The following is a 57,671-nucleotide window of genomic DNA, read 5'->3' on the forward strand; positions in this document are numbered from 1 at the left end:
CTCCAGGCTGGCGTACGTGCGGGACATCACATGTCCCAGGCTGAGTTGCTGCTGAGACTGACCTTCACTCAGATCCGTCAGCGTGGACTTGAGCTTGCCTTGCAGGGCGATCACACGAGTGCTTTGCACCCGTTGGTCCGGGCCGGTGTGCAGGTGCGAGTCGATGGCCAGATGCGGCCCTGCACTGAGCTGGCGCGTTGACCCCAACGGGTAGTCAATGCCGAGATGACGATGGTTGCTGCGCCCCCCACCCTCGCGAACGTAGGCCAGTGAAGTCAGTAACCGTTGCGTCAGGCGTTGATGCCGGCCGTCGCTGATCACTGCGCGAAACTGCCATTTCAGGGCGCGGCACAGTGTGTAGTCCGCCTCGACATCCGGGTGTCGGCGGGTGCGATGTTGCTTGAGCAGGTGTTCGGCCTTTTTGAAGAAGGCGTAGAAGTCCGGTAGCTCATCGGCCGACAGTTCCAACCGCTGTTGGCTGTCGCACAGGCGGTGGTGCAGCGCCTCGATGGCGAGCCGTTGGCGTTGATCGCCGCCAAGCGGCTCCAGCTTTTCCAGTATGTAGTCGGCGATCCAGCGCACATCTCTTTGCAGAGGGAGCGTGCCGGGGCTCAAAGGCCAAGGCTTCATGTGCAGCTGCCGTTGCAGCACTGCGGTGGTGTCATACAGGGGCGGATGAGTCGACTCTGGGCTGGAGACGCGAAGCATCGGGTGTTCCTGAGACGGGGAGGGCTCACGATTGTGAAGGCTGGTGAGGCAGGGCGATGTAGGAAGAGTTCCGGGGACTCTGGAAAACTGTCTGAAGCGTGCGCGCCCCGCCTGGATTATCGTCGGAACGGTAATAAAGATTCACAGGAATGCCCGCTTATCGTTCCCGGTCGTGCCCCCTAGAATTGCGCCACTTTCCCCGCGTCAACCACCTCAGGAATTCGCAAGCCGTGCCGCGTCGCATCAGCAGAGAGCTGAAGACTCTCAGTGTTTGGGCCCTTACGCTCGCCATCAGCGGCTGCATCGGCACCGGTAGAATCGGCCCCCAGGGCCAGTCGTTGAACGTCAACCAACTGGCCACCGACGAAGCGATCCAGAGCGCCGCCAGCGATGCCCATTGGCCCAGCGTCCAATGGTGGCAGGCCTACGGCGATCATCAACTGGACCGTTGGGTCGACCTCGCCACCCAAGGCAGCCCCAGTCTGGCCATGGCCGCCGCACGGGTGCGTGAAGCGCGGGCGATGGCCGGGGAGGTCGAGTCGGCAGAGTCCCTGCAGATCAACAGCAACACCACCCTCAAGCGCCACAACTGGCCGAAGGATCAGTTCTATGGCCCCGGCGAGTTGAGCGGTGCGAACACGTGGGACAACAATGCGTCCCTGGGTTTGAGTTACGCCCTCGACCTGTGGGGGCGCGAGCGCAATGCCACCGAGCGTGCCGTCGACCTGGCCCACATGAGCGTCGCCCAGGCGCGCCAGGCCCAGCTCGAGCTGCAGAACAACGTGGTGCGCGCTTATATCCAGCTGTCCTTGCATTACGCCGAGCGCGATATCGCCGCGGCCACCCTGGCCCAGCAAGAGCAGATCCTGGACCTGGCCAACAAGCGCCTGAGCGCCGGGATCGGCACACAGCTGGACGTCAGCCAGGCCCAAACCCCGTTGCCGGAAACCCACCGGCAACTGGACGCGCTGGATGAGCAAATCGCCCTGAGCCGCAACCAACTGGCGGCGTTGGCCGGCAAAGGTCCGGGGGCAGGCGCGCAATTGCAGCGCCCGAGCCTGTCGCTTGGCGCTGCGTTGAGGTTGCCCTCGACCTTGCCCGCGCAGTTGCTCGGCCAGCGCCCGGATGTCGTCGCCAGCCGCTGGCAGGTGGCGGCCCAGGCGCGGGGTATCGATGTCGCCCACGCGGGCTTCTATCCCAACGTCGACCTGGTCGGCAGCCTCGGTTACATGGCCACCGGTGGCGGCATGCTGGCGTTTCTCGCGGGCCAGAAATTCAACTACAACGTCGGCCCGGCAATCACCCTGCCGATCTTCGACGGCGGGCGTCTGCGTGCCGCGCTGGGTGAAGCCAGCGCCGGTTATGACGTTGCCGTGGCGCACTACAACCAGACCCTGGTGAATGCGCTCAAGGGCATCAGTGACCAGTTGATCCGCCGCGAGTCCATGGACAAGCAGGCGGCATTTGCCGCGCAATCGGTGGCGTCGGCGCAGAAAACCTACGACATCGCCACCATCGCCTACCAACGCGGCCTGACCGACTACCTCAATGTGCTGAACGCCCAGACCCTGCTGTTTCGCCAGCAGCAGACAGCGCAACAGGTACAGGCCGCGCGCCTGAGCGCCCACGCCGAACTGGTGACCGCCCTGGGTGGCGGCCTTGGTGCCGGCGACGATGTACCGCGCGACAACCAATCCCTCCCCAGCAAGACTCCGGCGGCGCTGGCCGTGTTCGATCACTGAGTAAATGGCGATGACTCCCTTGCCTGCACCCCTGCGCTGGCTGCACTCACTTGAGTGGCGCCGTGGTTTTTTCGACTGGGCACGCAGCGATGGCGTGACCTGGGTGTATATCTTCAAGGTGCTGCTTGCCGCATTCCTCACCTTGTGGCTGGCGATGCGCCTGGAACTGCCGCAGCCGCGCACCGCCATGATCACGGTGTTTATCGTGATGCAACCGCAGAGCGGCCAAGTGTTTGCCAAGAGCTTTTACCGCTTTCTCGGCACGCTGGCCGGATCGGCGGTGATGGTGTTGCTGATCGCATTGTTTGCGCAGAACACCGAACTGTTCCTCGGCGCCCTGGCTATCTGGGTGGGCATCTGCACCGCTGGCGCCACGCGTAATCGCAACTTTCGCGCCTACGGGTTTGTGCTCGCCGGCTACACGGCGGCGATGGTCGGTTTGCCGGCGTTGGCGCACCCGGACGGCGCCTTTATGGCGGCGGTGTGGCGGGTCTTGGAAATCTCCCTGGGGATTCTCTGCTCGACGCTGGTCAGCGCCGCGATCCTGCCGCAGACCTCCAGCGCCGCGATGCGCAATGCGCTCTATCAACGTTTCGGGGTGTTCGCGCTGTTCGTCACCGACGGCCTGCGAGGTCGCAGTCAGCGTGAAGGCTTTGAAAGCGCTAACGTGCGCTTTATCGCCGAGGCTGTCGGCCTGGAGGGCCTGCGCAGCGTCACCGTGTTCGAAGACCCGCATATGCGCCGGCGCAACGGTCGGCTCAGTCGCCTCAACAGCGAGTTCATGGGCATCACCACACGCTTCAACGCCTTGCATCAGTTGCTGGCACGACTGCGCGCCGACGCAGCCGATCATGTGGCGGCGGCGATCAAGCCCGGCCTGCAGGACCTGGCCGAAGTGCTCGACGGTTTCTCCGGACGTGCCCTGACCAGCCCCGACGCGGCGCGGCTGGTCAACGTGCTCAGCGCCTACCGGGACAGCTTGCCCGCCAAGGTGCGCCACCTGCGCGCGACCTTCCAGGAAGGCGACCCCACCGAAGCCGAGCAATTGGACTTTCATACCGCCTACGAGCTGTTGTACCGCTTCGTCGACGACCTGCACAACTACGCGCAAACCCACGCGTCCCTGGCCGATCACCGCCACGCCCGGGAAGACTGGAACGAGGTCTATACGCCGAAAACCAACTGGCTGGCCTGCGCTGCCGCCGGCCTGCGCGCCTCGTTCATCCTGATCGTGCTCGGCAGTTACTGGGTAGCCACTGCCTGGCCCAGTGGTGCAACCATGACCTTGATCGCAGCCGCCACCGTCGGCCTGTCCGCCGCCACGCCCAACCCCAAGCGCATGGCCTTCCAGATGGCCTGCGGCACTTTGATCGGTGCGCTGGTGGGCTTTGTCGAAATGTTCTTCGTGTTTCCCTGGATCGACGGCTTCCCATTGCTCTGCACGATGCTCGCGCCGGTGATCATTTTCGGCGCTTTCCTCGCCTCACGTCCGCAATACGCCGGGGTCGGCGTGGGCTTGTTGATCTTCTTCAGCACGGGCTCGGTGCCGGATAACCTGACGGTCTATAACCCCTACACCTTTATCAACGACTACATCGCCATGGTCATCGGCATGCTGGTGTGCGCGGCGGCCGGAGCGATCATCCTGCCGCCCAACAGCCGTTGGCTGTGGCGGCGTCTGGAGCAGGACCTGCGCGAGCAAGTGGTGTACGCGATCAGCGGCAAGCTCAAGGGCCTGGCGTCGAGCTTTGAAAGCCGCACCCGTGACCTGCTGCACCAGGCCTATGGCCTCGCCGCCGGGCAGCCGCAGGTGCAGCGCGACCTGCTGCGCTGGATGTTCGTGGTGCTGGAGGTCGGTCACGCGATCATCGAATTGCGCAAGGAACAGGCGATCCTGCCGGTGCATCCGGCGTATGCCGAATCCCAGCCGTGGCGCCAGGCCATCCGCGTCATGGGGCGCTCGCTGGTGCGGTTGTTCCTGCAACCCAGCGCCAGCAACCTGGAGCGCGGGCTGATCGCCGTCGACCATGCGCTCAGCCGCGTGCAGGCCACCGACGAACCCTTCGCCCCGCACTTCGACACCTCGGCCCTGCGCCGGGTGAAAAGCTACCTGCACTTTATCCGCACCTCGTTGCTTGACCCGCAATCGCCGCTGGCGGCGCTCAAAGGATCTGCAAATGCCTCGTGAAATCGCCTTCCACGGCCTTTACATGCCGACCATGACCCTGATGTTCCTGATCGCGGCCGTCCTGGCCTGGGCCCTGGATCGCTTCCTGGCCGGGTTCGACCTGTACCGGTTTTTCTGGCACCCGGCGCTGCTGCGCCTGAGCCTGTTCGTTTGCCTGTTCGGCGCCCTGGCGCTGAGCGTCTACCGTTGAGAATGCCCTGATGAAAAAGTTTTTCAGCCTGCTCGCGACCCTGCTGGTGCTGGCGTTGGCGATCTGGATTGGCCGCACCTTGTGGGTGCACTACATGCAGACGCCCTGGACCCGCGACGGCCGCGTGCGTGCCGATATCATCAACGTGGCGGCCGATGTTACGGGCGAAGTGGTGGACGTGCCGGTGCGCGACAACCAGTTGGTGAAAAAAGGCGACCTGCTGATGCAGATCGACCCCGAGCATTACCGCATCGCGGTCAAGCAGGCGCAGTCGCTGGTGGCTTCACGCAAAGCCACCTGGGAAATGCGCAAGCTCAATGCCCATCGCCGCGCCGACCTGGATGCCCTGGTGATCTCCAGGGAAAACCGCGACGACGCCAGCAACATAGCCGATTCGGCCCTGGCCGATTACCAGCATGCGCTGGCGCAACTGGAAGCGGCTGAACTGAACTTGAAACGCACCCACGTCGTGGCAGCTGTCGACGGTTATGTCACCAACCTCAATGTGCATCGCGGCGACTATGCGCGCATCGGCGAGGCGAAAATGGCCGTGGTGGACATGAACTCGTTCTGGGTCTATGGCTTCTTTGAAGAGACCAAGCTGCCCCACGTGAAGGTCGGCGACAAAGCCGATATGCAATTGATGAGCGGCGAGACGCTCAAGGGCCACGTGGAAAGCATCTCCCGTGGCATCTACGACCGCGACAACCCCGAGAGCCGCGAACTGATTGCCGATGTGAACCCGACCTTCAACTGGGTGCGCCTGGCCCAGCGCGTGCCGGTGCGGATTCACATTGATGAAGTGCCGGAGGGGGTGTTGTTGGCGGCGGGTATTACCTGCACGGTGATCGTCAACCCAACGCAAAACTAAAAATGTGCGAGGCTTGCCCTAATGCCGGTCAGTTAGCGCAGATCCCCCGATAGCGGTGGTTCAGTTAATCAATCTGGTGAATGACACACCGCTATCGGGAGCAAGCGCCCTCCCACATTTTTTGACCGCGTCAGGCCTTGATAAAGGTCTCATGTAGGTGCCGCCAAAGCAGCGCGCCACTGGCCTGCTTCTCGAACACTACCGTGGCGCGGCGATCTGTCCGGGTGCCGCTGTCGTCCACCTGATGCTCGCGATAAGTCACCGTGGCGCCCCGCGCATGGCGATCAATCCCGGCCATTTCACTCAAGGTGATTTTCAAGCCCGGCCGCATTCCGCCCAGGCGCGTGAACAGTGCATTGACCCCTGCCGCATTGACCCGCGTGCCGGTGGCGGGTGCAACCATGCTGAACTCAGGCGAGAAACGCGCCAGTAAATTCTGCAAGGTGCCCTCAGGGGCGACGCCGGAAAACCATTGCTCGATCTCGACGTGGGTCTGGATTACTTCTTCAAAAAAATCGCTGTAGTCAATCATCGGTCAGGCTCGCTGGAGGGGTGAAGCAGTGCGTGAACCCGGGACGCATCGAGGCGCAGCACTGCGAAAACGGGCAACAGGGTCAGGGCTGCGGCCATCGTGAAGGTTATGGCGAAAGAATCCAAGGCCGACAGCACTGCGCCGAGCACGGCGGCGCCTATGCAGAAGCTCAATTGCCGATTTATATTCCACAACGCACTGGCGTGCCCCATGTGCTCGGCGGGGATGTCGAGAAAGGCCAGGGTCTGCGCGGTGCTGCTGCACAGGCTGCCGCCCAGGCCCATCAACGCATAGGCGGGGATGATCAGCATCGGCTGGTTGAGTAGCAAGATGCCGACGCATTGCAAGGCCATGCCCATGAGCAGCAGAGGCTTGGGCCCACAGCGGTTGAAGAGCTTTTTGCTCAGGTAAATGGCCACTGCCGAGGCCAGTGCCCACGGCAACATGAATGCGCCGGTCCGGGTTGCGTCATAACCGAGTCCGCGCAGGTAAAGGATGGCGATCAGGCTGGTGCCGATAAAGACGCCGGGGATGCACAGGTAGACCAGCATCGCTACGCGCAGCAACGGGCTGGCGAGTTGTTTGACGATGCTGCCCAGGTCCAGGGTCGGACGCGCCGTCACGGGCACGTCAGGTTTTATCCACAGCAATGCCAGCGCCAGGGTGATCAAGGCCAGGGGCAGGTTGGCGTAGAAAATCCAACGCCAGGACAGGCTGTCGACAATCAGCCCGCCCAACGCTGGGGATAACGCCGGCACCAGCAAGGCCACCGACATCACCCGCGCCGTCAACTGGCTACGCTCGGCGGCAGGAAAGTGCCGGTAAGCCATGGCTTGCCCAACGGGAATCAGCAAGCCGCCACCCAGCCCTTGCAAGGCACGCCAGCCGATCAACGCATCGATCGAATCGGCCTGGCCGACCATCATCGATGCCCCGGCGAACACCAGCAGGCTGATAACAATCAACGCTCGCTCCCCCATGATCGCCGCCAGCCACACACTCAAGGGGATGATCAGGGTCAGCCCGAGCATGTAGGCGTTGCTGATCCACGCCAACTGCGTGACCGAGGCGTGCAGTTCGCGGGCGATATCCGGGTAGGCGACGGTGGCGACAAACATGTTCACCAGGTCCAGGGCAAAGCCCAGCAAAAAGATCCAGGCGACTTTCGAGCGGTAGGTCATGAAGGCGATCCTGCGAATGAAGCGGGAAGGGTAGGCGGGATAAGTGGCTTGGGCTACGTCGGTTTGCCTGCTAGTTTGTCAAAAATATTTTGACAAAGGAGGGCGCGGCCCATGGTCAGCCTGGACCGTTTTGACACCTTCAAGGCCGTGGTCGAGGCAGGTTCGCTCACCGCCGCCGCCGACCGGCTGGGCCAGACCCGCGCCGTGGTCAGCTTTAACCTCAAACGTCTGGAGGCAGAGCTGGGCGTCACCCTGCTGACCCGCAGCACCCGGCAACTAGCGCTGACCGATGCCGGCGAGCGCTTCTACCTGCGTTGTACACGCATGCTTGAAGAAGCGCGGTTGGCGGTGGAAGAAGCCCGCTGCGAACACGCCCAGCTCAAAGGCACATTGCGTATTACCACCACCTTGGAATACGCCCTGGCCGTGGTCGCCCCGGCGGTTGAAGCGTTCCGTCGCCTGCACCCGGACCTCAATGTGCACTTGTCCACATCCTCCACCCATGCCGACCTGATTTCCGAGCGTTTTGACGTGGCGATCCGCTTGGGGCGCCTGCTGGACTCCAATCATCGGGCGTTACAGTTATCCACATTCGAGGTGTTCGCGGTGGCGGCGCCACAGTTTGTCGGGGTGCGTCATCTGGAAGATCTGGAACAGGTGCCCAGGTTGGGGCATGGCCGCCTTACGGAACTGACCGTAACCGATCCGTCGGGCGGCGAGCATTCCTACCGCGCCGGCCCCGCTGCGCTCATGGCAGACAGCGCGGCAGTCCTTCAGGCATTTGCCCTGCGCGGCCACGGCGTGGCGGTGTTGCCGCAATGGCTGGTGCAGGACGATCTGGAGGCCGGACGTTTGGTGCGCTTGCTGGCGGACCATCGCTTCGCCCCGCAAGGGGTCTACGCGGTGTATCCGGATACCCGGCATTTGCCGCTGAAGGTGCGGGCGTTTATGGATTTTATGAAGGGGTAATGTCAGGTGGTTAGTTGGCGGATCACATTTACGAGGACAGGCGCGAAAGGTTTCAGTCGGTTGTTGACGTCTGGAATGCTCAACTCTTCCATCAAGAGATTAAGCAACTCGACATTTTCTACTTCAAGTTCTACGCCGCCCTCATACAGGAGGGCTTCCACCAGCGTTTTCCTGGCATTAACCAGTGCTCGGTTGTTTTCATGGCTGTCGCCCAGGTTGAGCACTCTAATAGCGGCTGTTGCCCTGGCTGTCAGTCCCTCCACCCGTCCGGACATATAAAACTTAAGTTCAGTTTCGCATTCATCCATCAGCGGTGTAAGTGGCAATACCTGATGCCCGTGGGCTTTGTCGCATTGTTTGGACCTGTCGCAGCTGGCAACGATGTTGGAAAAGTCCACTGTACGGTTCGGCGCGAGCTTTTGAGCTTGGACGTGCTCGTTGCGAGCGCTATCTGCGGTGATTTGATGGCAACAGTAAGCGCACAGGCCATGTTGTTCTTCGATACATGCCTGACGAATGGATTGACTGGGTTCTTGTGTCAAGTCCGGGTAGCGACCCTTTGGGTTGGCGCGTTTCCATTGCGTCAGTGCTGCCGGCTCATCTCCTTTCGTGATCTTACGCACTGCGCAACTCCAGCTTGCGAATCAGAAGGGCGGCTTTGATGAGCTCGATATGGCCGGGAGGCAGATCGATTGAGAGCTCTTCGAACAGGGCCTTGGCTTCTTTCAGCTTTTTGTCTTGCAGTAATTCCAGCATGCGATCAAGACGGGCTTGAACCTTGCTATTGCGAACGTCGGTGTCCATAACACTGAGCAGTACTTGATTGGCATCCAGGCCATAGAGGCCGTTTCGCTCTTCCAGTTCACCGTCGTCGAGGACGTAGCACAGAATGTCCTTTGTATCGCTGATCACCAACGGAGAATGCGTTGTGAGTATGAATTGGCAGTTGGGGAAGGTATCGGTGAGTTGGTGTATGAGACGGCGCTGCCATTTTGGATGAAGGTGCAGGTCCACTTCATCAATCAGCACGACACCCGTGCCTTCGAGCGGATTTGCAAGTGCCGGGTTCATCATTGACAGCCGGCGAGCGATATCGCCAACCAGCGCCATCATTGATTTTTCGCCCTGGGAAAGCTGCGAGACGTTTAGCGTGCGTTCACCTTTATCAATGGCCATGTGCAGTCGAGGCTGGCGTTGTACACGAAGATTACTGAAGCCTGGCATAAATGCAGTGATCGCCGATCTTACAGCGGTCAGTTGCGTGTCACGGGACGCGACGTGCATATTTTTCAGTTCGGAAAGCAAAGAGTCGTTGGGCGCGGAAACTATTTTTTGCAGGTGTTCTAAAACAGCTGATGGAATTGTGGTTTCGTTTTCGGTGTCTTCTTTTTCACGAAACCATTCAAAAAAACGACCGAAATCCACACTGCCACTGAGCGCGTTGTCGTACCCATCAATCTGATCAAGAGGCAATTTTGACCTTCTTGTAGCCAGCGGTACATCAATCACCGACCGTTCCACAGCATAAGAGACGATCAGAGGTAGAGATGCGGTTTCATCCACGATATTGAAGTGGATGCGATAGTGATCAGCGAGTTTCGTGGAGCCGCCAAGCTCGCTACTCGCTCTGGAGATACGACCTTTACGCGTACGCGCCAGAGTCCAGGAGTAAGAAGCAGGCTTCGAGCTTCCAGGGTGAGTTGTGTCGACGACGTCTACTTCAATAGACGCTGTTGGGGTCGAATTGGTTATCAGGTCCTCTGGAATTGAGGTGCCACTTCCTCCTTCAGTTCTAATTCTCGCGACGAGCCAACTTAACGACGTTGTGATGGATTTCAAAATCGTTGTCTTCCCCGCCCCGTTATTCCCCACAAACACCGTCACCTTCGACGCATGTTTTTCGGTCGGCGCAAAGGCGACTTCCAAGTCGGTAAAACGACCGACGTTATTCAGTCGAATTTTTCTGATTTCCATCGCATTACCCTTGTGGGGTCAGTCAGTTTCAAGAGGCAGGCGGCGATTATGGCACTCATCCGGGGTTTTGGCAGGTAGGCTTCACGCCTGCTTACAACACACCACCCAACCCAAAGCGCTTCTTCAACACCTTCTCCAGCAATCCCTTGGGCAACAGCGCCGCCATCAACGGCAACGCCCGGCTGCCATTGCCCGAGCGCAGCAGGCGCGGTGGTTGCGCTTGTTGCACGGCCTTCAGCACATCCGCCGCAAACTCACTGGCCGGGGTTGGTTTGTCTTGAGAGGCCTGGCTGCGGGCGCGAATGCCTTCGCGCAACGGCCACCACGGCGAGTGTTCGTTGATCAGCAATTCGGCCTGGGCGCCGGCGTTTTTTGCAAAGCTTGTATTGATTGCGCCGGGCTGTACTTCCATGACCCGCACACCAAACGGCGCCAGTTCCATGCGCAACGCATCGCTCAAGGCATGCACGGCGGCTTTGGAGGCGCAGTAGGCGCCCGCAAACGGCGTGACCAGTACACCGGAAACGCTGCCGATATTCACCACCAGGCCCTTGCGCTTACGCAGTGCGGGGAACAACGCCTGGGTCACGCCGACGATGGAAAACACATTGGTTTGGAACTGACGTTGCATGGCGTCGGTGCCGCCATCGAGCAGCGGGCCCATGGCGCCGTAGCCGGCGTTGTTGACCAGCACATCCAGCTCGCCCAACTGCGCGGCCAGTTGCTGCAAGGCTGCGCTGTCGTTGACGTCCAGTTGCACGGCATTGAAACCGGCGGCGGTAAGGGCGGCGACGTCATCGGGTTGGCGGGCGCTGGCCCACACCTGGAAACCTGCAGCGTTAAAGGCATCGGCCAGGGCGCGGCCAATGCCGCTGGAGCAACCGGTGATCAGTACGTTGGGCATGGATCAATCCTTTGTCAGTCCGAGAAACTGCCTTGCAGGTGCTCGGCACGAAATTCCAGGGTTTGCGGGCGGTAGCCGGGGCGCAGCGGTGGCGTGGGCAGGCAGTCGTCCCAGGTGGCGCCGGCTTGTAGTTCACCAGGGCCACGATAGCGTGGGGCGGCGTAGACGTTGTCGGCCAGGTTGACCGTGTCGCCCGGTGCATAAGCAGCGACGCGCCAGCGCAGTTCGGCAAGGGGGACGTTGTTGCCGTTATTGAGGGTCAGCTTCAGCGGCCGGTCGGCCGGGCATTCCTGCGGGGCGTAGGTGATGCGCAGTTCCAGGCGGGCCAGTTGCGCGGCTTCACGGTTGTCCAGCCAGACTACCCACACGGCGACCAGACCCAGGCCGACGGCGGCGGCCAGCGATACCGGCAGGGCTTTGGCCGGGTAGCGCAGCAGCAGGATCAGCCAGGTGATGATCAGGAGAACGCCGAAGAACATGGAGGCCACCTCGAATAGGGAATGAGCATCCTAACTTAAGCGCAGGTGGGATTGCTTACCTTCAGAGGTGTGTTGGTTGGGCGGACGCCATCGGGGGCAAGCCCCCTCCCACCTTTGAATGTATTCACAACGCTAGTGTGGGAGGGGGCTTGCCCCCGATGAGGCCCTTACAGTCAGCGCAAGGCCCAAACAAAAAGCCCCCACCCAGCCCACTGCGGATAGGGGACGCAATGGGCTGGGTGAGGGCTTCTTGTACGACTGTTTTACTGCGCGATAGTTTTCACCGACACGCCACGTTCAATCGGCGTGGAGCGCCCGTAGATATCTTCGAAGCGCTCGATATCGTCTTCGCCCAGGTAGCTGCCCGATTGCACTTCGATGATCTCCAACGGGATCTTGCCCGGGTTGCGCAGGCGGTGCACCGAGGCGATCGGGATGTAGGTGGACTGGTTCTCGCAGAGCAGGAACACGTTGTCGTCACAGGTGACTTCAGCGGTGCCGCTGACCACGATCCAGTGCTCGGCGCGGTGATGGTGCATCTGCAGCGACAGGCACGCGCCCGGCTTGACCGAGATGTGCTTGACCTGGAACCGCCCGCCCATGTCCACCGAGTCGTAGGAGCCCCACGGACGATAGACTTCGCAGTGGTTCTGGGTCTCGCTGCGCCCCTGTTCATTGAGGGTGTTGACCATCTGCTTGACGCCCTGGACCTTGTCCTTGTGGGCAATCATCATCGCGTCTTTGGTTTCTACCACCACGATGTTGTCCAGACCGATCACCGACACCAGCTTGCCGTTGCCGTGCACCATGCAATTGCGGCTGTCCTGGATCACCACGTCGCCTTTGCTCACGTTGCCGTTGGCGTCTTTGTCATTGACCGCCCACAACGAGGCCCAGCAACCCACGTCGCTCCAGCCTGCGCTCAACGGCACCACACAGGCGCGCTGGGTTTTTTCCATCACGGCGTAGTCGATGGAGTTGTCCGGGCAGCAGGCGAAGGTGGCTTCGTCGAAGGTCACGGTGTCGGCGGTCTGCTCGCTGCGTTCCAGGGTCAGCACGCAGGTGTCGTAGATGTCCGGATCGTGCTTTTTCAGCTCTTCCAGGAAACGGCTGGCGCGGAACAGGAACATGCCGCTGTTCCAGAAGTAGCCGCCGCTTTTGACGAACTCGATGGCGCGTTTTTCATCGGGTTTTTCCACGAACTGCTGTACGCGGCTCACGCCTTCGGGCAGCAGCGAATCGTTGGTGGACTTGATGTAGCCGTAACCGGTTTCCGGACGGGTTGCCGGCACGCCGAACAGCACCATTTCGCCACGCTCGGCCGCCACTGTGGCCAGGGCCAGGGCGCGTTGCAGGGCTTTCTGGTCGTCGATGACGTGGTCGGCGGGCAGCACCAGCATCAGTTCGTCACGGCCTTCATTGACCAGCATCATCGCGGTCAGGGCGACGGCCGGCGCGGTGTTGCGGCCAAACGGTTCCATCAGGATGCGCTGGCACTCAAGCTTGCGCGCGCTCAGTTGCTCGTTGACGATAAAACGGTGGTCCTTGTTGCAGACCACGATAGGGGAGTCCATGCCTTCGAACACCAGGCGCTCCAGGGTTTGCTGGAACAGCGTGTGCTCGCCGGTCAGGGCCAGGAATTGCTTGGGGAACTGTTTACGCGAAAGCGGCCAAAGACGTGAGCCGCTACCACCGGAAAGGATTACTGGGATCATGGGTGTTTCTCCTAAAGATAGTTGGGAGCTGCAAGCCACAAGCTGCAAGTAACAGCTTTTCACTTGCAGCTTGAAGCTTGTCGCTCATTACTCACGCGATCAGCGGGTCGACACTGGGCGTTTCACCCAGACCGGCGACAGGCTTGAACCGGAACCGGTGACATACAGCACCGCCGCTTCACCACGTTCCAACGCAACCGGCTTCACATCGCCGACCTTCTTGTCGCCGTCATACAGCGCCAGGCTCACCTTCACCGGGTTGATCTCACGCTCGCCGCGGCCCTTGGCGGCGACCGACTTGACCACGTCGGTCTTGCCGTCGGCGGTCTTCAGGGTCAGGGCCTTGTCGCTGAGGTTCTGCACGCGTACCAGGGATTTCTGCTTGTTCTTGAACGGCGGTTCTTCGATCAACTGAGGCTGGCCGCTGCCGCTGTTGACCAGGGTGTAGTAGTGATCGGCGGCGAGCTTGACCGGTACGGTCTGGCTGCCGACCTTGGCGCTGTAGTCGCCGCCCGGCATGAAGCTGAAGTCGCTGCTGGCCAGTGGCGCAACGTCGCTGAGGTTGGTGGCGCCGACTGTGGCGCTGACTTCCTGGTTGCTGGCGTTGTAGATGCGCACGAAGCTCGAACCTTTCGGCGCCGTTGGGCCGTAGAGCGCGGCGTCACCACCGGCGAAGGCGGACATGGATGCGACGCTCAGGCCGGCGGCGATAGCCAGGGTCTTGGCGAGACGACGAGGAGTTGTAGTGAAAGTCATGTGAGTTACCTCTCTTTCAGTTTTGCGCCCGGTCGGGCGTCTCGGATTTGGATGTATTGATTGCCATGTTCTGTTGGCGCGAACCGGCTTGTTTAAGCTGCGCAACCCACGCGGGGTCGGCATCACCGATTTCGTTGTTGACGGGCAGATAGCGTTCGGGAAACTCCCAGATCAGCACCTGGGGCGGGCTGTTCTTGAAGTCATCACTTTTCAGGTAGCTGAGCATCGGCAGGATCGGGCCATGGCCATCTTCGGCGTAGCTGACCACGTCGCTGCCCAGGGCTTGCTTGAGGGCGCCGACGAAGTTCCAGTTGGGGTTGGCGCTGTAGCTGGTGCCCACCAGGGCCACCGGGGTTTCGCTGTCGCTGAACAGCGCGTCGTCACCTTTCTCTTCGGCCAGGTGGGTGACGCGTTTTTGCAGCGGCTCTTTGGGTGGCATCAGGTTTTCGAACAGCGGGTCCAGGGGCAGGAACAGGCGCAGGTCGCCTTTATGCGGTTCGGTCTTTTCTGCTTCGGTGACGAATCGCTGCGGCTCGCCGCTCAGCGGGGTCTTGTCGGCAATCGCCTTGGCCAACTGCTTGGCGGCGATTTCCGCACCGTCCGGGGTCCAGTGAGTATCGGTGCGCAGGAACACTTGCTTGCCGGCGAGCTTGGCCTGTTGCAGCGGGCCAAGCAGGTCCGGGGCAGGGATGTTGTCTGCCGCGACACGGGCGTGGAAGTCCTGGTACAGGTTGGCGTGGATGCTTGCCGGTTTCACTTCACCCAGGTGTTCCGGGTACAGGCGCACCTTGGCCGGCACGATTGCCATCACCAGCTGGATGCCCTGGGCCTTGAGCTTCTGGCGCACGCCTTCGACCAGCGCGTAGTTGCCTTGCAGGTTCTGGTCTTCGTTGACGGCGGGGTTGAATTCCTCGTCGCTGTACAGCCAGTGATCGCGGCCCAGCACCACGCCAGGGCGGCCTTCGTTGAACAGCTTGTAGTCCAGCGCCGCCCACAGGTTGGTGCCCAGGCGTTTGATCGGGAACTCGTCGTCGTAGTGAGTCTCGACGGCTTTGGTCCAGCGCCCGTTGAGCACGGTTGCATCGGCATTGGTGCTAAAGCCCAGGAAGCTGCGCAGTGACCAGGCGCCCAGTGCCAGCAACAGCACCAGGAACAGGCTTATGTAGAGGACGCGTAATGAACGGGTCATGGTCGGCTCCCTCAGAATTGGAAGTAAAGGAACGGCGAGAAACTCTGCGCCGACAGTTTCAGGATCGACGCCACGAACAGCAGCAGCACGGCCGCGCGCATGGCGTAGCGTGGCCAGTCAGCGGTCCAGTAGGCCGGTTGCACGGCGGCGTCACGGCCCACGCTGAAACCGGGCTCGTGGATGCTGCCGGGGTTGTCGCCTGGTACGGCCTTGATCAGGCTCGGATCACTCGGCTTGGATTTCTCGGCAGGGCGGTTGCGATAGAAATCGCGCAGGCCGAAGAACGCCAGCGTTGCGTAGGCCACCACCAGGGTCGCCACTTGCAGGCCGGTGAGGCTGGCGCGGTTGAGTTCCGACAGCGACCACTCGCCAAAGCTGAACATCGCACCGTACATACGCCCGGCGACGTGCAGGTTCTCGGCGCGGAAGATCACCCAACCCATCACCACCAGCAGGAAGGTGAAGGCCCAGCGCAGCACGTTGAAGCTGCGCGGCGCGGTGTTCAGGCCGATGGCTTTTTCAATCGCCAGCCACATGCCGTGCCAGGCGCCCCACACGATGTAGGTGATGTTCGCACCGTGCCACAGGCCACCGAGCAGCATGGTCAGGAACAGGTTGCGGTAGGTGGTCAGCGTGCCTTTGCGGTTGCCGCCCAGGGTGATGTACAGGTAGTCACGCAGCCAGGTCGACAGGCTGATGTGCCAGCGCCGCCAGAACTCGGTGATCGACTGGCTGATGTACGGCTGCTTGAAGTTTTCCATGAAGCGGAAACCCATCATCAAGCCCAGGCCGATGGCCATGTCGCTGTAGCCGGAGAAGTCGAAGTACAGTTGCGCGGTGTAGGCCAGCGCGCCGAGCCAGGCGTCACCCGTGGTGGGGTTTTGCAGGGCGAAGCAGTGGTCCGCCACTACGGCCAGGGTATCGGCGATGAAGACTTTCTTGATGAAACCCTGCATGAACCGCGTGCAGCCCTCGGAGAATTTGTCCAGGGTGTGGGTGCGGTTGTTGAACTGGTCGGCCAGGTCGCGAAAGCGCAATACGGGGCCGGCGATCAGGTGCGGGAAGATCGCCACGAACGCCGCAAAGTCGATGAGGTTGCGGGTCGCCGGGGTATCACCCCGATACACGTCGATGATGTAGCTGATGGACTCGAAGATGTAGAACGAGATCCCGATCGGCAACAGTACGTGGGTGAGGATAAACGGCTCCAGGCCCGCCGACTTCATCATCAGGTTGATGCTGTCGACGCCGAAGTTGGCGTACTTGAAGTAGCCCAGGATGCACAGGTCGACGGCCACGCCGAGCAGCAGCCAGCGCTGCGCCGGCTGGGTGCGCACGCCGGCGGCACCGACCTTGAGGCCGATCCAGTAGTTCCACAGCGTCACGGCCGCGAACAGCGCCAGGAAGTCCACTCGCCACCAGGCGTAGAACACGTAGCTGGCAATCAGCAGCAGCAGATTGCGATAGCGTTGCCCGCTCAAATAGTACAAGCCGAGAAAGATCGGCAAGAACAGAAACAGGAACACGTTGGACGAGAAAACCATCCCGATCTCTCCATGTTTAAACCAACAGTCAAGGGCCGGAGCCCCCCCAAACCCCCCACGAGATTCGGGGAGGGCGGTACAACAATTCCATCTGGCAAAACGCGGTTTAAATGTGGGAGGGGGCTTGCCCCCGATAGCGGTGTGTCATTCAACACAGATGGCGACTGTTACTCCGCCATCGGGGGCAAGCCCCCTCCCACATTTTTTTTACCGCGTTTGGTCAGGAACCTTTTTTGCCTTTTTCATGCGTCGGGTCGTAGACCTTGGTCAGGTCGCCGCCCAGGCGGAAGGTCTTGAACGGTTGCATGCCATGCTTGCGCTCGATCACATCCGGGGCACAGGTGTAGAGGGTGCAGAAAGGTTCGAGCCAGGCGAATTTCATGTCCTGCTTCAAGTCCTTCATGTCCTGCTCCTTGCCATTCTTCTGTTCGAAGAGGTCCGGGTCCTTGACCCCGGCCAGCACCTTGTCGCCCAGGCGCTTGAGCGCGCTGTTGTTTTCCTGGCGCAGGTCCACGCCGTTGACCAGCGCGAAACTGGCGATCATCGACAGCGGCGGCAGGGCGTAGTTGTGGTACGACAGGGCGCGTTGCTGGCGCTTCAATTCGTTCGGCAGGAAGCCCTGGTCGTCGACCTGGTTCACGCCGACCTTGTATTCCTTGACGGCCCAATCAAACAGGTCGCGGCGGTTGGTGGCGATGGAGGTCGCCATCACCGACCAGGCGGCCCAGTAGGAGTGGTTGTTGGTTTTTTCCAGCGGCAGGTTGTCCCAGTCGCTCACGACCTGATCGGCCAGTTTGTTGAACCAGGCTTCGATCAGTTGCGATTCCTGCTGGTGATTGGCCAGCGGGTGCGACTCGGAGAACTTCAGGCGCACATAAGCCGAGGCCATGCTGCCCAGTGCCCATTTGCGCATGGACTTGCCGGTGTGGTTGAAGTCCTTGGACATCAAGGCATCGGCCTTGGCCCACGACACCAGCCAGTTCAGCGTGCATTCGAGCTGCTGTGGGCGGCCGTCGCGCATGAACTGCATCACGCGTTTGCTGGTGTCTTTTTCCAGCTTGGTGATGTCGGCGGTGCTGTCGCGAAAGGCTTGTTCCGACTGCACATTCAGTGTCGAGCGAGCCTTGTCCGAGCCTTCGTACTTGCTGCGAAATTGCAGAGGCCCGGTGTAGGGCGTCGGCATGGTGTCGCAGTTTTCCTTGAAGTCGCCGGTCTTGAACGCTTCGATCGGTGCGAAATAGCCTTGAGGCGGACGCAGTGGTGCGGCCGCATTCACGGAGCCGGCAAACATGGCCAGGCCCAGCAGGGTAGGGAGCAATAGCTTTTGCATAAGTAACCTCACTTCCCGAGTTGGGCGGTCTGCTGACCACCGCTTGGGAATACGTTGCGTGTGCAAATTTTCGCTTCGACTTTCTGCGCGGCAGCACCCTTTTCCGGGCCCTGCACTTCCACGGCCAGCAAGTTCTGCGAGGCCCAGTCTTCATCGGTGCGCAGTTCAAAGGCGAAACGCCCGTCTGTATCGGATGTCTCGGGTTTCTCGATCTTGATGTCCTCGTGGCGCCCGTTCATGTACCAGAGGGTGGCTTGCAAGGTTTTCACCGACGGATCGGCGAAGCGGATATCGACCTGATGGTTGGCGTTGCGCAGGTCTTTGTTCGCACTGTTGACCATCAGCTCGTTTTTGCCCGGTTTGAGCGTGGTGCTGGCCGACATCTGCGCGGTCTTGCCTTCGCAGCCGTTGTCGAGCAGCGCCATCATCTGGCGGTAGATGGTTTCCTGGTCGAGACGGTACAGCGGCGAGAATTCCCAGATCAGGATCTTTGGCGGGGTCTTCTGGAATTCGTCACTGCCCAGGTACTGGATCATCGAGCCTTCCAGGCCGCCGCCGGGGAAGGCGACGTTGAGAATGTCGGCACCGATCTCTTCTTCAAGGAAACCGGCGAAGTTGTAGTTCTTGCCGCTGTGGCTGGTGCCCACCAGGGTGATCTGCGGGTTGCCCGAATCGCTGAACAGGTCACCGTCACCGGCTTCGCCCTTGGGCTCGGTGGTGAACTGGTCCATGTACTGGATCGCGTAGCTGGTGCCGCACAGTTGCCCGGCCATGTTGTGCAGGGTGCCGGTCTTGCCCATGCGACCCGAGCGCTTGGTCTCGAATTCGCGCTTGGGAATTTCGGCGTATTCCGGCATCTGCTTGACCTTGGCGGCGACGATTTTTGCGGTGCGCTGGGCGCCGTACGGGGTCCAGTGCTGGTCGCCACGGAAGTAGAAATCGTGGGCCGGCAATTCATCGGGCAGTTGCTCGTTGGTCAGCGGCGACAGGTCCGGCACCACATAGCCCATCTTGGCGAAGCGGCCAAGCATGGTCTTGTAGTTGCCCAGGGCTTTGTCGAAATCGAACGAAGCCTTCTCTGCGGGATTGAGCTTGTTGCGGTTCACCAGGCCACGGGTTGGCTGGTAGACCACCACCAGTTCCACGCCCTTGGCCTTGAACGCATCGTGCAACTGCTGCATGCGCTTGTAGCCTGCCGGCGTGGTGTCGAATTCGGTGCGCAGGTCTTCCTGGGTACGGAACAGCCAGTCGCCCTGGGCTTGCACCAGGGTGGTGAAGTTCTGCTGGTAGCGCGTGGTGTAGTTTTTCGCGTCATGGGCGGCGGGGCACAGGCTGCAGCACGGTTCGGCAGTGAAGGTCGGCGCCTTCACCTCGTCGGCGCGCACGCCCTGGCTGGCCGCGAGCAGGCCGAGGGTCAGACCCGAGAGGCTCAGCAGTTTGATCATGTGTGGGTGCATAAGGGTCATCCTCAGTCCTGCAGTTCGGTCTGGCGTTCGACGGGGTCGATCAGCACGGCTTTCTGCTGGCGCACCAGCAGGTCGAGAATCTCTTCCTGGCGCTCGCCCAGAATGCCGGAGAAGCTGATGCCGCTGGATTTGGTCGGCGCCAGCATCGACACGCGGTACAGCTCGATACTCAACGGCGAATCGATGGACAGCGGCCCGCTGCCGTTACCCGCCAGTTCGCCGCCGACCACAATCAGCGAGACCTTGGCGTCGAACGGGTCGAGGGCGATGTCACGGTCGGTGTCGGTCAAGTCCTTGATGTGGCCGTACACGCCGGTCAGGCCGTTGGCCATGGCGGTGTTTTCGTAGAGCTTGATGTTCACGCTGTTACGCACGCGGATACCGTGGCGACGGTTGCTGATCACCTTGTTGCCCCACAGCAGGTTGTCACCGCTCTCATAGAGGGTGATGCCGTCGGTGTGGTTGCGGTAGATCTCGTTGTCGACGATCAGGTTGTTCACGCTGTTACGGTCGATCACCAGGCCCGACAGCTTGTTGTCGTAGCTGCGGTTGTTGAAGATGAAGCTGTCGTTCACTTCCCGGGAAATGATGATGCCGTGCTTCTTCTTGGTGCCGTACACGGTGTTGTCGGCGATGATCAGGCCATGGGAACGGTCGTGGGGGTCAATGCCGTAGACGATGTTGTCTTTGTAGGTATTGCCCTTGATCACAAAGCCCGTGGTCTCGTAGCAGTAGAAGCCGTACCACATGTCCGAGAACTCGGAATCGATGATCCAGCCGGTCGGCTCGGGCCGCTTGAGCACCTTGGCCATGTTCGGCGTGTACTGGGAAATACTCACCCCGTAGGACTTACTGTTGGCATAGCCGAAGCTGGCCATTTTGGTCTTGGAGATATAGGTCTCGGTGCCGCCCCAGGCCAGCAGGAACGGGCGGAATTCCTTGGGCGACTTGAACAGCGCCGGGCCGTTGGTTTTTTCATCCCAGCCGGTGACCTTGGTGTCACGCACGAACAGTTGGCCGTCGTTGATCAAAAACGAACCGGCTTGCTGGGACAGGCGCAATTCCTGGGTCTGCTTGTCGATATCGAGGATGCCTTTACGGCCGACCACGATCGGCAGTTTGGCCAGGAACACACCGGGTGATGTCTCGCTGAAGTACTGCTTGGGCACCTTGCCCAGCAGGTCCTTGAGGTTCATGTAGCCGTCGTCGACAAAGATCGCCTGGGGAATGCCGTGCTGGCGCACCACCCATTCGGCCATCTTGTTATCGCCGCCGATAAAGTCCTTGAGCGCGTCTTCCTGCATCATGCGGCGGATGCTGATTTTGCCCGGCTTGCTTGTGACGATTTTCTTTTCCATGGCCGCGGCGGTGTAGCCCGACAGGTCGGGCAGCGCCGGCTTGGCCATTTCCAGCGGCGCGGTGGGCGGGCTGGAAATGGTGTAGGTCTTGGCCTGTTGCAGTTCCTTGGCGATGGTCGGCGCCTTGGCCGCCGTGTCGGCAAACGCTGGGGCACTGGCCACCAGCATTGCCGCGACGAGTAGGCTTTGAGCATTCATTGCGCAGGCTCCCATCAGAATTTCCAGACCACGTCGACAAAGGCGCGGTGCATGTAGGAGTCGACCTGGCTGCCATAGGCGTCACCCGGCTTGAACACGCCGGCGCGCAAACGCACCAGGGCCGATGGCTCGTCGATCGACTGGCTCAGCGCGGCGGGCAGCAGGCCTTTCTTGAAGTACTTGGTGACGACCAGGTCCATCTCCTGGCCGAGGTCCTTCTTGCCGTCTTCAAGGGGCAGCGAGGTGCTGGAGAGGATCGCGCCGGTGACGTCGTCGGTGTTGTTCTGCACCGCGTCGATGCCGTTGCTGCCCACCGGCTTGTTGCCGTCGACGCGCCAGAACTTGTGGTACACCAGGCTGGCGTCGTAGTCCTCGCGCAACTGCCAGGAACCGAACAGGCTCATGGACTGCATGTTGTTCATCTCACCGCGAAACGCTTCACCGAAGCGGTGCACGCGGGACTGGGTGCCGGTCCAGTTCGAGCGGTTGCTTTGCAGGCCGTTCTGCTCGTACTCGGCGCTCGCGCGGGAGTAGGCCGCGCCCACTTGCCACTGCGGGTCCAGGCGCAGGCGCACGCCGATATCGGTGGCCCAGCCGCTGACGTCATCATTGCGCTTGGCGTTGGTCGGGCGGGTTCCATCGGCGTTCAAGGCGTTGACCATGTCGCGGTCGCCCTTCATGCCGGTGATGCTGGCCCAGTAGTTGACCGTGTTGGTGTTGCGCCAGTTGTAGGCGTCGCTGTTGGCTTCGATGCCGAGCCAGGTCAGGTCGCCGTTTTCGCGCTTGTCCAACGGGTCGCTGGCCACGCCCGGTTCGGCGTAGTCGAGCTTGCCGTCGTCATGGGTATGGTGACCGCGCAGGCCGATCCACTGGCCCGGCGTCCACTGGTAGGCGGCGTCGGCGTAGAAGTGCTGGCGGTCCTTGTCGACCGGCGACAGTTCCTTGAGGTCGGTGCGGTATTCGCTGAAGCGTTCGGCGGCGCCGACGTTGGCCTTGAGCAGGGTGGTGTCGAAGGTCCAGTTCAGTGCTTCGATGTTGGTGTCGCGCCATTGGCCGTCGTCATTGCGCAGACGCTGGCGACCGAACTTGAGGATCTCGCCGGGGTAGGGCGTGAAGCCGCTGTAGCCGACCCAGAACTCGCGCAGGGCCAGGTAGTTTTTCTTGGCCTTGCGGTCGTCGTTGCTCGATTGTTCGGTCGTGTCATCGGCCGACGGTTGCAGGGTGTCGGTCTCGATGATGTCGCTGGATACCACCGCCTGGCCCATGGCGTAGGCGCTCCACGCGCCGCTTTCGCCGTAGATCCACGGGCGCAGATCGAGGCCGATACCGTTGACGTCGCCGCCTTTCTGGGTGCCCAGGTCGCGGTCATCTTCGGACTGCGCGGTGGCTTTGACTTCCAGGCCGAAGTTCTTGGCTTCGGTCAGCGCGGCCAGGGTCGGGCACGACCACAGCAGGGCGAAGGACAGGCCGATGCCGGCCTTGACGAATGGGTTGAGCTTCATAGGGATTCCTCGCCGTCTTCTTCTTGCAGGGCGTGCAGTTGCAGCGTGCTCTGGGCCAGGGTGCCGCGGGCGGCCAGCTCCTGTTGCACCAGGCGTTGGCCGTCGGCGCGTTGCTCAGGCGTCAGCGGGGCTTCGAGCTGGGTGGCCAGCTCAACGGCTTCCGGTGTGTCCTGGGCCTTGGCCAGTTGGCTGAAGACATAGGCGTTGAGCGGGTCTGGCTTGGTGCCCTTGCCTTGGGAAAACAGTTGGGCGATGGCAAAGTCGGCGCTGTTCTGGCCGTTGCGCGCTGCGGTCAGCAGGTGGTCCAGGGCTTTTTGCGGATAGACCTTGCCCAGGTAGCCACGGCGGTAGATCTGGCCGAGGTAGTAATCGGCGGCCACTTCACGCCCCACCGCTTTCTCGAAATGCGCCTCGGCAGCCTTGGCGTCGGCCGGCACCCACTTGCCTTCGTAGTAGAGCTTGCCCAGCAATAGCTCGGCGCGCGGCTGGTCGGCGGCGCGGCCGTTTTCGAGGTACTTCATCATCTGCTCGACATCGCCCAGCTCGGGAAAGTCGTAGAGCAGTTGCGCCAGGCTGACCCAGGACGCCGGGTAACCCGGGGCGATTTTTTCAAGCAAAGCCTGGGCGGTTTTCTCGTCCGGCGTGCCCAGGGTGGCATCGCCGAGTACGCGGGCGACGCTGTCGACGCGCTGGGCGGTAACGGTGCCACGGCTGTAGCCTGCTTCCATCTGCTTGAGCAGCTCGGCCTGTTGTTCCGGCTGGGCTTTTTTCTGATAGACCGTAGCCAGTTCGACGTAGCAGATATCCGTGGTGTTCAGCGCCGCTTTGCAGATGCGCTCCACATCATCCAGATGCTGGTCGTAGGTGTTCTGGGTGCGATACAGCAGCACCTGGGCCAGGCCGGCTTCCGGGTAACCGGCGGCCTGCCATTGGCTGATCTGCTGCTGGGCGTTCACCTCTGGGAAGCTGTGCGGGTATTGCAGGTACAGCATTGCCAACGGGATCAGGGTATTGCCTTCGCCATTGGCAAAGGCTTTTTTCAGCAGGCTTTGGGCTTCATGGTGTTCGGCTTCGGTGGCGCCGGGCTTGGCCACCAGCAGGCGACCCAGGCGCGCCTGAGCGCGGGGCGAAGTGTCTGCCGCTGCGCGGTAGGTGGCTTCGGCCTGTTTGATTTGCGCCGGATCGCGGGTGCCGACCTGGATATCGGCCAGGCCCACCTGGGCCTCGCTGTAGCCCAGGTCTGCCAGTTGCTGGTAATTCTGCTGGGCGGTGACGGTGTCGCCGCGCTTGAGCGCTTCGTTGGCCAGACGCTGGTCGGGCAAGCCGGCACAACCGGCCAGGCTCACCGCAACCGCCAGCAACGCCACCGAACCCCTGTGGGAGAGGTTTTTGTGGCAAGCCCGCTCCCACAGGGATTGTGTTGTTCTTGAAATAGGGTTCACAGGCATGTCCTCGCTTACAGACCGTGAGCCATGGCTTTATCGATCAGCCAGTTCAGCGAAGGGCCGCGGTCGCTGATGACTTCCACCGGGCGTCCGGCGTAGGTGCTGTCCAGCGGGGCGTCCGGCTTGATCTGCACGCGGATGTCCGAAGACAGGTCGGCGCTGTTGAGGCTGGTGCTGCTGACGATGGTGCCGGTGCGCACCTGTTCTTCGTCGGCGACCTGGAAGCTCACCGGCGTACCTGGGCGCACGTCGCCGAACTGGCGATAGGTGAAGCGGGCTTCCACATTGGCCTGGCTGCCGCGTGGCACCAGTTGGAAGATCACATCGCCCTTGCTGGCGTATTGGCCGTCAGCGACCAGTTGCTGGGCGACCACGCAATCGCACGGCGAGGTCAGGGTGCCGGTCATTTGCTTGCCGAACAGCTCTTCGACCTTGGCCGGTTGCAACTGGTCTTCGTCCAGGTGGCCCTTGAGCACATCGAGCATGCTGGTGCTGAAGGTCGCCAGTGGCGCGCCTTTGGCCGCTACCGCGTCACCCTTGAGCAGGCTTTGCACGGTGCCGTCGCGCGGCATGGTCACGTTCATCCCCGGCACGCTCACCAGGCCCGCCTGGGCGTGGCTGACGAAGTACATGCCGTACACCGACTTGAAGACAAAACCGAACGCGGCGAGGCCGACGATGAAAATGCCTGCGCTGAACACCACGGCGCGCAGGCGGCCGAATGCGGTCATGCCGCTGCCGCCGTCCTTGACCTTGCGCGCCTTGGTGAAGTTGTCGCGTTGCAGGGTGGCCAACACGTCGCCCATGGTCACGATGTCGCCGGACAAGTGCGAAGTGATCAAGTGGCGCAGGGTGGAAATATCCTGGGCATCGAGGTTCTGGAACTGGCAACCGGTGCGGCCGGTCTGGCGGTCGTAGGAGCGGATCTGCAGCTCTACGTCCATCGCCAGGCCAAGGTTGTCGATCACAAATTGCAGGCGACCCTTGTGCACTTCGCCGACGGTGAGCGGCTGGGTCGCGGTGAACGCCAGGCCGCCGGCGGACAGGTCGATCACCCGTGCTTCGGTCTGCGTGCGGTCGGTGTTGAAAAAGCGCAGCTTGGCCGGGATTTTGACCCGGGCGTGCTGGCGCTGGGCTTCGGATTCGTGGACTACGTTGGCGTTTACTTGGCTGTTCATCAGGGCATTCCTTGAGTTAATTCAGGCTTGGCAGGGTCAGACCATCATCAGCAACACGGCAACGAAGATGCTGCCGGCGGAGAAGGTCATGGTCCGAGACGACCAGGTGTTGAACCAACGTTGAAAGCTGGCCAAATCGCGGGTCAGTTTGGTGTCCTGGCGGGTCCAGGACTGTTGATCAAGGCGGAAGAACACGTAGATCTTCACCAGCGCGCCCATGATCTGGTTGTAATAGAGAATCAGCGGATAGGCCGGGCCGATCTTGTGGCCGGAGCACGACAGCAGCAGCGTGAGGATCAGACGGGTAATGCCGATCCACAGCAGGTACGCGAGGATGAACGCGCCGCCGTATTTGAAGGTGGCGATGATTGCCACGGTCAGGCCGAGCAGGGAGGTCCACATCGATACGCGCTGGTCGAACAGCACCACGCTGGTGAACAGACCGAGGCGGCGCATACCCAGGCCCAGGGCGCGGGAGTTCTGGCGCAGGTTGTTGCCGTACCAGCGGAACATCAGTTTGCGGCTGGCCTTGATAAAGCTCTTTTCCGGCGGGTGTTCCACGGTGTTGATCGCGGCATCCGGCACGTAGAAGGTGTCGTAGCCCAGGCGCATCAGGCTGAACCAGCTGGACTTGTCGTCGCCGGTCAGAAACTTGAAGCGGCCCAGGCGCCAGTGTTGCAGCGAGTCGCTTTCCACGTCGGCGATAAAGCCCGGGTCGGTCACCACGCTGGCGCGGAACACCGACATGCGCCCGGTCATGGTCAGCACGCGCTTGGACAGGGCCATGGAGCACATGTTGATGTGGCGCTGGGCGAAACGCAGCTTGTGCCATTCGCTCATGATGTAGCCGCCGCGCACTTCGCAGAATTCGTTGGTGGTCAGGCCACCGACATTGCCGAACAGCTGGAACCACGGCACGGTCTTGCGCACCACGCCTTCGGCCAGCACGGTGTCGCCATCGATCACGGCCACCACGGCGCGGTCATCCGGCAGGTGGCGCGAGATGGCACGGAAACCGAAGGCCAGGCCGTCGCGCTTGCCGGTACCGGCGATGCGCACGAAGTCGAGCTTGACGTGAGCCGGCGGGTTCATTTTTTCCCAGAGGCTCTTGACCAGCAGCTCATCGGACATTTCCACCAGCGAGCAGACCACGGTGGTGGGGAAGCCGCATTCAATGGCTTCACGAATCACCGAGCTGTAGACCTGCGCGGTGGTCAGCGCATCGATCCTGAAGCTTGTGACCATCAGGAACACATGGGATGGGTCGGCGGCCTTGCCCAGCTTGCGCACTTTGCGGCGCAGGTGCGGGTAGACCACGTAGAGGAACAGCATGCCGCGAAAGAAATGCGTTGCACCCATCGAGTAGCGCCAGATACCGACGGCGCCAATCAGGAAAATAAAATTCTTCGATTGCGAATCGAAGGTGCTGGCTGGCAGAGCCAGCGCTAGAAGCGCTAAAAGCCCCAGAAATAGTAGCCAGCCAGTCGCTTGGTTTAACCGTTGCATATTCGCGTCCGTCACAGAGAAGTCGGGCGGCAAGCTACAAGCTACAAGCCGAAAACCAGCGCTTCTAACGTGCAGCTTGCCGCTTGAAACTAGCCGCTGCTCCTTACCAGCAAATACCTTCAGTACGGCCGCTGACGCTGGTTGCCTTGGACATGAAGCCCACCAGGTCGACCACTTGCTTGCCGTGCGGCGCGTTGTGCGCCAGGGCACGGAATTTCTCGTCGCGGTTACCCAGGATGATGACGTCGGAGTTGTTGATCACTTCGTCGAAGTCCGAGTTGAGCAGGGACGACACGTGCGGGATCTTGCCTTCGATGTAGTCCTTGTTCGCACCGTGCACGCGGGCGTACTCGACGTTGCTGTCGTAGATGCTCAGGTCGTAACCCTTGCCGATCAGCATTTCCGCCAGTTCCACCAACGGGCTTTCGCGCAGGTCATCGGTACCGGCCTTGAAGCTCAGGCCCAGCAGGGCGACTTTGCGTTTGTCGTGGCTGGAGACGATGTCGAAGGCGTTCTGCACCTGGGACTCGTTGCTGCGCATCAGCGAGTTGAGCAGCGGCGCTTCCACGTCCAGGGAGCCTGCGCGGTAGGTCAGGGCGCGCACGTCTTTGGGCAGGCACGAGCCGCCGAAGGCGAAACCCGGGCGCATGTAGTACTGGGACAGGTTGAGCGTCTTGTCCTGGCAGACCACTTCCATCACTTCACGACCATCGACGCCGACGGCCTTGGCGATGTTGCCGATCTCGTTGGCGAAGGTGACTTTGGTGGCGTGCCATACGTTGCAGGTGTACTTGATCATCTCGGCAACGGCGATGTCCTTGCGGATAATCGGCGCGTCGAGTTCTTCGTACAGCGACTGCAGGACATCGCCGGAGGCGGTGTCTAACTCGCCGATAACGGTCATCGGTGGCAGGTCGTAGTCGGCGATGGCGGTGGATTCGCGCAGGAATTCCGGGTTGACCGCAACGCCGAAGTCGACGCCGGCTTTCTTGCCGGAGCAGTCTTCGAGGATCGGGATCACCACGTTGGCGACGGTGCCCGGCAGTACGGTGCTGCGCACCACGATGGTGTGGCGGGTGGTCTTGTCACGCAGGACAAAACCGATCTCGCGGCATACCGATTCGATGTAGTTGAGTTCCAGGTCGCCGTTCTTCTTGCTCGGCGTGCCCACGCAAATCATCGACAGGTCGGTATCGCGGATGGCTTCGGCGAAGTTGGTGGTGCCACGCAGTCGGCCGGTCTGGATACCCTGGCTCAACAGCTCGCCCAGACCCGGTTCAACGATCGGCGATTTACCCGCATTGATCAGGTCGATCTTTTCCTTGGAGATGTCTACGCCGACCACTTCATGGCCACGGGCAGACAGGCAACCGGCACATACTGCGCCAACGTAACCCAAACCGAATATGCTGATGCGCATCGCAATTACCTCTGTATTTAAATCATGCCATTAGATGGCCGGAGTTCATGTTTGCAAGCGTCACTGATGCCGCGAAAGTTAGGCGAATAGACGCCGACTTACCGCGTACAGGCATGTTGAATAACGAGTGACTAACTATTGCACTCAAGTTGTGCGCAATCAGGCCTTATTATTGGGGCTTGCCCTGAAATGCAGCCGGGCTTCCTTGGAGGAAGGCTCCGACGCCGGTGCTGCAAGGTCTTGATGCAGGCAAAATGCCTTTTTTATCAATGCCTTGGGTCATTGCACGGGCTCATTTAGGTCAGCGCTGCCTTGGCCTGTAGGGGATAGCAATGCGTACTTATCGCCACCCTTAACTCGATCAGTTGATGTTGTGACCATAGAGTCAAAGTGTTTTATGACAACTCGACTACTTCCATTGGTCGTTAGGTAAGTCATCTCTTACAGGAGCAGAGAATTTCGTTACCGGTGGTATGAGCGGTGCTTCAGGACGAAGTTCCTGGCCGCTCATCCTGTTTCCGGAAATTTCTTGAAATATTAGCGAAGATGGCACTGGTATTATATTGATAGCACTTGCTATTTAGACCCGTAGTTATGGGGAGTTGGTACGCGGGGATAGTTTTGTGCCACTACTGAATAAAAAAACTGGTGCCACTACGAAAAAAAACGATGAATGTCGAGTGAATAAATCGTTAGGGTTGTGTCTGGATTTTTTATGGCGCCAAATAAATGACGATTCTATGATTTGAAATACAAAACAAATGTGGGAGGGGGCTTGCCCCCGATAGCGGTGGATCAGTCAATACTTCACTGACTGACACTCCGTCATCGGGGGCAAGCCCCCTCCCACATTTGGAACTCATTGCCTGAATGAGTCGGGCAAGGCCTTATTCCGGTGCGTGATCGCGCAAAAACACCAGGTTGTCCGGCGTGGACTGCTCCGCATTGAAGCGATAGCCCTGCACATCGAACTGCTTGAGCTTCGCCGGATCGTCGATGCGTTCTTCAATCACAAAGCGGCTCATCATGCCCCGGGCTTTTTTCGCATAGAAGCTGATGATCTTGTACTGGCCGTTCTTCAGGTCCTTGAACTCGGTGTTGATGATCCGCGCCTTCAGGGCGGTGCGCTTGACTGCCGAGAAGTACTCGTTGGAAGCCAGATTGAGCAGCACATCGTCGCCTTGTGCAGCCAATGCTTCGTTCAACCACTCGCTGATGCGCGTGCCCCAGAACGCGTAAAGGTCCTTGCCACGGGTGTTGGCCAGCTTGGTGCCCATCTCCAGGCGGTACGGCATCATCAAATCCAGCGGGCGCAACAGGCCGTAGAGTCCCGAGAGCATGCGCAAGTGGTCCTGGGCGTAGCTGAAATCGGCATCGTTGAAAGTCTCGGCATTCAAGCCGGTATACACGTCGCCCTTGAACGCCAGCAACGCCTGCTTGGCGTTGGCCGGGGTGAAGGCCGGCGTCCAACTGCCGAAGCGGGCGGCATTGAGGCCGCCGATTTTGTCGGATACGTGCATCAGCTCGCTGATCTGCGCCGGGCTCAGTTCGCGCAGTTGCTCGATCAGTTCCTGGGAATGGTCCAGGTATTGCGGCTGGGTGAAGCGCGCAGTCACCGGCTTTGACTCGAAGTCGAGGGTTTTGGCGGGGGAAATCACCATCAGCATTTGAGTTGGCTCCTGTAATCGTGGGCGAGATTCTAGGGGTTGGGGCGTTTTGACTCCACCTATGATGGCGATAGATGCGATCCGCTATGATGGGCGGTAACTCTGGAGAGGGAGACCCCGTGTGCGATTAGCGCTTTTATTGTCGGCTTGCCTGCTGTGCCTGAATGTCCAGGCCGCGCCGGTTGACGTCGCCAGCCTCGACCGCGCCACCTGGCCGGAAAAACTCGCCAGCCCGGCGCTGTTCGACGTGGCCTCGCGGGCGGAAATCCTGATGTTTGCCCATGGTTTGATCACCAGCGAAGCCCTGGACGAAACCGCGCTCAAGCAGCGCCTGGGATTGAAGATCATCAACCTGGCCGCCATCGACGACCTGCGCCGTCAACTCTGGCAACGGCTGTTGGAGAACTACACGTTCGCCCAGCAAAGCTGCGCAGAAGACGCTTCGTTCTGTTATCTGGTGGAAAACATGGACGACCTGCGCGAGCAGGCCGGCAAGTTCGACGTCAGTGACGACTCGTTCTATATAGGCTGGGCCGCCCCCAGCCGGCACTTCCATGCACGCTATCTCGATGAACTGCTGCGCAAGGCCGCGCTGCTGCCGCAGATCAGCAGCGAAGTGGCGCGCTTTGGCGACCACGAACGCAATGGCGACGAACTCAACGATCGCATGTTCCTGCTGACGTTCGACGGCGGCCCGGCAACGGTCGGCGGTAATACCGACTGGCTCGCCGATTACCTGCGCAAGCAAAAGATCGACGCTACGTTCTTTGCCCTCGGCAGCAGCTTGCAAACCCGCGTGGAGCGCAGTTCCGCAGCGGATGTGCAGGCGCTGTACCAGGGGCAGTGCGTGGGTATCCAGGGGTGGCAGTATCGCTCTCACAGCCATTGGGTCGACTGGCAGGATTCCATCACCCGCAGTGCATCACTGGTGCAAAACCTGCTGCCGGAAAACTATGTGCCGCTGTTCCGGCCGCCTTACGGGCAACGGCGCGCGGACAGCCAGGGATTCTTCCAGGCCCAGGGCCTGCAAGTGGCGTTATGGGACATCGATTCCCAGGACGAGCCGGGCAAGCTCAAGGCCGAAGAGTCGGCGCAACGGGTGCTGACGCTGATGCTGCTGTGGCGCAAAGGGGTGATTGTGTTTCACGACACCCAGGACAAGGCGCGGGTGGCACTGCCAATGGTGTTGCAGTCGACGGCGCAGAGTGGCTTGGGTTGGCAGGACTGTCGTGAAGCATTTCGATGAAATGCCCGGCCCTGTTGGTTGAGGGGGCTTTTTGGGGTGAATTGCCGCGACATTTCGATGCAGGCGGACTTCCGACTTTAACGGGGTGCATGGCACTCGGCTAGTGCTATTCGTCATCCTGAAAAATAAACTTCAAAAAAGCGTCAAAGTGCTTTTTCCTGTCATGGGTTTTGCGGTATTACGAAGTCAGACCGCCGAAACCTGCAGCACAGGTGGCGTCTTCCAAGACTCCTCATGTGGGCACTGCACTTGACGTCACACAAGGTGCAGTCGGTGGTCGAATCGAGGCGCAGCACCGCCCAGGTATTGCGTCGACTGGCTCCCACAAAGGTGACCGAGTATGGATGATCATGGACGCACCCCTTCTTCCGACCAGCCAATCCTTTATGTGCTTGATACCAACGTATTGATTCACGATCCAAACGCACTGCTTAACTTTGAAGAGCACCACGTCGCCATCCCCATGATCGTGCTGGAGGAGCTGGACAAACTCAAAAGCGGCCACCACAGCGTCGCTGCCGAATGCCGCCAGGCCATCCGCCTGATCGACAAGACCCTGGGCGAAGCTTCGCCCGAGGACGTTGAAGTCGGCGTGCCGATCCAGCGTGGCAAGAGCGGGCCCAAGGGCTTGCTGTCGATCCTGATGAACAAACGCAGCGAGCCCAGCAGCCTGCTGCCGGAAAACCTCAACGACAACAAAATCATCAACCAATTGATCGACCTGCACGCGCGCGACAAGGACCTGCGCCTGGTGCTGGTGACCAAAGACATCAATATGCGCCTCAAGGCACGAGCGTGTGGGATCGCTGCCGAGGACTACAGTACCGACCAATTGGTCGACGACGTGTCGATGTTGTCGCGTGGTTATCACATGATGACCGGCTCGTTCTGGGACCGTGTCAGCAAGGTCGAAACCCGCCAGGACCACGGTCGCACCTGGCATCAGGTGCAACTGACCGACAACCTGCCGGCGGTACATATCAATGAATTCATTGTCGACGAGCAGGGCTTTGTAGGCTGGATCAAAGAGATTCAGGTCGACAAGCTGCTGATCCTCGACCTGCATCAGGAGCCTCTGTTGCACCAGGAAGCCTGGGGCCTGAAACCGCGTGACATCTACCAGAGCCTGGCGTTGTATGCGCTGCTTGATCCGGACATTCACCTGGTCAACCTGACCGGCGCCGCAGGCTCGGGGAAAACCATCCTCGCCCTGGCCGCCGCCATCGAACAGACCATGGTGACCAAGCGCTATCGCCGCATCATCGCCACCCGCAGTGTGCAGGGCCTGGACCAGGAAATCGGTTTTCTGCCGGGTACCGAGGCGGAAAAAATGGAGCCGTGGCTGGGGGCAATCACCGACAACCTCGAAGCCTTGCACATGGATGACGAAAACACCCATGGCAGCGTCGACTACATCCTCAGCAAAGTGCCGTTGCAGTTCAAATCCCTCAACTACATCCGAGGCCGCAGCTTCCAGCAGAGCCTGATCCTGATCGACGAATGCCAGAACCTCACCCCGCACCAGATGAAAACCATCATCACCCGTGCCGGCGCCGGTTCCAAAGTGGTGTGCCTGGGCAACCTGGCACAGATCGACACCCCTTACCTGTCCGCGACCAGCTCCGGGCTGACCTACCTGACGGAGCGCTTCAAGGACTTCCCCAACGGTGTGCATATTGCGCTGCAAGGGGTGCCTCGTTCGATCCTGGCTGAATACGCCGAGTCGCACCTCTAACTACTGGTAATCCAACAAGTGGCTAAATGCCACGAAACCCCCCGGATTTTTCACGAAATCCGGGGTTTTTGTTGTGTGCGACATTTGCCTGCGATAACGCGCCTTGGGTGCTTGTGGTATTTGTAATTATTTTGTTACATTTTTCCGCGGTCAACATCATAAGAACACTGCGTGACCCCGTCGGAACACCACCTCCTTGATTCGACGAATATTCAGAACACCTGCCTTAAGGTTTTCTCCGTGACCCTGCCTATTACAAAAGCCCGAAACATCGCTCATTGACGACGCACATATCCAAAGGGAAAGGAAAATGGACGTAGCAGGTAATGGCTTCACTTTGTCACAACGCACGCGCGCCACTCGTTTCAAGCAGATCCCCCTGACACCCATCGCACTCGGCCTGGCCCTATGGCTGGGGCAGGGCTCCATGGCCTGGGCCGATGACAACCCTTACACGTCACACGTATTGGAATCGGCGTTCAGGAAAGCCGTGGCGTCATTCGGGCCCAACACCGACGTTTACAAGAACCTGCGGTTTGCCTACGCGGATATCGTCGACCTGGCGGCCAAGGATTTCGCCGCCCAGTCCGGCAAGTTCGATTCGGCCCTCAAGCAAAACTACGAGCTGCAACCGGAGAACCTCACCATCGGCGCCATGCTCGGCGATACCACACGGCCGTTGGACTACGCCTCGCGCCTGGATTACTACCGCAGCCGGCTGTTCAGCAACAACGGTCGCTACACCACCAATATTCTTGATTTCTCCAAGGCCATCATCGCCAACCTGCCGGCTGCCAAGCCTTACACCTACGTAGAACCGGGCGTGAGCAGCAATCTCAATGGACAACTGAACGCCGGCCAGTCGTGGGCGGGCGCGACCCGTGACTGGAGCGCCAACGCAGAAACCTGGAAGACCCCGGAAGCCCAGGTCAACTCCGGCCTGGACCGCACCAACGCGTACTACGCCTATGCTCTGGGCATCACCGGCAAAGGCGTGAATGTCGGTGTACTGGACTCGGGCATTCTCACCAGACACTTCGAGTTCCAGGGCAAGAATGCCCAGGGCCAGGACCGTGTGCAGGCGGTGACCTCCACCGGCGAGTATTACGCCACCCATCCACGCTACCGTCTTGAAGTGCCCAGCGGCGAGTTCAAGCAGGGTGAACATTTCAGTATCTCCGGGGAATATGACCCGGCGTTCAACGATGGCCACGGTACGGAAATGTCCGGTGTGCTCGGGGCCAGCCGCAACGGCACCGGTATGCACGGAATCGCCTTCGATACGAATATTTTTGTCGCCAACACAGGCGGCAGCGACAACGATCGGTACCAGGGCTCCAACGACCTCGACTACAACGCGTTCATGGCCAGCTATAACGCCCTGGCGGCGAAGAACGTGTCGATCGTCAACCAGAGCTGGGGGCAAAGTTCGCGCGATGATGTGGAGAACCACTTCGGCAATGTCGGCGACAGCGCAGCGCAAAACCTGCGCGATATGACCGCGGCCTATCGCCCGTTCTGGGACAAGGCCCACGCCGGGCACAAAACCTGGATGGACGCCATGGCCGACGCCGCACGGCAAAACACCTTTATCCAGATCATCTCGGCGGGTAACGACAGCCACGGTGCCAACCCGGACACCAACGCCAACCTGCCGTTTTTCAAGCCGGACATCGAAGGCAAATTCCTCGCGATCACCGGCTACGACGAGACCAGCGCCCAGGTCTACAACCGCTGTGGTACTTCGAAGTGGTGGTGCGTGATGGGCGTGTCGGGTATCCCGTCCACCGGGCCTGAGGGTGAAATCATCCCGAACGCCAACGGCACCTCAGCCGCTGCGCCGAGCGTCTCCGGCGCCTTGGCGCTGGTAATCCAGCGCTTTCCGTACATGACCGCCAGCCAGGCGCGGGACGTGTTGCTGACCACCTCCAGCTTGCAGGCGCCGGATGGCCCGGACACACCCGTCGGCGAGCTGACGGGTGGCCGCACCTACGACAACCTGCAGCCGGTGCACGATGCCGCGCCGGGTACGCCGCAAGTGCCCGGCGTGGTCAGTGGCTGGGGCTTGCCCAACCTGCAAAAAGCCATGCAAGGGCCGGGGCAGTTCCTCGGTGCGGTGGCGGTGGCCTTGCCTAGCGGCACCCGTGATATCTGGGCCAACCCGATTTCCGATGAGGCCATTCGCGCTCGCCGCGTGGAAGATACTGCCGAGCAGGCGACCTGGACTGCCACCAAGCAGCAAAAGGGCTGGCTCAATGGCCTGCCCGCCAATGCCTCGGCCGACGACCAGTTTGAATACGAGATCGGCCATGCCCGGGAGCAGGCGACGCTTACCCGTGGCCAGGACTTGCTCACAGGCGCCACCTACGTTGGCAGCCTGGTCAAGTCGGGGGACGGCGAACTGGTGCTGGAAGGCCAGAACAGCTATTCAGGCAGCACCTGGGTGCGCGGTGGCAAGTTGTCGGTGGACGGCGTGTTGACCTCTGCCGTGATGGTGGATGGCAGCGCCGCGGGCACGCGCAATGCGGACAACGGCGTGGTCACCACGTTGGGCGGTACCCTGGCCGGCAACGGCACGGTAGGCGCCTTGACCGTCAACAATGGCGGACGTGTAGCGCCGGGGCATTCGATTGGCACGCTGCACACCGGCGATGTCACCTTCAACCCGGGCTCGGTGTATGCCGTTGAAGTCGGCGCCAATGGGCGCAGCGACCAGATTCAGAGCAGCGGCGTGGCGACCCTTAATGGCGGTGTGGTGAACGTGTCCCTGGAGAACAGCCCCAACCTGCTGTCCGCCAGCGAGGCGCGCAGCTTGCTGGGCCAGCAGTTCAGCATCCTCAGCGCCAGCCAGGGCATCAATGGCCAGTTTGCGGCGTTCGCGCCCAACTACCTGTTTATCGGCACGCAACTCAACTACCAACCGAACCAACTGACGCTGGCGATCGCGCGTAACCAGACCACGTTCGCCAGCGTCGCGCAAACCCGTAACGAGCGGGCGGTGGCGACGGCGGCCGAGACACTGGGCGCCGGCAGCCCGGTTTACGAAAGCCTGTTGGCTTCGGATTCCGCCGCCCAGGCACGGGACGCGTTCAAACAACTGTCGGGGCAATTGCACTCGGATGTGGCGGCGGCGCAAATGGCCGACAGCCGCTACCTGCGTGAAGCGGTCAACGGTCGCCTGCAACAGGCCCAGGCGCTGGATTCCAGCGCGCAGATCCAGGCCGGCGACAACGGCGGCTGGGTGCAACTGCTGGGTGGGCGCAACAACGTCAGCGGTGACAACAACGCCAGTGGTTATTCCTCGTCCACCAGCGGCGTGCTGCTGGGCCTGGATACCGAGGTGAGTGATGGCTGGCGGGTGGGGGCGGCGACCGGTTATACCCAGAGCCACCTCAACGGCCGGTCGGCTTCGGCGGACAGCGACAACTATCACCTGTCGATCTATGGCGGCAAACGTTTCGAAGCCATTGCCCTGCGCCTGGGGGGCGCTACCACCTGGCACCGCCTGGACACTTCGCGACGGGTGGCTTACGCCAATCAGTCGGACTATGCCAAGGCCGACTACAGCGCGCGCACCGACCAAGTGTTCGCCGAGATCGGTTACACCCAGTGGAATCTGTTCGAACCTTTCGCCAACCTCACGTACCTGAACTATCAAAGCGACTCGCTCAAGGAGAAAGGCGGCGCTGCGGCCTTGCACGCCAGCAAGCAAAGCCAGGACGCGACGCTTTCTACGTTGGGCCTGCGTGCACATACGCAATTGCCGATCAGCTCCACCTCGGCGGTGACCTTGCGCGGTGAGTTGGGTTGGGAGCATCAGTTCGGTGATACCGATCGCGAAGCCTCGCTGAAGTTTGCCGGCAGCGACACGGCCTTCGCCGTCAACAGCGTGCCGGTGGCGAGGGACGGGGCGGTGATCAAGGCCAGTGCGGAAATGGCCTTGACCAAAGACACCCTGGTGTCGTTGAACTACAGCGGCTTGCTGTCCAACCGCGGTAACAACAACGGCATCAACGCCGGGTTTACCTTCCGTTTCTAACCCTGGAAGTTGTGGGTAAAGGGGTGCATTGCACCCCTTTATTTATGGGACAAACAGCCCTGCGCAAATTTGACCCACGGGTTTACAATTGCCGCTCCTGATCAGGAGTATCCCTGTGCTGACTCATCTCGATTCCCAAGGTCGCGCCCATATGGTCGACGTCACCGACAAAGCCGTGACGTTCCGTGAGGCGGTGGCCGAAGCGCGGGTGCGCATGTTGCCCGACACCTTGACAATGATTGTCGACGGCGCCCACCCCAAGGGCGACGTGTTTGCCGTGGCCCGCATTGCCGGGATCCAGGCGGCGAAAAAAACCAGTGATCTGATCCCCCTGTGTCACCCGCTGATGCTCACCGGCGTCAAGGTCGAGCTGCGTGCCGACGGTGTGGATGCCGTGCATATCCTGGCGCGCTGCAAACTCTCCGGCCAGACCGGCGTGGAAATGGAGGCCCTGACCGCCGCCAGCGTCGCGGCACTGACGATCTACGACATGTGCAAGGCGGTGGACCGTGGCATGACCATCGAAAACATTCGCCTGCTGGAGAAGCTGGGCGGTAAAAGCGGGCATTTCAAGGCGGATCAGCAATGAGCATCAACGTACTGTTTTTTGCGCGTTACGCCGAAGCGGTGGGCTTTGATTCGTTGGAGATGGAAGGTGAGTTTGCCACCGTTGATGCCGTGCGCCTGGCCCTGGCCGCTGACCCGGAGTTCGCAGTACTCAACGAGGCGAGTCTGATGTGCGCGCGCAACGAAGAGCTGTGCAATCTCGACGAGCCGGTCCAAGCCGGTGACGAAGTCGCGTTTTTCCCGCCCGTGACCGGAGGCTGAGCATGACCATTCGTGTGCAGGTCGAAGCCTTTGATCCCGGTGCTGAAGTCAACGCGATGCACGCGGCCAATGTCGGCGTGGGCGCGGTGGTGAGTTTTGTCGGTTATGTGCGCGACTTCAATGACGGGCGTGATGTGTCTGGAATGTTCCTTGAACACTACCCCGGCATGACCGAAAAGGCCCTGGCCAAGATCGCCGTGGAAGCCGAGCAGCGCTGGCCGCTGCTCAAGCTTGAAGTGCTGCATCGCATTGGCGCGCTGGAGCCGGGGGAGCCGATAGTGTTTGTTGGAGTGGCCAGTGCGCATCGCCAGGCGGCGTTTGAGGCGTGTGCATTTGTGATGGATTACCTGAAGACGCGGGCGCCGTTTTGGAAGAAGGAAAATACACCAGAGGGGCCGCGTTGGGTGGAAGGGCGAGGTAGTGATTATGCGGCGGCTGACCGTTGGGGTTAAGTGTCTGCTATCGGTACCGCTCGCACGCCAATCTATATTAAATGCTTCTGCTGAAATAACCCCCCCCAACCCCCTCATCTTATTTCGAATAGATCTATCTAACTGTCAAATCTGACAGTTAAAACCTCAGGTTCTTTCTGTGTCTAATAGTTCCAGGTCAGGCATTTATCTGGCTGCAAAGGTCCTGGATGGAATTTGCGTGCTCGCTATTTGTTGTAGTTTGGTAACGCTGGAGAACGAAATGATAGCATCGTCAAGAAAGGCACGGCTTTCACATTTTAAAGTCAGATTTGCCGACGGAACTGACTACTCCGGTGCACTGTATGCTAATGGTCATCATCAATGTGAGATTGTTGTTGAGGTGCTGAAAGAAGCCATGGGTAAAGTGGGTTCGTGGCATCATGTGGTCTTGAGTGATGAGGAACGGGCGAGTATAAGAATTGTGCCTGCTCAAAAGCCAGGTTATAGAAGTAACTCAGAGGGTTGGGTATGCGATACGGAGAAAAATGAATTCAGTCTAGGACTGTGGAGTCGGCAGTCTAAAGAAGACAGTGATAATGTGTCGATACCGAATGTACTGGATTCACGCATAGAGGTTTTCAGTCGTTATATGCGAGTTGCGCAAAGCGCATCTCTTGAGCCACGGGAGTTTATGGCCACGATTGTGTTGGAGGGAGAGCTTCTTTTTGAGAGTTTTTCCGAGAAAAGCGCGGGAGCTGACTCGTCGATTGTTATTGCCCCGGTTGCGCCTTGTCAATTACGCATAACCGACTTGGACAGCTATGTGGACTATAATGCCTATAGCGACAACAATGTTTCAGTTGATATGTACGGCTGGCAGGGGAAGGATGGGTTGAGATTTGTCCAGAACTATGGGCTTTTAAAGCCTCTGCCTGTGAGCGGCGAAGGGCAGTACTTCCAAACAGCTTATGGAGTTCAATCAAATTTTAAAGGCGGTATTTTCAAGGGCCTTCCTGATTCGGTACAGCCACTACTGATCACAATGATTCACCACCTTCTTCCTGCAACCCCGCCACCGGATCCCAACGTTCGCTGGCAATTCGTCGTGGATATGATGGCTGCCCGCCTTCGTGCTTTCATGTCTGTCCTTCCTGAATCTACTGAGCCTGCTTTTTGGACGCTGCGAGATAATTTTGGAACGTTGCGTTGTTTCAAACTATATCCAACAGAGGGTGGCAATCGCCTTTCGCTGGAGCCGGTGTCGGAGCCAAGTAAAAGGGTCGCGCATTTTAGAATCAGGCTGCCTAATGGTCAGGACTCGACCAGCGAACTTTATGCTAATAATCGTCATCAGTGTAAAGTTACAATTGAAGTGATAGCCGATGAGGAAGGGGCTGATGGTATATGGAGGCCCGTGCCATTGAAACCTGAGGAGGAAGCTAGCATTACGGTGACGCGATATTCTGCGAACCTGAATGAGCCTCTTCCTCGAGGTTGGAGCTGTGACGCTATTAAAAACATATACGACACCGGTCTGAGGGCGAGATCGCCTTCACTAGCTCAGGAGCAACCGCTTCAGGAGCAGCACCAGGCTATTGCGTTGCCTGCCCATATAGAAACCTTTGATCGCTTTATGCGTTTCGACTCGAGTACGCCTATAGAATATCAACGTTTTATGGCCCGGATAGTTATAAATGGAAAGGTTTATACAACCAATTATAGGTCTGGTGAAGATCAGTTTGATTCCTGGGTGAGTATTACTCCTGTAAGACCCTATGTGCTGAAGGTAGATGATCTTAATCTGACTGTTGATGAACACGCTTACTCGGATCTTGGTACCAAGACTGATATTGATGTTTATTATTGGACACCTCCCGCTGGGTTGAGGTTTTTGGTGAATAGGGGGATTGACAGCCCTATGAATGTCAGCCTGGAAGGTGATTATTTTCATACCTCGTTCAGCAACTTAGCTGGCAAAGATTATCTAAAGGGGGGAGTGGTCGTATCGAAGGATAATCCGGCCTTGCAACTACGCCACAAAGACATTCATCGAGGGTTACCTGAAGTGGTGGCTGGTTATAATCCCTTCGTAAGGTTTGGTTTGGTCAATACAATCATGCGTGCAGTTAGGGTCTCTTCGGCTAACGCTATCGATCAAGGTCATAGGACCTCGCCTTGGCGACTATGGGATAATTTTGGCTGCGAACATGCATTTTTGATAAAAAGAGATACGCATAGGCTTCTCTTGCAAGACCACAATTGAATAGGTGGTATGAATCTTGTTGGCTCAATATAGGGTGGAGGCCGGAGAAGTCGTAGCCACTGTCTTTTGCGCGGAGGTATGTCATGAATGTTTACTCTAATGCATTCAATTTCAGCTCGTATCTCGGTGGCTCGGTTGACCCGCGTACGGGCCAATACGGTTTCCAGATTCACTTGGCAACCGTCTACCCTCAAGGCCCGCTGGAGGTGAGCAGAAAGATCGCGCTGTCATTCTCCATGATGAGTCTCGAATCGGGCGTCTATGGCACCGGTTGGCGCATCAGCAATACCGAGTTTGATATCGCCCGTTCGCGGCTAACATTGCTCAGCGGTGAGCAGTTCAGCACCCAGAGCCTGCCTGCTGTGGGCGGCACGCTGGTGATCAAGGACTGCAAGCTTCAAGACCTGGTCGTCAAGCGGCCGGATGCCACGACGCTTCATGTGATTTACAAGGACGGCACGGTTGAGGTTTTGCAGCGTACCAGCAGTACCGTGCCCTATCGTATCGTAGCCATCCAGTTCGAGAACGGTGAGCGTCTGAAATGGGAATATCCCGATGGCGGATCGCTTGCGCGAATTCTCGACCACAACCAGCAAGTACTGTTATCGCTGACGTACGCCAACGGGCGCCTCTCGATGGTTGACACACGGGTCGACGGAGGTCGCTATGCACGTATGCGCTTCACCTACTCCAATGCTCGACTGACGGGTGTCACGGCGCCTTATGACAGCACTAAACCGCCCGCGAGTGCAGGCTATGTGCTGGAGTACACATCTGCTTTTCGCAACGGCATGATCGCTGTCGAACGAGTGCGCCCACCGATGGGCGGCGATGAGTTGATCAACTATGCTGAAAACGGCCATCAGTATGCCAATGGGCAACACATCCCTCGCGTCACCAGTTGGGTCCAGACGCCTGCGGCCAGCCAGCCCTGCATGTCACGTAACTATAATTACAGCCCAGGCAGGAATTTCACCGGCTACCCCTTTTCAGGCGGTTTTCGTGAGGGCGAGGACAATCTATATCTGATAGGCAGTGCCTATGACTATTGGACGGAAGAAACCCACCTCGATAACACAACCAGTAAGCCGCTGAGCGTTACTCGCACTACCTACAACAAATTCCACCTGCTGACCGAGGAACAGGTCCTGCGCGAGGGCACCCGGACTACCAGGACCATTGAATATAACGTGTGCCCAGGGCTCTTTCCGGCGCAGCCTCCCAATCTCCAGTTACCCAAAGTTATCACCACGTGCTACGCGTTGGTGGCGGGTGGCGCGAAACGGATGGTAAAGGTCGAGATCGAGACAGACTGCTACGGTAACGAGCTGAGCCGCACCGAAAATTCCGGGGTACGCACCGAATACAGCTACTACCCGATTAAAGGCGAGCCCGGAAAGTGCCCCGCCGACCCACATGAATTGTTCCAGCGCTACCTGAAACAAGAGCGCCTCATCCCGGCCGGGGGCACGCCGACAGCTCGACTTACCGAGTACACCCACACAGCTGTGCCGTCCACTGACGGCCGTTATTTTGTGCTTCAGCAATCGATTAGCCAGGCCGGCATCGTCAGCTTGCAGCAAACGTATTACGAAGCACCTGTCGAGCTGGCCGGCCGTTTGAGGAGTACCACCAGCATCATTGACGGGCTGTCGTTGGCCAGCCATTTCAGTTACACCATCAACGGCGATACGTTAAGCGAAACCCGACGTTTACAGGCACGGGAGGGGCAATGGCTGGAGTCGGTGCGCACCCTCTCACTGGTCAACCGTCGCCTGTTGTCGATGACGCGAGACGCAGGCATCACCTTGGCGCTGGCATACGACGTCAGTGGCAGATTGATTGCGGAAACGGCGTCGCCCGGCGAGCCGCAACAAGCGGTACGGCGCTACGCCTACCATTTCGCGACGCAAGGTCAGGGTGCTCACCTGATCACTACCGATGCGCAGGGTAACCGGGTAATCACTTATTACGATGGCCTGGGACGCCAGGTTGCCGAAGCCCAGATGATGAGCGATGACCAGGAGCGTCCCACCCGAAACTGGCGTTATGACGCGCAGGGGCGGACGGTGGAGGTGGTGAGTATCGACTATCTGCCCGACGGGCCGCGGTTTTTGAAGACCACCCACACCTACAATCGTTGGGGCAATGCCAGTCGTGTGGTCCGTGCCGATGGCAGCGTGGAGGTCGATGAGTACGATCCGTATCTGAATCTGAAAATAGAGGGCGTTGAAGGCGGGGAGCGGCTGAAAACCTGTTTTAACGAACACAATCAGCCGATAGAGACGGAGCGCCTCGACGCTGATGACAATCGCGTTGAAGTGGAGTCGCGCACCTACGATGGCCTGGGTCGCTGCCTGTCTGTACTGGATATCGATAAAAACCTCACCCAATTTACCTATGACCCGCACAACCGGCTGCTCACTACCCTGCAGACTCCGGCAGACGGCACGCCGCAGCGGTTGCGTACGAACGAGTATGCGCCTGGCACAAGCAGCGAGGAGGTCAGCGCACTCCTTGTCGATGGCAAGCGGTTAGGGGCTCGTACGTTCGACAGCTTGGGCCGGATGACCAGCCAGGCACGTGGCACAGGGCAGGCTGTCACTTGGGAGTATGAAGCGGACTGGATGGAACCGGTCGCCATGGTTTCTGCGCAGGGCGCGCGTCAAGAGCTGACTTACGATAAACACCTGGACGTGCTCTGCCGTAGTGAAGTGGCAGCGCTTGCCGTGCGCAATTACCAATATGACTTGACCTCCGGCGCGTTGACCCGCTCCGAGACCGGTGGCCTGATTCATGAGGTGTTTCACGACGCGTACGGCTATCCGGAGAAGGAAGTCCAAACGGCCAATGGTTCGGTCGCCACCTCAGTGTACGGCCATTCCCCTGGCGGACGCTTGCTGCATCAAACCAGCGCCGATGGCCAGCGCAGCCAGCTCTGTTACGACGCGCAGGGACGCTTTCAGCGGATGACCACCGGTAACCTGGTGATCGAGCAGGACTACGATGCGTTTGGCCGGCCCCGTACACTGACCACCACCCATGAAAATATGCAGGTGATCACTCGAGTTTCCTATGATTCTCAGGGTCGAGAAACCGAGCGCCGTTTCGAGCAAAACGGCGCATCGTTGCAAGTAATGACCAGCACGTATCACCCCAACAGCATGCTGGCCACGCGATTTCTTCGTGATGCCAATGCACAGCTGGTGATCGGTGAGACGTTTACCTACGACGCCTACTTGCGGCTGACCGCCTATCGCTGCGAGGGCCTTGAACATCCTAAGGATCACCGGGGGCGCGGCATTGTCGGGCAGGATTTCAGCTTTGACAGCCTGAACAACATCACGCAAGTGGTGACGTCCTTTGCCGATGGCACGCAAGATACCTGCGAGCGTTTTTTCACCGGTACGGATCCGACCCAGCTTACCCGTGTCACCCACACCCATCCGGTGCAGGACTTCACCCTGGCCTATGATGCGGCGGGTAACCTGTTGACAGGGCCTTCGGGGCAGGTCTACAGGTTCAATGCGTTGGAGCAACTGGTCGAGGTGCAGGCCGGTCCTTTTACCTACAGCTATCAATACGATGCGGATGCTCGGCAAGTGCTCGCGCGCCGCGCCGAAGAGCGGCCAGTGATGCTGGCATATTCCGGCGAGCGTCTGGAGACCCTGGTTGAAGGCGACAGAAAGGTCCGTTATCACGTCGCTGAAGATCAGGTCGTTGCGCGCAGTGGGGGCGTGGATGGGCCGCAACTGCATGTCACCGATGCCAGCGGCAGTGTGCGCGGCGTGTCGGCACCCGGGCAGGTGCATGTTCGGCGGCACTACACACCTTACGGCGATGCTCATATAAACCTGAATGACGGCAAGGCCCGAACCATGGCCGACCTGCAACTACTGGCGTTCAATGGTCAGCGGCTGGATGCGGCGGTTAACCTCTATTTCCTGGGCAATGGCCAGCGGGCCTACGATCCTGACCTGATGATTTTTCTGCAGGCCGATCCGTTGAGTCCCTTTGATGAGGGGGGGATCAACGGTTATGCCTACTGTGCGGGTAACCCGGTCAATATGATGGACCCCAGCGGGCTGCTCCCGAACTGGTTGCAATGGGTTCTGACGGGGGCAGCATTGGCCCTGGCGGTTGTGTCGCTAGGGAGTAGCGTGGTGGGCATTGCGGCGGTTGGTTTGGCTGCGGCCACCGCACTGCAAATATCGGCGGCGGCCACCGCCGCATTGGGTATCGTTGGTGGTGCATTTGGTACCGCCGGGTTGGCTGTGGCGGCGGTGGATCACGCGAACGGATGGGACCGCTCCAGCCTTGTTAAAAAACTGCAGTGGGCGTCTTTCGGCTTCTTGATAGCTTCCTGGGCGACGACCGGTGTCAGCGCTTTGAAGGCGGCGACCGATGCGTATAAAGCGGCAAAAATAGCATCGGCCGCTGGAAAACTTGCGATGCGTCCGATGAATTATGGTACTCCCGCCATGAGTGCGGCCCTTAGAAGTGCAACCAGGCTCGTCTTGGGCAGAACCTTTAAATTTGGTACCGCTAAAGCTCCAACCTCTTTCAGCAAGGCATTTGGTACTACTCGAGGTCTTATCAGGCTGACTAATTTAGTGCGCTCATCAAAGGGACGTTATGACGCCGTGGACGCACTCTTGAATGAGTCTGATGACGGCGCGTCGCCAAGACGGCATCAGGAACAGCCGCAACCACAACCGGTGCTGGCGACACTCATCGACATGCCGGCCAGCGCCAGCAATTATTACCAGTCGTCCAGGGAGGAAGGTAGGCGAGTCCGTCAGTCAATCTTGAGTGAGGTGTACCGAGGGTAGGAGCGGGCGCTGCAAGAGGCTGATGCTCAGCCAACAACATCAGCAATGTGGGAGGGTGCTTGCTCCCGATTGCAGTGTGTCAGTCTATGAAGATATCGACTGATGCTCCGCTATCGGGAGCAAGCACCCTCCCACATGTTTGACCGCGTTTCAGCTTTTAAGGGCGTTTGCGTTCTACAGCGCGCAGCAGATGCGTGGGCGGCGTCTCGCAACTGATCTTGCGCCCCAGCAGCGTCTCGATCGACGGCAACTGATACGAGTCATCTTCCCCGGCAAAGCTGATCGACACGCCCGCAGCCCCGGCACGCCCGGTACGGCCAATGCGGTGTACGTAGTCGTCCGGCACTTCCGGCAGGGTGAAGTTGATCACGTGGCTGATGCCGTCGATGTGAATGCCGCGCCCGGCCACGTCGGTGGCCACCAGCACGCGGATCTTGCCTTCGCGGAAACCTTCCAGGGTCTTGATGCGCTTGTGCTGCGGCACATCGCCCGACAGTTGCGCGGCGTTGACGCCATCGCGCACCAGGCGTTCTTCGATGCGGCGCACTTCGTCCTTGCGGTTGGCGAAGACCATCACGCGTTCCCAACCGTTGTCGTTGATCAGGTTGTAGAGCAGCTTGTACTTGTCGGCACCGGCCACGGCATAGATGTGCTGCTCGACGTTTTCGCTGGCGACGTTCAGTGCCTCGATCTCGACGATGGACGGCTCGGTGGTCCATTGCTTGGCGAGGTTCATCACGTCTTCGGTGAAGGTCGCGGAGAACAGCAGCGTCTGGCGTTCGTTTTTCGGTGGGGTCTGGCGGATGATCTGGCGCACTTGCGGGATAAAGCCCATGTCGAGCATGCGGTCGGCTTCGTCCAGCACCATCACTTCGACCATGTCCAGGTGCACGTCGCCGCGCTGGTTGAAGTCCAGCAGGCGGCCCGGCGTGGCGACGAGGATGTCGCAGTGGCGGGCTTCGAGGTGCTTGAGCTGTTTGTCGAAGTCCATGCCGCCGACGAACGTCATCACGTTGAGGCCGGTGTACTTGGTCAGGTCGGCGGCGTCCTTGGCGATCTGCACCACCAGTTCGCGGGTGGGGGCGATGATCAGCGCGCGCGGTTCGCCCATGTAGCGTTCTTTGGGCGGCGGCGTTTGCAGCAGTTGGGTGATGATCGAGATCAGGAACGCGGCGGTCTTGCCGGTGCCGGTCTGGGCGCGGCCAATGGCGTCTTTGCCGGCCAGGGTGAAGCCCAGCACTTGCGCCTGGATCGGTGTGCAGTACGGGAAGCCCAGGTCCTGGATGGCGTGCATCAGCTCCGGGGCCAGGTTGAAGTCGTGGAAGCGGGTCTTGCCTTCCTGGGGCTCGACGACGAAGTCTTCGAGTTTCCACGGGATGACGACCGGCTTCGGGGCGTGCTCGCGGCGAGGCTTTGGCGCGGCTGGCGCGGCAGCGACTTCGACCGGTTTTGTCTGTTCAGGCGCGGTCACTTTCGGCTGGGCAGCAGGTGCCGTCCGGGCGGGCTGCTTACCGTCGTTGCGGCTGCCGGTTGGCGGGACGGGAGCACTGGGAACAGGCGCGAGCGGCTCAGCCTCGCTTTTGCCGAACATCTTCTTGAGTGCTTTGAGCACGGTCATCTCATTAATTGGTTAAGGAATGTACGCCGGCCAGTGTAATGCAAGAATCGGGCGCGGCGTAGTGCGTCTGTCATACAACTACATAAACGCGCAGGTCAGCGCAGGCGCTCGGCCAGCCAAGTGCCGATATCGCGTATCTCTTCGGGTAACACTTCGTGGCCCATTGGGTATTCCTGCCATGTCACGGTGACACTACGGGTCTGCAAATGCTCATAGGCGCTGCGGCCCATGGCGTTCTGTACCACTTCGTCGTACTGGCCGTGCAGGCACAGGGCAGGGATGCGTTGCTGGCTGGCGGATAATTCCAGGTCATCGTCGAAGGTCGGCGCGTAAGTGGAGAGGGCGATCACGCCACCCAGCGGGCCTTGCCACTTTTTAAACGCTGTGTGGAAAACCACTGCGCCACCCTGGGAAAAACCTGCCAGGAAAACACGCGAAGCGTCTATCCCGGTTCTCTTCTGCGCCTCGATCAAATCCGTGACCCTGTCGGTCGACGCTTCCAGTTCCTCCAGGCTGATCGAACGGGCCGGGCTCATGGCCTTGATGTCGTACCAGCTCGGCATCTCGTAGCCACCGTTGATCGTCACCGGGCGGCTGGGCGCCTGGGGCAAAACGAAGCGGGTGGTCAGCAACGTTTGCTGCAGCATTTCGGCCACCGGCAGGAAATCGTAGCGATCGGCGCCCAGGCCATGCAGCCAGATAACGCAGGCATCTGCAGGCTTGGCGGGCTCTAGAATCAAGGGTTCGGTCATGTTTGCTCCATAGATGTGCAGGCGCTCCGATTGGGTGCGTCGCAACGGTGCGCGACAGGTTGATCTGTTAAGAGAATGTCGCAAGGCTGAATCTTTTGCCATTGAACAGGGCACTCAGCGACTCAGCCAGTACTCTGGTACGAGCCTTGCTATGTGTAGGTCGATGTCAGAACTCTCCTAGGGCGGTAACACTATCAGTGACTGCCGCTTGTAGGAAAGCACCTGGAATTACCGCAAAGATCTCATGCTGCTCGACCCCAAAAAAAGCCAACACGGGTCGATATCGCCTCATAAGGGTGCGCTGAGGTTGGAGCTCCGACACAACAAGAGCAACTGGAGGTTTGAATGAAGGTATTGAAATCCACCCTGGCCATCGTGACCGCGGCCGCTGTATTGGGTGTCAGTGGTTTTGCCCAGGCTGGCGCCACCCTGGACGCCGTGCAGAAGAAAGGCTTTGTACAGTGTGGCGTGAGTGACGGCCTGCCGGGTTTCTCGGTGCCGGATGCCAGCGGCAAGATCCTCGGGATCGACGCTGACGTGTGCCGCGCCGTAGCCGCCGCCGTTTTCGGTGACGCGACTAAGGTCAAGTTCAGCCAGTTGAACGCCAAGGAGCGTTTCACCGCGCTGCAGTCCGGCGAAGTCGACATCCTGTCGCGCAACACCACCATGACCAGCTCCCGCGATGCGGGCATGGGCCTGAAATTCCCGGGCTTCATCACCTACTATGACGGCATCGGCTTTCTGGTAAACAACAAGCTGGGCGTGAAAAGTGCCAAGGAGCTGGACGGTGCAACCATCTGTATCCAGGCCGGTACCACCACCGAGCTGAACGTTTCCGACTACTTCCGTGGCAACAACCTCAAGTACACCCCGATCACCTTCGACACCTCCGATGAAAGCGCCAAGTCGCTGGAATCCGGGCGTTGCGACGTGCTGACCTCCGACAAGTCCCAACTGTTCGCCCAGCGCAGCAAGTTGGCCGCGCCGAAGGACTACGTGGTGTTGCCGGAAACCATTTCCAAGGAGCCTCTGGGCCCGGTCGTGCGTAACGGCGACGACGAGTGGCTGGCCATCGTACGCTGGGTGGGCTACGCCATGCTCAACGCTGAAGAAGCCGGTATCACCTCCAAAAACGTCGAAGCTGAAGCCAAGTCCACCAAGAACCCGGACGTCGCTCGTCTGCTCGGTGCTGACGGCGAATACGGCAAAGACCTGAAAGTGAAGAAAGACTGGGTCGTACAGATCGTCAAGCAAGTCGGTAACTACGGCGAAGTGTTCGAGCGCAACCTGGGCAAGAGCACCCCGCTGGAAATCGACCGTGGCCTGAACGCGCTGTGGAACAACGGCGGCATTCAATACGCACCGCCTGTGCGCTGATCGCTGATGGTTCTGTCACCCGGTGGGCCAACCGCCGGGTGATGTTCTGTTCCATTCTTTTCGGGGCACTTCATGCAAAATCAAATCGGCGCACCCAAGCAGAAGCTCAGCTTCAGCGATCCCAAAGTGCGTGCGTGGCTCTTCCAGATCATCACGATTGTGGCGGTGGTCTCGCTGGGCTGGTACCTCTTCAACAATACCCAGACCAATCTGCAGCACCGGGGCATTACCTCGGGTTTCGACTTTCTTGAGCGCAGTGCCGGCTTCGGCATCGCGCAGCACCTGATCGATTACACCGAGTCGGACAGTTATGCCCGGGTGTTTGTGATCGGTTTGCTCAACACCTTGCTGGTGACCGTGATCGGTGTGGTCCTGGCGACCCTGCTCGGCTTCATCATCGGCGTGGCGCGACTGTCGCCGAACTGGATGATCAACAAGCTGGCAACCGTGTATGTGGAAGTGTTCCGCAACATTCCGCCGCTGCTGCAAATCCTGTTCTGGTATTTCGCGGTGTTCCTGACCATGCCGGGGCCGCGTAACAGCCACAATTTCGGCGACACCTTCTTTGTCAGCAGCCGTGGCCTGAACATGCCGGCAGCGCTTGCAGCCGACGGTTTCTGGCCGTTTGTGGTCAGTGGGGTGGTGGCGATTGTCGCAATCGTGCTGATGGCTCGCTGGGCCAACAAGCGCTTTGAAGCGACCGGCGTACCGTTCCACAAATTCTGGGCGGGCCTGGCGCTGATCATCGTGATCCCGGCGTTGTGCGCCTTGATCTTCGGTGCACCGCTGCACTGGGAAATGCCTAAGCTGCAGGGCTTCAACTTTGTCGGCGGCTGGGTACTCATCCCCGAACTGCTGGCACTGACCCTGGCGCTGACCGTTTATACGGCAGCGTTTATCGCCGAGATCGTGCGTTCGGGCATCAAGTCCGTCAGCCACGGCCAGACCGAAGCCGCGCGTTCCCTGGGCCTGCGCCCTGGGCCAACGCTGCGCAAGGTCATCATCCCGCAGGCCCTGCGGGTGATCATTCCGCCGCTGACCAGCCAATACCTGAACCTGGCGAAAAACTCCTCGCTGGCGGCCGGTATCGGTTACCCGGAAATGGTTTCGCTGTTTGCCGGCACGGTACTCAACCAGACCGGTCAGGCCATCGAAGTCATTGCCATCACCATGAGCGTGTACCTGGCGATCAGCATCAGCATTTCCCTGCTGATGAACTGGTACAACAAGCGCATTGCGCTGATCGAGCGGTGAGGAAACGCCCATGAGTTCACATACGTTCAAACCTGATATGCCGCCGCCGAACAAAGTCTTCGGGCCGATGGCATGGATGCGCGCCAACCTGTTCTCCAGCTGGCTCAACACGCTGCTGACGTTGCTGGCGTTCTACCTGATCTACCTGGTAGTGCCGCCGATTCTCAGCTGGGCGATCATCGATGCCAACTGGGTTGGCACCACGCGTGCCGATTGCACCAAGGAAGGCGCCTGCTGGGTATTCATCCAACAGCGCTTCGGCCAGTTCATGTACGGCTACTACCCTGGCGACCTGCGCTGGCGCGTAGACCTCACCGTATGGCTGGCCATCGTTGGCGTGGCACCCTTGTTCATCTCGCGTTTTCAACGCAAGGCGGTCTATGGCCTGAGCTTTCTGGTGTTGTACCCGATCATCGCGTTCTTCCTGCTGCACGGCGGCGCGTTCGGGCTGACCAACGTGGCCACCAGCCAATGGGGCGGCTTGATGCTGACCCTGGTCATTGCCACCGTGGGCATTGCCGGCGCGTTGCCGCTGGGCATCATGCTGGCGTTGGGGCGGCGTTCGAACATGCCGGCGATTCGAGTGGTCTGCGTGACCTTCATCGAGTTCTGGCGCGGCGTGCCGTTGATCACCGTGCTGTTCATGTCCTCGGTGATGCTGCCGCTGTTCCTGCCTGAAGGCATGGGCATCGACAAGCTGCTGCGCGCATTGATCGGCGTGATCCTGTTCCAGTCGGCCTATGTGGCGGAAGTGGTGCGCGGCGGGTTGCAGGCGATTCCCAAAGGTCAGTACGAAGCGGCCGCAGCAATGGGGCTAGGTTACTGGCGCAGCATGGGCCTGGTGATTTTGCCGCAAGCCCTGAAGATGGTGATCCCCGGCATCGTTAACACCTTTATCGCGTTGTTCAAGGACACCAGCCTGGTGATCATCATCGGCCTGTTCGACCTGCTCAACAGCGTCAAGCAAGCCGCCGCCGACCCGAAATGGTTGGGCATGGCCACCGAAGGCTACGTGTTCGCCGCCCTGGTGTTCTGGATTTTCTGTTTTGGTATGTCGCGCTATTCCATTCATTTGGAACACAAGCTCGACACAGGCCACAAGCGTTAGGAGTTGTTGTTATGAGCGAAGCGATCAAACAGCCTGTGAGCCCTGAAGGCATTATCCAGATGCAGGGCGTCAACAAGTGGTACGGCCAGTTCCACGTGTTGAAAGACATCAACCTCAACGTCAAGCAGGGCGAGCGTATTGTGCTGTGCGGCCCGTCGGGTTCGGGCAAGTCCACCACCATCCGCTGTCTCAACCGCCTGGAAGAGCACCAGCAGGGCCGCATCGTTGTCGACGGTGTCGAGCTGACCAACGACCTCAAGCAGATCGAAGCGATCCGCCGTGAAGTCGGCATGGTGTTCCAGCACTTCAACCTGTTCCCGCACCTGACCATCCTGCAGAACTGCACGCTGGCGCCGATGTGGGTACGCAAGATGCCCAAGCGCAAGGCCGAGGAAATTGCCATGCACTATCTGGAACGCGTGCGCATTCCGGAGCAGGCCCACAAGTTTCCGGGGCAGCTTTCAGGTGGCCAGCAACAGCGCGTGGCGATTGCCCGCGCGCTGTGCATGAAGCCCAAAATCATGCTGTTCGACGAGCCGACCTCGGCACTCGACCCGGAAATGGTCAAGGAAGTACTGGACACTATGATCGGCCTTGCCGAAGACGGCATGACCATGTTGTGCGTCACCCATGAAATGGGTTTTGCGCGCACCGTGGCCAACCGCGTGATCTTCATGGACAAGGGCGAGATCGTGGAGCAGGCGGCGCCGAATGACTTCTTCGACAATCCGCAGAATGATCGGACCAAGTTGTTCCTGAGTCAGATCTTGCATTGATCGATGGGTGAAAAATAAACCCGGCCTGGTGCCGGGTTTATTTTTGCCTGTTGGTTTTATGCGCAGGATTGAGCCGCAAGTGGTTGTTCGTCTTTTGCCATGCGCAATCGATTCAGGTCTTCGCCTGTATCAAGGACCTGTATCTCGGCCAGCAGGTGCAGCTTTCGGCGGATTCTTTTCATTTCTGCGGCGATGATTGCCCTGGCATCAATTAACAATTGGTCGCTGGCATCGGCATAACGTTCTGCGCTGTCATCGTCGTAATCGAATTCCACCTCCTTGCACACCTGACGCGTTGCCTTTGTAGGCAGCTGCGAATAGCCTGTGGGGAAATTCATACCATGATTGGCCGTACTGCAGGCGATTTGCAGGCACTGCGCTCGGCAAGATCCGCAACGCGCCAAATCCCTCTGCCGGCAGTTGATCAATGAACCCTGAAACTCAACGCAAGACTGAACTTGAAGAGCTGCTGATTGACGCCGAGGCCGACGACGAGGTTGTGCAACACGCGCAACCGAGCGTGGCTCGACCCTGGTTGCTGTTGCTCGGCCTGGTCCTGGTGGCGCTGAACCTGCGCCCGGCGTTGTCGAGCCTGTCGCCGCTGCTGGCTGAAGTCTCCAGCAGCCTGGGCTTGTCGGCCGCCAAGGCCGGCTTGTTGACCACCTTGCCGGTGCTGTGCCTGGGCCTCTTCGCGCCGACCGCGCCGATGCTGGCGCGACGTTTTGGCGCCGAGCGCGTGGTGTTGGGCATTCTGTTGACCCTGGCCGCCGGGATCATTTTGCGCAGTTCGTTCGGCGAAGTGGGCCTGTTCGTCGGCAGCCTGATTGCCGGTGCGAGCATCGGCATTATCGGCGTGCTGTTGCCGGGCATCGTCAAGCGTGATTTCGCCAGGCAGGCCGGGACCATGACCGGGGTCTACACCATGGCGTTGTGCCTGGGCGCCGCGATGGCAGCGGGCGCTACTGTGCCGTTGAGCCACTATTTTGGTGACAATTGGAACATGGGCCTGGGCTTCTGGATGCTGCCGGCGCTGGCGGCGGCGTTGGTCTGGTTGCCGCAGGTCGGCCAACAGCATGGCACCCACCGCGTTGCCTATCGCGTAAAGGGTTTGCTGCGCGACCCATTGGCCTGGCAGGTCACGCTCTACATGGGCCTGCAATCGTCGCTGGCCTACATTGTGTTCGGCTGGTTGCCGTCGATCCTGATCGGTCGCGGCTTGAGTGCCACCGAGGCCGGGCTGGCATTATCCGGCTCGATTATCGTGCAACTGCTCAGCTCGCTTGCCGCCCCCTGGCTCGCCACCCGCGGCAAGGATCAGCGCCTGGCAATCGTGGTGGTGATGCTGCTGACCCTGGGCGGTTTGTTCGGTTGTCTCTACGCCCCGCTGGATGGCTTATGGGGTTGGGCGATTGTGCTGGGCCTGGGGCAGGGCGGTACCTTCAGCCTGGCGCTGACCTTGATCGTGTTGCGTTCGCGCGATTCCCACGTTGCAGCCAACCTGTCGAGCATGGCCCAGGGCATCGGTTACACCCTGGCGTCTCTCGGCCCTTTCGCGGTCGGCCTGGTGCATGACTGGACCGGCGGCTGGACGGCCATCGGCTGGATCTTCGCCGTGATCGGCCTGGGCGCCATCGTCGCCGGCCTCGGGGCCGGGCGTGCGCGCTACGTGCACGTCACCAGCGAGCAAGTCTAGAGGTACACCACTTCCAGCGTGGCCGATCCATCGAGCGCGGTCTCCACGCTCAAGTCCAGGTTCTGCCGGGCATTGATCACGGTCTGCACCGTGACGATGCCGGCCAGGCTATCGATGGCCGTAGGCCCGCTGACGCTGCCCTCGATGGCGGTAAAGCCCAGGTAGCTCCTGGAGCCGATATCAATGGGGTTGAGATTGGAGGTGCGCCACGCCAGGCCACCGGTGGTGGATTCGGTGCCATAGACCTGCGCAGTGTTGCCGGCCTGGGTTTGCCTTGGGTCGAAGGTCATGGAGTAAACCCCCAGGCGATTGCCGCTGTTATCGAACCCCAGCCCGTAATAAATCTCGCTGTTGACCATGGCTGAACCGTCACGGTTGTCGCGCATGCGCAAGGCATAGCGGACGGGGCCATTGCAGGCGATGCCCATATGCAGCGTCTTGAGTGGCAGGCGCGTGCCAGTTTCCAGGTTCAGGTCCTGCTGGGCGATCTTGCCGTAGTCGATCAGGCCACCGCTGGAAAGCTGCGGTACGCAGGCGGCGGGAGTGATCAGGCCGTGCACGCTCAGGTCCACAGTCGAGGCGGCCAGCACCGAGGGGGCGCTGACCAGTAGCAACAGGCTGGAAAAGAGGCGGGTTTTCATGGGACGAACTCCTCACAGTGAAGGCTCAGGGATAGACGATTTCGAGCGTGCCGGAACCGTTGATACGCACGACATCGCTCAGGTCCAAGGTTTGCATGGGCGCCAGGTAAGTCTTGATGCGCATCGTGCCGGTCAGGGTTTGCAGGGCCACTGGCCCGGTGATGACGCCGGTTTTATCGGTAAAACCCATGATGCTGTTGGCGGCCATGGGGATTTGCCGCGCGGTGGAACTGCTCCACGCCACGCCATTGCTGGTGGAGTCGGTGCGGTACAACGTGGGGAAGGTATCGGCGCTGAACTCCGCCGGATCGAGGGTGAGGTAAAAGCGCCCGATCTTGCCACGGCTCGCATCCAGGTCCAGGCCATAGGCGGTTTCATCGGTGCCGCCGGTGGCCGAACCTTCGCGGTTGTCCTTCATGCGCAGGGCGAAGCGGATTGGCGCGTCGCACGTCACGTTCAGGCGCAGGGTGCGGGTGGGCAAGGGGGTTTCAGTGCTGGTGTTGAGGTCTTTGGCATACAAAGTGCCGTAGTCCACCACACCCTGGTCGGATAACGTTGGCAGGCAGGCGATGGGGGCGAAGTGCGCCCGCAGTGTCAGTTCCCGGTAGCGGCCGTGGCGTGCGCCGTACAGCAGGCCGGAGACTTCCCAGGTGGTGGCATCGCGCACTTGAGTGGCGGCAGGGTCAGCCCAGGCGCGCAGGGTCAATTGCAGCGCCAGGGTTTTTCCCATGAGCACAGCACCCTGTTCGACCGGCGCGATGCCATGACCGGGTCGCCATTGCACGACGCTGCCATTGGCGGCGGGTGCCTGACCCACGGCGGGCAGCAAACCCAGCTCCACCGCCCTGCCATCGAGCAGGGCGTTACCGACCTCAATGGCATAGCTGCCGTGCTCGGTAAACTGCAGGCGCTGTGGGCTGGCGGCCTGCGCACGGTAGAACAGGCTGAGGTCCTCGGCCTGCGGGCAGTTGACGGTCACACTCAGGCGGCGTTCGCCGAGCAGGCGCAGCGGTGCGCTGTCTTTTTGTGCCAGGCGGCTCATCAGGCCGAAGTCCAGCACCGGTTCGCTGACGTTCAGTTGGCATTCGTCCACGGCCTGGGCAGTGCCGGCGACGCCGATCAACAGCCACAGGCACAGTTGACGCAAGCAGGTTGCAAAGGGCATGGCGGGAATCCTCAAGGTGCGTGACAGCGTGCGGGGGCCGTTTCGAAGTACACCGAGGGGTCGGCTTTTTCCGGCAGTGAATAGCGCAATTGGCAACGGCGCCCTTGGGGCGTGGTTATCCACAGTGTCGATGGGGCGAGCACATTGGGCAGGAACACTTGGCTGCTTTCCTGCACCAGGGTGATGAACTCGCCGTTAGCGTTGCTGACGGAGGCGCCTGCGGGCAGCGGTGTGCCCTGCTCTGTGCTGACGGTGAGCAACAGGCGGCGGGTCAGGCCGACGCCGAATTCGACGCGTTCCACGGCACCGCGTCCGGCCGAGATCATTGCCAGGCCGTTATTGATATCGGCGTTGCGTGGCAATGAACGCGTCTGCACCTCCACCGGGCTGCGACCGTAGGCAGCCACTTGCGGCACCACGGCCTGGCCTTGCCAGTCGGTCCACACCGGGCCGCTGGGGGTGCTGAGCTTGATGCCGCTCATGGCGTCCACCGACACCAGGGCGAAGGTGTCACGCACCGGGTAGGGGGAAAAGGTCACGCCGCCGCCGTGCAGCACCACACCGCCGCGCGCACTGCCCTGGTAGCTGGAACGCTCGGCATCGGAGCGGCTGTAGCTCACGTCGAGCTGGCTGTAGCGCGGCAATGCCGACACGCCCAGGGTGGTTTCCACTTGATGGTCGCTGCTGTCGTGTTCGGCGCTGACGCGATAGCTGAGTTGGTCGTCGATCTGTTCCGTGACGCCCAGGCCGGTGCGGTTCTCGCCGCCGGAATTACGCACCCAGCTGCGTAGCCGGCGACTCTCGCCCAACGGCACGCCGATAGTCAGGTAAACCGTGTTGTCCTGCTGCTGGCGACCGCCCATTTGCCACTCGGCACTGGCTGACAACGACACTGCGCCGAGGCTTGTGCCCCAGGAGGCCAGTGCACGGCTGCTGCTGTCGCCGGCAAAATTGGCCGAGCGCGACACTCCGGCGCTGAATGCACCCAATTGTGGATGGGACCAGCCCAGGTTGAGGCTTTGCTGGTCGCGGTAGCGCGAATCGCGGTTGCTGTCGTCGCGCGCGTAAGTGCTTTCCTCGAGTTCGCGGTAGCCGATGCTGCGCCACGAATTGGCCACGCTGATCGACCATTGCTCACCCAGGCGCTGGGACCAGGAAAGGTCGGTCTGCAGGCCGGACACCTTTTCCCGTGCCTGGGTGTTGGACAGTTGAGTGGACAACTGAATCTGGCTGTCCACCCAGGGCAACCAGCCCAGGCTCGCGCCCACCGAACGGTATTCACTGGCCGCCAGCATGCCCGTGCCCAGGGTCAACTGCGGATGCAGGGCGCCGGTCCAGCCGCCACTGATTACCCACGGATCGTCGCCTTTGGCATCGCCCACATTGCGCACCCGGCCCGCCGCCACGGAGTAACCCGGCGCTGGCAGCCCGAGCCCGAGCATCGCCGCTGGCACGGTAAAACGCCGCTCGCCGCCGACGCTCTCCTTGACCGTGACTTCGACGTCCGAGCGCGTGTTCAAGCGACGTACATCGGTGAGGGTAAAGGGCCCGGCAGGCACGACGGTGGAATGAATCAACGCGCCGTTCTGGCGCACCTCCACCTGGGCCGGGCTGTTGGCGATGCCCTGGATCAGCGCGCCCTGGCCCTGTTCTTGAAGGGCGTGCTCGGTGAGCACCTGCACGCCGGTGATCTGCGCGCCGGACAGCACCGGGTTGTACAGGTTGATTTGCCCGGCCTGGAGCACCGCCTGGTGGCTGGCAAAGGTGCGCTGGGCATAGGCTTGCACGTGGGTGCTGCGTGACAGGCCATCCTGCCAGGTCTGCACCTGGCGACTGCGCACGATCCAGTCGCCGGCATTGAACCCCACCTCGGTATTGGCCGAGCCAAAGCGACTGGCGTCATCGCCGAAGCGGTTGTA

Annotated in this window: 43 protein-coding genes and 1 pseudogene (2 of these 44 cut by a window edge); 18 read left to right on the forward strand and 26 right to left on the reverse strand. The window is 60.2% G+C overall.

Annotated elements, in window-relative coordinates:
• Window positions 1–708: the 5' end (the start) of a hypothetical protein gene (locus BFQ04_RS16195; RefSeq protein WP_065951671.1), read on the reverse strand. Its footprint begins 1,488 nt before the window's first position; 708 of the gene's 2,196 nt are visible here — the first part of the coding sequence; the start codon lies at window positions 706–708; its stop codon lies off the left edge, out of view.
• Between the two features lie 230 nt (window positions 709–938).
• On the opposite strand from BFQ04_RS16195, the gene BFQ04_RS16200 reads away from it, so the two are divergent.
• Genes BFQ04_RS16200 through BFQ04_RS16215 form a run of 4 tightly spaced genes read left to right on the forward strand, consistent with a single transcriptional unit; the run spans window position 939 to window position 5,699 of the window.
• Window positions 939–2,450, forward strand: coding sequence for an efflux transporter outer membrane subunit (locus tag BFQ04_RS16200; RefSeq protein WP_065951672.1), 1,512 nt, complete (start codon window positions 939–941; stop codon window positions 2,448–2,450).
• A gap of 10 nt (window positions 2,451–2,460) precedes the next feature.
• Window positions 2,461–4,638 carry an FUSC family protein gene (locus BFQ04_RS16205; RefSeq protein WP_065951673.1) on the forward strand — a complete coding sequence of 726 codons (2,178 nt, stop codon included), beginning with the start codon at window positions 2,461–2,463 and terminating at the stop codon, window positions 4,636–4,638.
• Entirely contained in the window at window positions 4,628–4,828 is a 201-nt protein-coding gene (locus tag BFQ04_RS16210) for a DUF1656 domain-containing protein (RefSeq protein ID WP_003171907.1), read from the forward strand. The genes BFQ04_RS16205 and BFQ04_RS16210 overlap by 11 nt, the downstream gene beginning before the upstream one ends.
• Window positions 4,829–4,838: 10 nt before the next feature.
• Window positions 4,839–5,699: an efflux RND transporter periplasmic adaptor subunit gene (locus BFQ04_RS16215; RefSeq protein ID WP_065951674.1), complete on the forward strand. Its 861-nt coding sequence runs from the start codon at window positions 4,839–4,841 to the stop codon at window positions 5,697–5,699.
• A 130-nt stretch (window positions 5,700–5,829) separates the two neighbouring features.
• On the opposite strand, the gene BFQ04_RS16220 is transcribed toward BFQ04_RS16215, so the two are convergent.
• Window positions 5,830–6,231: a DUF4440 domain-containing protein gene (locus BFQ04_RS16220; protein WP_065951675.1), complete on the reverse strand. Its 402-nt coding sequence runs from the start codon at window positions 6,229–6,231 to the stop codon at window positions 5,830–5,832.
• Window positions 6,228–7,412, reverse strand: coding sequence for an MFS transporter (locus tag BFQ04_RS16225; protein ID WP_065951676.1), 1,185 nt, complete (start codon window positions 7,410–7,412; stop codon window positions 6,228–6,230). Before BFQ04_RS16225 ends, BFQ04_RS16220 begins: the two co-directional genes overlap by 4 nt.
• Window positions 7,413–7,523: 111 nt before the next feature.
• On the opposite strand from BFQ04_RS16225, the gene BFQ04_RS16230 reads away from it, so the two are divergent.
• The gene (locus tag BFQ04_RS16230; protein ID WP_065951677.1) at window positions 7,524–8,381 is read left to right on the forward strand and encodes a LysR family transcriptional regulator; all 858 of its coding nucleotides are present in this window, start codon (window positions 7,524–7,526) and stop codon (window positions 8,379–8,381) included.
• 2 nt (window positions 8,382–8,383) lie between these two features.
• Here BFQ04_RS16230 and BFQ04_RS16235 read toward each other — a convergent pair whose 3' ends face one another.
• The 17 genes from BFQ04_RS16235 to yaaA all read right to left on the reverse strand — a co-directional run bounded on the left by BFQ04_RS16235 (window position 8,384) and on the right by yaaA (window position 30,012).
• Window positions 8,384–9,004 carry a retron system putative HNH endonuclease gene (locus BFQ04_RS16235; protein ID WP_065951678.1) on the reverse strand — a complete coding sequence of 207 codons (621 nt, stop codon included), beginning with the start codon at window positions 9,002–9,004 and terminating at the stop codon, window positions 8,384–8,386.
• Complete coding sequence (locus tag BFQ04_RS16240; protein WP_065951679.1) at window positions 8,997–10,355, reverse strand: AAA family ATPase; 1,359 nt, start codon at window positions 10,353–10,355, stop codon at window positions 8,997–8,999. Before BFQ04_RS16240 ends, BFQ04_RS16235 begins: the two co-directional genes overlap by 8 nt.
• Before the next feature lie 91 nt (window positions 10,356–10,446).
• Window positions 10,447–11,259 carry an SDR family oxidoreductase gene (locus tag BFQ04_RS16245; protein ID WP_065951680.1) on the reverse strand — a complete coding sequence of 271 codons (813 nt, stop codon included), beginning with the start codon at window positions 11,257–11,259 and terminating at the stop codon, window positions 10,447–10,449.
• 14 nt (window positions 11,260–11,273) lie between these two features.
• A complete protein-coding gene (locus BFQ04_RS16250; protein WP_065951681.1) occupies window positions 11,274–11,738 on the reverse strand; it encodes a multidrug transporter in 465 nt (154 codons plus the stop codon).
• Between the two features lie 263 nt (window positions 11,739–12,001).
• A complete protein-coding gene (locus BFQ04_RS16255) occupies window positions 12,002–13,453 on the reverse strand; it encodes a mannose-1-phosphate guanylyltransferase/mannose-6-phosphate isomerase (RefSeq protein ID WP_065951682.1) in 1,452 nt (483 codons plus the stop codon).
• Between the two features lie 99 nt (window positions 13,454–13,552).
• Window positions 13,553–14,209, reverse strand: coding sequence for an alginate O-acetyltransferase AlgF (locus BFQ04_RS16260; protein WP_065951683.1), 657 nt, complete (start codon window positions 14,207–14,209; stop codon window positions 13,553–13,555).
• Window positions 14,210–14,225: 16 nt separating this feature from the next.
• Complete coding sequence (locus BFQ04_RS16265; protein WP_065951684.1) at window positions 14,226–15,398, reverse strand: alginate O-acetyltransferase; 1,173 nt, start codon at window positions 15,396–15,398, stop codon at window positions 14,226–14,228.
• A gap of 11 nt (window positions 15,399–15,409) precedes the next feature.
• Window positions 15,410–16,942, reverse strand: coding sequence for an MBOAT family O-acyltransferase (locus BFQ04_RS16270; protein WP_065951685.1), 1,533 nt, complete (start codon window positions 16,940–16,942; stop codon window positions 15,410–15,412).
• A gap of 220 nt (window positions 16,943–17,162) precedes the next feature.
• Window positions 17,163–18,272, reverse strand: a complete 1,110-nt coding sequence (locus BFQ04_RS16275) for a mannuronate-specific alginate lyase (RefSeq protein WP_065951686.1) — start codon at window positions 18,270–18,272, stop codon at window positions 17,163–17,165.
• Window positions 18,273–18,280: 8 nt separating this feature from the next.
• The gene (locus BFQ04_RS16280; RefSeq protein ID WP_065951986.1) at window positions 18,281–19,729 is read right to left on the reverse strand and encodes an alginate O-acetyltransferase; all 1,449 of its coding nucleotides are present in this window, start codon (window positions 19,727–19,729) and stop codon (window positions 18,281–18,283) included.
• Window positions 19,730–19,740: 11 nt separating this feature from the next.
• Window positions 19,741–21,309: a mannuronan 5-epimerase AlgG gene (algG, locus tag BFQ04_RS16285; protein ID WP_065951687.1), complete on the reverse strand. Its 1,569-nt coding sequence runs from the start codon at window positions 21,307–21,309 to the stop codon at window positions 19,741–19,743.
• Entirely contained in the window at window positions 21,309–22,796 is a 1,488-nt protein-coding gene (locus tag BFQ04_RS16290; RefSeq protein WP_065951688.1) for an alginate export family protein, read from the reverse strand. The genes algG and BFQ04_RS16290 overlap by 1 nt, the downstream gene beginning before the upstream one ends.
• The gene (algK, locus tag BFQ04_RS16295) at window positions 22,793–24,244 is read right to left on the reverse strand and encodes an alginate biosynthesis TPR repeat lipoprotein AlgK (RefSeq protein WP_175413289.1); all 1,452 of its coding nucleotides are present in this window, start codon (window positions 24,242–24,244) and stop codon (window positions 22,793–22,795) included. Before algK ends, BFQ04_RS16290 begins: the two co-directional genes overlap by 4 nt.
• A gap of 8 nt (window positions 24,245–24,252) precedes the next feature.
• The gene (locus tag BFQ04_RS16300) at window positions 24,253–25,419 is read right to left on the reverse strand and encodes an alginate biosynthesis protein Alg44 (protein WP_065951689.1); all 1,167 of its coding nucleotides are present in this window, start codon (window positions 25,417–25,419) and stop codon (window positions 24,253–24,255) included.
• Between the two features lie 36 nt (window positions 25,420–25,455).
• Window positions 25,456–26,925 carry a mannuronan synthase gene (gene alg8, locus BFQ04_RS16305; RefSeq protein ID WP_065951690.1) on the reverse strand — a complete coding sequence of 490 codons (1,470 nt, stop codon included), beginning with the start codon at window positions 26,923–26,925 and terminating at the stop codon, window positions 25,456–25,458.
• Between the two features lie 103 nt (window positions 26,926–27,028).
• Window positions 27,029–28,345 (reverse strand): nucleotide sugar dehydrogenase, encoded by a 1,317-nt coding sequence (locus BFQ04_RS16310; protein WP_065951691.1) that lies wholly within the window; start codon window positions 28,343–28,345, stop codon window positions 27,029–27,031.
• Between the two features lie 887 nt (window positions 28,346–29,232).
• Entirely contained in the window at window positions 29,233–30,012 is a 780-nt protein-coding gene (gene yaaA / locus BFQ04_RS16315) for a peroxide stress protein YaaA (protein WP_065951692.1), read from the reverse strand.
• 121 nt (window positions 30,013–30,133) lie between these two features.
• On the opposite strand from yaaA, the gene BFQ04_RS16320 reads away from it, so the two are divergent.
• The 8 genes from BFQ04_RS16320 (at window position 30,134) to BFQ04_RS16355 (ending at window position 45,368) form a co-directional block, all read left to right on the forward strand.
• On the forward strand, window positions 30,134–31,258 hold the full coding sequence (locus tag BFQ04_RS16320; protein WP_065951693.1) for a polysaccharide deacetylase family protein: 1,125 nt from the start codon (window positions 30,134–30,136) through the stop codon (window positions 31,256–31,258).
• Window positions 31,259–31,598: 340 nt separating this feature from the next.
• Window positions 31,599–32,993, forward strand: a complete 1,395-nt coding sequence (locus tag BFQ04_RS16325) for a PhoH family protein (protein ID WP_065885865.1) — start codon at window positions 31,599–31,601, stop codon at window positions 32,991–32,993.
• Window positions 32,994–33,303: 310 nt separating this feature from the next.
• Window positions 33,304–37,032 (forward strand): autotransporter domain-containing protein, encoded by a 3,729-nt coding sequence (locus BFQ04_RS16330; RefSeq protein ID WP_065951694.1) that lies wholly within the window; start codon window positions 33,304–33,306, stop codon window positions 37,030–37,032.
• A 115-nt stretch (window positions 37,033–37,147) separates the two neighbouring features.
• Entirely contained in the window at window positions 37,148–37,621 is a 474-nt protein-coding gene (moaC, locus tag BFQ04_RS16335; RefSeq protein WP_065951695.1) for a cyclic pyranopterin monophosphate synthase MoaC, read from the forward strand.
• Window positions 37,618–37,860, forward strand: coding sequence for a molybdopterin converting factor subunit 1 (gene moaD / locus BFQ04_RS16340; protein ID WP_038448994.1), 243 nt, complete (start codon window positions 37,618–37,620; stop codon window positions 37,858–37,860). The genes moaC and moaD overlap by 4 nt, the downstream gene beginning before the upstream one ends.
• 2 nt (window positions 37,861–37,862) lie before the next feature.
• Window positions 37,863–38,312: a molybdopterin synthase catalytic subunit MoaE gene (moaE, locus tag BFQ04_RS16345; RefSeq protein WP_065951696.1), complete on the forward strand. Its 450-nt coding sequence runs from the start codon at window positions 37,863–37,865 to the stop codon at window positions 38,310–38,312.
• A 241-nt stretch (window positions 38,313–38,553) separates the two neighbouring features.
• On the forward strand, window positions 38,554–40,536 hold the full coding sequence (locus BFQ04_RS16350) for a hypothetical protein (RefSeq protein WP_139111937.1): 1,983 nt from the start codon (window positions 38,554–38,556) through the stop codon (window positions 40,534–40,536).
• Window positions 40,537–40,619: 83 nt separating this feature from the next.
• Window positions 40,620–45,368, forward strand: a complete 4,749-nt coding sequence (locus BFQ04_RS16355; protein WP_065951698.1) for an RHS repeat domain-containing protein — start codon at window positions 40,620–40,622, stop codon at window positions 45,366–45,368.
• A gap of 157 nt (window positions 45,369–45,525) precedes the next feature.
• Here the strand turns inward: BFQ04_RS16355 and rhlB are convergent, their stop codons facing one another.
• Together rhlB and BFQ04_RS16365 are read right to left on the reverse strand one after the other, a co-directional pair.
• Entirely contained in the window at window positions 45,526–46,986 is a 1,461-nt protein-coding gene (rhlB, locus tag BFQ04_RS16360; protein ID WP_065951699.1) for an ATP-dependent RNA helicase RhlB, read from the reverse strand.
• A 95-nt stretch (window positions 46,987–47,081) separates the two neighbouring features.
• On the reverse strand, window positions 47,082–47,738 hold the full coding sequence (locus tag BFQ04_RS16365) for an alpha/beta hydrolase (protein WP_065951700.1): 657 nt from the start codon (window positions 47,736–47,738) through the stop codon (window positions 47,082–47,084).
• A gap of 345 nt (window positions 47,739–48,083) precedes the next feature.
• Here BFQ04_RS16365 and BFQ04_RS16370 point away from each other — a divergent pair, with 345 nt between their 5' ends.
• The 4 genes from BFQ04_RS16370 (at window position 48,084) to BFQ04_RS16385 (ending at window position 52,253) form a co-directional block, all read left to right on the forward strand.
• A complete protein-coding gene (locus BFQ04_RS16370; RefSeq protein ID WP_016978213.1) occupies window positions 48,084–49,115 on the forward strand; it encodes an amino acid ABC transporter substrate-binding protein in 1,032 nt (343 codons plus the stop codon).
• A gap of 72 nt (window positions 49,116–49,187) precedes the next feature.
• Entirely contained in the window at window positions 49,188–50,369 is a 1,182-nt protein-coding gene (locus BFQ04_RS16375; RefSeq protein ID WP_065951701.1) for an amino acid ABC transporter permease, read from the forward strand.
• A gap of 10 nt (window positions 50,370–50,379) precedes the next feature.
• Window positions 50,380–51,477: an amino acid ABC transporter permease gene (locus BFQ04_RS16380; RefSeq protein ID WP_016978216.1), complete on the forward strand. Its 1,098-nt coding sequence runs from the start codon at window positions 50,380–50,382 to the stop codon at window positions 51,475–51,477.
• An 11-nt stretch (window positions 51,478–51,488) separates the two neighbouring features.
• Window positions 51,489–52,253: an amino acid ABC transporter ATP-binding protein gene (locus BFQ04_RS16385; RefSeq protein WP_003171943.1), complete on the forward strand. Its 765-nt coding sequence runs from the start codon at window positions 51,489–51,491 to the stop codon at window positions 52,251–52,253.
• A 56-nt stretch (window positions 52,254–52,309) separates the two neighbouring features.
• On the opposite strand, the pseudogene BFQ04_RS16390 reads toward BFQ04_RS16385, so the two are convergent.
• A pseudogene (locus BFQ04_RS16390) lies at window positions 52,310–52,543 on the reverse strand (transcriptional regulator); the annotation flags it as partial.
• A 137-nt stretch (window positions 52,544–52,680) separates the two neighbouring features.
• Here BFQ04_RS16390 and BFQ04_RS16395 point away from each other — a divergent pair.
• Window positions 52,681–53,946, forward strand: a complete 1,266-nt coding sequence (locus BFQ04_RS16395; RefSeq protein ID WP_065951703.1) for a CynX/NimT family MFS transporter — start codon at window positions 52,681–52,683, stop codon at window positions 53,944–53,946.
• Here the strand turns inward: BFQ04_RS16395 and BFQ04_RS16400 are convergent.
• The 3 genes in view from BFQ04_RS16400 to BFQ04_RS16410 are tightly spaced (at most 25 nt apart) and all read right to left on the reverse strand, a layout consistent with a single transcriptional unit that may run on beyond the window.
• Window positions 53,943–54,587: a DUF1120 domain-containing protein gene (locus tag BFQ04_RS16400; protein WP_065951704.1), complete on the reverse strand. Its 645-nt coding sequence runs from the start codon at window positions 54,585–54,587 to the stop codon at window positions 53,943–53,945. The genes BFQ04_RS16395 and BFQ04_RS16400 overlap by 4 nt on opposite strands.
• Window positions 54,588–54,612: 25 nt before the next feature.
• The gene (locus BFQ04_RS16405) at window positions 54,613–55,752 is read right to left on the reverse strand and encodes a DUF1120 domain-containing protein (RefSeq protein WP_065951705.1); all 1,140 of its coding nucleotides are present in this window, start codon (window positions 55,750–55,752) and stop codon (window positions 54,613–54,615) included.
• An 11-nt stretch (window positions 55,753–55,763) separates the two neighbouring features.
• Window positions 55,764–57,671 carry the 3' portion of a fimbria/pilus outer membrane usher protein gene (locus tag BFQ04_RS16410; protein ID WP_175413290.1) on the reverse strand. It continues 528 nt past the right edge of the window, so only the last 1,908 of its 2,436 coding nucleotides appear in the window; the start codon falls outside the window, past its right edge; it ends in the stop codon at window positions 55,764–55,766.

The organism is Pseudomonas sp. 37 R 15, from assembly GCF_900004865.1.
Taxonomy (GTDB): Bacteria; Pseudomonadota; Gammaproteobacteria; order Pseudomonadales; family Pseudomonadaceae; genus Aquipseudomonas; species Aquipseudomonas fluorescens_AM.

What these genes read in the sequence shown, in the direction of transcription:
- BFQ04_RS16205 (WP_065951673.1), top strand. Translation starts at nt 2,461, where the DNA reads ATGACTCCCTTGCCTGCACCCCTGCGCTGGCTGCACTCACTTGAGTGG.
- BFQ04_RS16210 (WP_003171907.1), top strand. Translation starts at nt 4,628, where the DNA reads ATGCCTCGTGAAATCGCCTTCCACGGCCTTTACATGCCGACCATGACC.
- BFQ04_RS16215 (WP_065951674.1), top strand. Translation starts at nt 4,839, where the DNA reads ATGAAAAAGTTTTTCAGCCTGCTCGCGACCCTGCTGGTGCTGGCGTTG.
- BFQ04_RS16220 (WP_065951675.1), bottom strand. Translation starts at nt 6,231, where the DNA reads ATGATTGACTACAGCGATTTTTTTGAAGAAGTAATCCAGACCCACGTC.
- BFQ04_RS16225 (WP_065951676.1), bottom strand. Translation starts at nt 7,412, where the DNA reads ATGACCTACCGCTCGAAAGTCGCCTGGATCTTTTTGCTGGGCTTTGCC.
- BFQ04_RS16230 (WP_065951677.1), top strand. Translation starts at nt 7,524, where the DNA reads ATGGTCAGCCTGGACCGTTTTGACACCTTCAAGGCCGTGGTCGAGGCA.
- BFQ04_RS16240 (WP_065951679.1), bottom strand. Translation starts at nt 10,355, where the DNA reads ATGGAAATCAGAAAAATTCGACTGAATAACGTCGGTCGTTTTACCGAC.
- BFQ04_RS16245 (WP_065951680.1), bottom strand. Translation starts at nt 11,259, where the DNA reads ATGCCCAACGTACTGATCACCGGTTGCTCCAGCGGCATTGGCCGCGCC.
- BFQ04_RS16250 (WP_065951681.1), bottom strand. Translation starts at nt 11,738, where the DNA reads ATGTTCTTCGGCGTTCTCCTGATCATCACCTGGCTGATCCTGCTGCTG.
- BFQ04_RS16255 (WP_065951682.1), bottom strand. Translation starts at nt 13,453, where the DNA reads ATGATCCCAGTAATCCTTTCCGGTGGTAGCGGCTCACGTCTTTGGCCG.
- BFQ04_RS16260 (WP_065951683.1), bottom strand. Translation starts at nt 14,209, where the DNA reads ATGACTTTCACTACAACTCCTCGTCGTCTCGCCAAGACCCTGGCTATC.
- BFQ04_RS16265 (WP_065951684.1), bottom strand. Translation starts at nt 15,398, where the DNA reads ATGACCCGTTCATTACGCGTCCTCTACATAAGCCTGTTCCTGGTGCTG.
- BFQ04_RS16270 (WP_065951685.1), bottom strand. Translation starts at nt 16,942, where the DNA reads ATGGTTTTCTCGTCCAACGTGTTCCTGTTTCTGTTCTTGCCGATCTTT.
- BFQ04_RS16275 (WP_065951686.1), bottom strand. Translation starts at nt 18,272, where the DNA reads ATGCAAAAGCTATTGCTCCCTACCCTGCTGGGCCTGGCCATGTTTGCC.
- BFQ04_RS16280 (WP_065951986.1), bottom strand. Translation starts at nt 19,729, where the DNA reads ATGCACCCACACATGATCAAACTGCTGAGCCTCTCGGGTCTGACCCTC.
- algG (WP_065951687.1), bottom strand. Translation starts at nt 21,309, where the DNA reads ATGGGAGCCTGCGCAATGAATGCTCAAAGCCTACTCGTCGCGGCAATG.
- BFQ04_RS16290 (WP_065951688.1), bottom strand. Translation starts at nt 22,796, where the DNA reads ATGAAGCTCAACCCATTCGTCAAGGCCGGCATCGGCCTGTCCTTCGCC.
- algK (WP_175413289.1), bottom strand. Translation starts at nt 24,244, where the DNA reads ATGCCTGTGAACCCTATTTCAAGAACAACACAATCCCTGTGGGAGCGG.
- BFQ04_RS16300 (WP_065951689.1), bottom strand. Translation starts at nt 25,419, where the DNA reads ATGAACAGCCAAGTAAACGCCAACGTAGTCCACGAATCCGAAGCCCAG.
- alg8 (WP_065951690.1), bottom strand. Translation starts at nt 26,925, where the DNA reads ATGCAACGGTTAAACCAAGCGACTGGCTGGCTACTATTTCTGGGGCTT.
- BFQ04_RS16310 (WP_065951691.1), bottom strand. Translation starts at nt 28,345, where the DNA reads ATGCGCATCAGCATATTCGGTTTGGGTTACGTTGGCGCAGTATGTGCC.
- yaaA (WP_065951692.1), bottom strand. Translation starts at nt 30,012, where the DNA reads ATGCTGATGGTGATTTCCCCCGCCAAAACCCTCGACTTCGAGTCAAAG.
- BFQ04_RS16325 (WP_065885865.1), top strand. Translation starts at nt 31,599, where the DNA reads ATGGATGATCATGGACGCACCCCTTCTTCCGACCAGCCAATCCTTTAT.
- BFQ04_RS16330 (WP_065951694.1), top strand. Translation starts at nt 33,304, where the DNA reads ATGGACGTAGCAGGTAATGGCTTCACTTTGTCACAACGCACGCGCGCC.
- moaD (WP_038448994.1), top strand. Translation starts at nt 37,618, where the DNA reads ATGAGCATCAACGTACTGTTTTTTGCGCGTTACGCCGAAGCGGTGGGC.
- moaE (WP_065951696.1), top strand. Translation starts at nt 37,863, where the DNA reads ATGACCATTCGTGTGCAGGTCGAAGCCTTTGATCCCGGTGCTGAAGTC.
- BFQ04_RS16350 (WP_139111937.1), top strand. Translation starts at nt 38,554, where the DNA reads ATGATAGCATCGTCAAGAAAGGCACGGCTTTCACATTTTAAAGTCAGA.
- BFQ04_RS16355 (WP_065951698.1), top strand. Translation starts at nt 40,620, where the DNA reads ATGAATGTTTACTCTAATGCATTCAATTTCAGCTCGTATCTCGGTGGC.
- rhlB (WP_065951699.1), bottom strand. Translation starts at nt 46,986, where the DNA reads ATGACCGTGCTCAAAGCACTCAAGAAGATGTTCGGCAAAAGCGAGGCT.
- BFQ04_RS16365 (WP_065951700.1), bottom strand. Translation starts at nt 47,738, where the DNA reads ATGACCGAACCCTTGATTCTAGAGCCCGCCAAGCCTGCAGATGCCTGC.
- BFQ04_RS16370 (WP_016978213.1), top strand. Translation starts at nt 48,084, where the DNA reads ATGAAGGTATTGAAATCCACCCTGGCCATCGTGACCGCGGCCGCTGTA.
- BFQ04_RS16375 (WP_065951701.1), top strand. Translation starts at nt 49,188, where the DNA reads ATGCAAAATCAAATCGGCGCACCCAAGCAGAAGCTCAGCTTCAGCGAT.
- BFQ04_RS16380 (WP_016978216.1), top strand. Translation starts at nt 50,380, where the DNA reads ATGAGTTCACATACGTTCAAACCTGATATGCCGCCGCCGAACAAAGTC.
- BFQ04_RS16385 (WP_003171943.1), top strand. Translation starts at nt 51,489, where the DNA reads ATGAGCGAAGCGATCAAACAGCCTGTGAGCCCTGAAGGCATTATCCAG.
- BFQ04_RS16395 (WP_065951703.1), top strand. Translation starts at nt 52,681, where the DNA reads ATGAACCCTGAAACTCAACGCAAGACTGAACTTGAAGAGCTGCTGATT.
- BFQ04_RS16400 (WP_065951704.1), bottom strand. Translation starts at nt 54,587, where the DNA reads ATGAAAACCCGCCTCTTTTCCAGCCTGTTGCTACTGGTCAGCGCCCCC.
- BFQ04_RS16405 (WP_065951705.1), bottom strand. Translation starts at nt 55,752, where the DNA reads ATGCCCTTTGCAACCTGCTTGCGTCAACTGTGCCTGTGGCTGTTGATC.